General features: G+C 68.7%; 53 protein-coding genes and 2 pseudogenes (1 of these 55 running past the window's edge). 27 read left to right on the top strand and 28 right to left on the bottom strand.

Annotated elements, in window-relative coordinates; all coding sequences use genetic code 11:
- Both GSE44_RS26775 and GSE44_RS13005 read right to left on the bottom strand, forming a co-directional pair.
- Nucleotides 1-362 (bottom strand): annotated as a pseudogene (locus GSE44_RS26775) (anion permease); its annotated part reaches 91 nt to the left of the window's first position; the annotation flags it as partial.
- Nucleotides 271-1,377: a M20/M25/M40 family metallo-hydrolase gene (locus tag GSE44_RS13005; protein WP_159349261.1), complete on the bottom strand. Its 1,107-nt coding sequence runs from the start codon at nt 1,375-1,377 to the stop codon at nt 271-273. The pseudogene GSE44_RS26775 and the gene GSE44_RS13005, both read right to left, overlap by 92 nt.
- A gap of 68 nt (nt 1,378-1,445) precedes the next feature.
- Between GSE44_RS13005 and GSE44_RS13010 the strand changes: the two genes are divergently transcribed.
- Nucleotides 1,446-2,579, top strand: coding sequence for a threonine synthase (locus tag GSE44_RS13010; RefSeq protein ID WP_159349262.1), 1,134 nt, complete (start codon nt 1,446-1,448; stop codon nt 2,577-2,579).
- Between the two features lie 430 nt (nt 2,580-3,009).
- Nucleotides 3,010-3,390 (top strand): cation:dicarboxylate symporter family transporter, encoded by a 381-nt coding sequence (locus tag GSE44_RS13015; RefSeq protein ID WP_235924782.1) that lies wholly within the window; start codon nt 3,010-3,012, stop codon nt 3,388-3,390.
- A gap of 90 nt (nt 3,391-3,480) precedes the next feature.
- Here the strand turns inward: GSE44_RS13015 and GSE44_RS13020 are convergent, their stop codons facing one another.
- The 5 genes from GSE44_RS13020 to GSE44_RS13040 form a co-directional block, all read right to left on the bottom strand.
- The gene (locus tag GSE44_RS13020; RefSeq protein ID WP_235924783.1) at nt 3,481-4,197 is read right to left on the bottom strand and encodes a trimeric intracellular cation channel family protein; all 717 of its coding nucleotides are present in this window, start codon (nt 4,195-4,197) and stop codon (nt 3,481-3,483) included.
- Nucleotides 4,198-4,204: 7 nt separating this feature from the next.
- The gene (locus tag GSE44_RS13025) at nt 4,205-5,449 is read right to left on the bottom strand and encodes an MFS transporter (RefSeq protein ID WP_159349264.1); all 1,245 of its coding nucleotides are present in this window, start codon (nt 5,447-5,449) and stop codon (nt 4,205-4,207) included.
- Between the two features lie 65 nt (nt 5,450-5,514).
- Entirely contained in the window at nt 5,515-6,381 is an 867-nt protein-coding gene (locus tag GSE44_RS13030; protein WP_159349265.1) for a LysR substrate-binding domain-containing protein, read from the bottom strand.
- Between the two features lie 101 nt (nt 6,382-6,482).
- A complete protein-coding gene (locus GSE44_RS13035) occupies nt 6,483-7,259 on the bottom strand; it encodes a DUF2076 domain-containing protein (RefSeq protein ID WP_159349266.1) in 777 nt (258 codons plus the stop codon).
- Nucleotides 7,260-7,348: 89 nt separating this feature from the next.
- Nucleotides 7,349-7,786, bottom strand: coding sequence for a CoA-binding protein (locus tag GSE44_RS13040; RefSeq protein ID WP_159349267.1), 438 nt, complete (start codon nt 7,784-7,786; stop codon nt 7,349-7,351).
- A gap of 188 nt (nt 7,787-7,974) precedes the next feature.
- Between GSE44_RS13040 and GSE44_RS13045 the strand changes: the two genes are divergently transcribed.
- Nucleotides 7,975-9,648 carry a glycoside hydrolase family 17 protein gene (locus tag GSE44_RS13045; protein WP_159349268.1) on the top strand — a complete coding sequence of 558 codons (1,674 nt, stop codon included), beginning with the start codon at nt 7,975-7,977 and terminating at the stop codon, nt 9,646-9,648.
- On the opposite strand, the gene GSE44_RS13050 is transcribed toward GSE44_RS13045, so the two are convergent.
- Nucleotides 9,587-9,817: a hypothetical protein gene (locus GSE44_RS13050; RefSeq protein WP_159349269.1), complete on the bottom strand. Its 231-nt coding sequence runs from the start codon at nt 9,815-9,817 to the stop codon at nt 9,587-9,589. The genes GSE44_RS13045 and GSE44_RS13050 overlap by 62 nt on opposite strands.
- 228 nt (nt 9,818-10,045) lie before the next feature.
- Here GSE44_RS13050 and GSE44_RS13055 point away from each other — a divergent pair, with 228 nt between their 5' ends.
- A complete protein-coding gene (locus tag GSE44_RS13055; protein WP_159349270.1) occupies nt 10,046-10,549 on the top strand; it encodes a YciE/YciF ferroxidase family protein in 504 nt (167 codons plus the stop codon).
- A gap of 131 nt (nt 10,550-10,680) precedes the next feature.
- Here the strand turns inward: GSE44_RS13055 and GSE44_RS13060 are convergent, their stop codons facing one another.
- Entirely contained in the window at nt 10,681-11,004 is a 324-nt protein-coding gene (locus GSE44_RS13060) for a DUF167 domain-containing protein (protein WP_159349271.1), read from the bottom strand.
- Nucleotides 11,004-11,387, bottom strand: coding sequence for a hypothetical protein (locus GSE44_RS13065; protein WP_159349272.1), 384 nt, complete (start codon nt 11,385-11,387; stop codon nt 11,004-11,006). The genes GSE44_RS13060 and GSE44_RS13065 overlap by 1 nt, the downstream gene beginning before the upstream one ends.
- Nucleotides 11,388-11,434: 47 nt before the next feature.
- Here GSE44_RS13065 and panC point away from each other — a divergent pair, with 47 nt between their 5' ends.
- On the top strand, nt 11,435-12,355 hold the full coding sequence (panC, locus tag GSE44_RS13070) for a pantoate--beta-alanine ligase (protein WP_328799077.1): 921 nt from the start codon (nt 11,435-11,437) through the stop codon (nt 12,353-12,355).
- Nucleotides 12,356-12,640: 285 nt separating this feature from the next.
- On the opposite strand, the gene GSE44_RS13075 is transcribed toward panC, so the two are convergent.
- A complete protein-coding gene (locus tag GSE44_RS13075; RefSeq protein ID WP_235924784.1) occupies nt 12,641-13,072 on the bottom strand; it encodes a MerR family transcriptional regulator in 432 nt (143 codons plus the stop codon).
- A gap of 61 nt (nt 13,073-13,133) precedes the next feature.
- Between GSE44_RS13075 and GSE44_RS13080 the strand changes: the two genes are divergently transcribed.
- The 6 genes from GSE44_RS13080 to GSE44_RS13105 all read left to right on the top strand — a co-directional run bounded on the left by GSE44_RS13080 (nt 13,134) and on the right by GSE44_RS13105 (nt 20,671).
- On the top strand, nt 13,134-15,371 hold the full coding sequence (locus GSE44_RS13080; protein WP_159349273.1) for a heavy metal translocating P-type ATPase: 2,238 nt from the start codon (nt 13,134-13,136) through the stop codon (nt 15,369-15,371).
- A gap of 166 nt (nt 15,372-15,537) precedes the next feature.
- Nucleotides 15,538-16,590, top strand: a complete 1,053-nt coding sequence (locus GSE44_RS13085; RefSeq protein ID WP_159349274.1) for a Bug family tripartite tricarboxylate transporter substrate binding protein — start codon at nt 15,538-15,540, stop codon at nt 16,588-16,590.
- 65 nt (nt 16,591-16,655) lie between these two features.
- Nucleotides 16,656-17,477, top strand: coding sequence for a p-hydroxycinnamoyl CoA hydratase/lyase (locus GSE44_RS13090; RefSeq protein WP_159349275.1), 822 nt, complete (start codon nt 16,656-16,658; stop codon nt 17,475-17,477).
- A gap of 25 nt (nt 17,478-17,502) precedes the next feature.
- The gene (locus tag GSE44_RS13095) at nt 17,503-18,657 is read left to right on the top strand and encodes an acyl-CoA dehydrogenase family protein (protein ID WP_201306058.1); all 1,155 of its coding nucleotides are present in this window, start codon (nt 17,503-17,505) and stop codon (nt 18,655-18,657) included.
- Entirely contained in the window at nt 18,654-19,460 is an 807-nt protein-coding gene (locus GSE44_RS13100) for an alpha/beta fold hydrolase (RefSeq protein WP_159349277.1), read from the top strand. Before GSE44_RS13095 ends, GSE44_RS13100 begins: the two co-directional genes overlap by 4 nt.
- Before the next feature lie 26 nt (nt 19,461-19,486).
- A complete protein-coding gene (locus GSE44_RS13105) occupies nt 19,487-20,671 on the top strand; it encodes a CaiB/BaiF CoA transferase family protein (RefSeq protein WP_159349278.1) in 1,185 nt (394 codons plus the stop codon).
- 21 nt (nt 20,672-20,692) lie between these two features.
- Here GSE44_RS13105 and GSE44_RS13110 read toward each other — a convergent pair whose 3' ends face one another.
- Complete coding sequence (locus tag GSE44_RS13110) at nt 20,693-21,103, bottom strand: ketosteroid isomerase-related protein (RefSeq protein ID WP_159349279.1); 411 nt, start codon at nt 21,101-21,103, stop codon at nt 20,693-20,695.
- 52 nt (nt 21,104-21,155) lie between these two features.
- Between GSE44_RS13110 and GSE44_RS13115 the strand changes: the two genes are divergently transcribed.
- Genes GSE44_RS13115 through ppdK form a run of 3 tightly spaced genes read left to right on the top strand, consistent with a single transcriptional unit; the run spans nt 21,156 to nt 26,964 of the window.
- Complete coding sequence (locus tag GSE44_RS13115; protein WP_159349280.1) at nt 21,156-22,019, top strand: glycine--tRNA ligase subunit alpha; 864 nt, start codon at nt 21,156-21,158, stop codon at nt 22,017-22,019.
- A complete protein-coding gene (glyS, locus tag GSE44_RS13120) occupies nt 22,019-24,271 on the top strand; it encodes a glycine--tRNA ligase subunit beta (protein ID WP_159349281.1) in 2,253 nt (750 codons plus the stop codon). The genes GSE44_RS13115 and glyS overlap by 1 nt, the downstream gene beginning before the upstream one ends.
- An 11-nt stretch (nt 24,272-24,282) precedes the next feature.
- Complete coding sequence (ppdK, locus tag GSE44_RS13125; protein ID WP_159349282.1) at nt 24,283-26,964, top strand: pyruvate, phosphate dikinase; 2,682 nt, start codon at nt 24,283-24,285, stop codon at nt 26,962-26,964.
- Between the two features lie 82 nt (nt 26,965-27,046).
- On the opposite strand, the gene nth is transcribed toward ppdK, so the two are convergent.
- The gene (nth, locus tag GSE44_RS13130) at nt 27,047-27,721 is read right to left on the bottom strand and encodes an endonuclease III (protein ID WP_159349311.1); all 675 of its coding nucleotides are present in this window, start codon (nt 27,719-27,721) and stop codon (nt 27,047-27,049) included.
- Nucleotides 27,722-27,858: 137 nt separating this feature from the next.
- On the opposite strand from nth, the gene GSE44_RS13135 reads away from it, so the two are divergent.
- Nucleotides 27,859-28,362 carry a DUF2244 domain-containing protein gene (locus GSE44_RS13135; protein WP_159349283.1) on the top strand — a complete coding sequence of 168 codons (504 nt, stop codon included), beginning with the start codon at nt 27,859-27,861 and terminating at the stop codon, nt 28,360-28,362.
- Between the two features lie 37 nt (nt 28,363-28,399).
- On the opposite strand, the gene GSE44_RS13140 is transcribed toward GSE44_RS13135, so the two are convergent.
- The 10 genes from GSE44_RS13140 to GSE44_RS13185 all read right to left on the bottom strand — a co-directional run bounded on the left by GSE44_RS13140 (nt 28,400) and on the right by GSE44_RS13185 (nt 37,809).
- Nucleotides 28,400-28,855: a helix-turn-helix domain-containing protein gene (locus tag GSE44_RS13140; protein WP_159349284.1), complete on the bottom strand. Its 456-nt coding sequence runs from the start codon at nt 28,853-28,855 to the stop codon at nt 28,400-28,402.
- 153 nt (nt 28,856-29,008) lie between these two features.
- Nucleotides 29,009-30,571: an apolipoprotein N-acyltransferase gene (gene lnt / locus GSE44_RS13145; protein WP_235924785.1), complete on the bottom strand. Its 1,563-nt coding sequence runs from the start codon at nt 30,569-30,571 to the stop codon at nt 29,009-29,011.
- A 10-nt stretch (nt 30,572-30,581) separates the two neighbouring features.
- On the bottom strand, nt 30,582-31,502 hold the full coding sequence (locus GSE44_RS13150; RefSeq protein ID WP_159349286.1) for a hemolysin family protein: 921 nt from the start codon (nt 31,500-31,502) through the stop codon (nt 30,582-30,584).
- Nucleotides 31,499-32,053 carry an rRNA maturation RNase YbeY gene (gene ybeY / locus GSE44_RS13155; RefSeq protein ID WP_235924786.1) on the bottom strand — a complete coding sequence of 185 codons (555 nt, stop codon included), beginning with the start codon at nt 32,051-32,053 and terminating at the stop codon, nt 31,499-31,501. The genes GSE44_RS13150 and ybeY overlap by 4 nt, the downstream gene beginning before the upstream one ends.
- Before the next feature lie 91 nt (nt 32,054-32,144).
- Nucleotides 32,145-33,167 carry a PhoH family protein gene (locus GSE44_RS13160; protein ID WP_159349313.1) on the bottom strand — a complete coding sequence of 341 codons (1,023 nt, stop codon included), beginning with the start codon at nt 33,165-33,167 and terminating at the stop codon, nt 32,145-32,147.
- A 68-nt stretch (nt 33,168-33,235) separates the two neighbouring features.
- Nucleotides 33,236-34,705 carry a tRNA (N6-isopentenyl adenosine(37)-C2)-methylthiotransferase MiaB gene (miaB, locus tag GSE44_RS13165; protein ID WP_159349287.1) on the bottom strand — a complete coding sequence of 490 codons (1,470 nt, stop codon included), beginning with the start codon at nt 34,703-34,705 and terminating at the stop codon, nt 33,236-33,238.
- Nucleotides 34,706-34,849: 144 nt separating this feature from the next.
- The gene (locus GSE44_RS13170; RefSeq protein WP_235924787.1) at nt 34,850-35,779 is read right to left on the bottom strand and encodes a lysophospholipid acyltransferase family protein; all 930 of its coding nucleotides are present in this window, start codon (nt 35,777-35,779) and stop codon (nt 34,850-34,852) included.
- 120 nt (nt 35,780-35,899) lie between these two features.
- Nucleotides 35,900-36,706, bottom strand: a complete 807-nt coding sequence (locus GSE44_RS13175; RefSeq protein ID WP_159349288.1) for a GNAT family N-acetyltransferase — start codon at nt 36,704-36,706, stop codon at nt 35,900-35,902.
- The gene (locus GSE44_RS13180; RefSeq protein WP_159349289.1) at nt 36,706-37,203 is read right to left on the bottom strand and encodes a Fur family transcriptional regulator; all 498 of its coding nucleotides are present in this window, start codon (nt 37,201-37,203) and stop codon (nt 36,706-36,708) included. Before GSE44_RS13180 ends, GSE44_RS13175 begins: the two co-directional genes overlap by 1 nt.
- Nucleotides 37,204-37,353: 150 nt before the next feature.
- The gene (locus GSE44_RS13185; RefSeq protein WP_159349290.1) at nt 37,354-37,809 is read right to left on the bottom strand and encodes a Ros/MucR family transcriptional regulator; all 456 of its coding nucleotides are present in this window, start codon (nt 37,807-37,809) and stop codon (nt 37,354-37,356) included.
- Between the two features lie 152 nt (nt 37,810-37,961).
- Here GSE44_RS13185 and GSE44_RS13190 point away from each other — a divergent pair, with 152 nt between their 5' ends.
- Nucleotides 37,962-38,225 carry a sulfurtransferase TusA family protein gene (locus GSE44_RS13190; RefSeq protein WP_235924789.1) on the top strand — a complete coding sequence of 88 codons (264 nt, stop codon included), beginning with the start codon at nt 37,962-37,964 and terminating at the stop codon, nt 38,223-38,225.
- Here the strand turns inward: GSE44_RS13190 and GSE44_RS13195 are convergent.
- Nucleotides 38,197-38,661 (bottom strand): GNAT family N-acetyltransferase, encoded by a 465-nt coding sequence (locus tag GSE44_RS13195; RefSeq protein ID WP_159349291.1) that lies wholly within the window; start codon nt 38,659-38,661, stop codon nt 38,197-38,199. The genes GSE44_RS13190 and GSE44_RS13195 overlap by 29 nt on opposite strands.
- Nucleotides 38,658-39,293: a tRNA (adenosine(37)-N6)-threonylcarbamoyltransferase complex dimerization subunit type 1 TsaB gene (tsaB, locus tag GSE44_RS13200; RefSeq protein WP_159349292.1), complete on the bottom strand. Its 636-nt coding sequence runs from the start codon at nt 39,291-39,293 to the stop codon at nt 38,658-38,660. The genes GSE44_RS13195 and tsaB overlap by 4 nt, the downstream gene beginning before the upstream one ends.
- A gap of 521 nt (nt 39,294-39,814) precedes the next feature.
- On the opposite strand from tsaB, the gene rfbB reads away from it, so the two are divergent.
- Entirely contained in the window at nt 39,815-40,882 is a 1,068-nt protein-coding gene (gene rfbB / locus GSE44_RS13205; protein ID WP_159349293.1) for a dTDP-glucose 4,6-dehydratase, read from the top strand.
- Between the two features lie 43 nt (nt 40,883-40,925).
- Nucleotides 40,926-41,801 (top strand): glucose-1-phosphate thymidylyltransferase RfbA, encoded by an 876-nt coding sequence (gene rfbA / locus GSE44_RS13210; RefSeq protein ID WP_159349294.1) that lies wholly within the window; start codon nt 40,926-40,928, stop codon nt 41,799-41,801.
- Between the two features lie 126 nt (nt 41,802-41,927).
- Here the strand turns inward: rfbA and GSE44_RS13215 are convergent, their stop codons facing one another.
- Nucleotides 41,928-42,098, bottom strand: coding sequence for a hypothetical protein (locus GSE44_RS13215; RefSeq protein ID WP_159349295.1), 171 nt, complete (start codon nt 42,096-42,098; stop codon nt 41,928-41,930).
- A gap of 210 nt (nt 42,099-42,308) precedes the next feature.
- Here GSE44_RS13215 and GSE44_RS13220 point away from each other — a divergent pair, with 210 nt between their 5' ends.
- A complete protein-coding gene (locus GSE44_RS13220) occupies nt 42,309-43,214 on the top strand; it encodes a hypothetical protein (protein ID WP_159349296.1) in 906 nt (301 codons plus the stop codon).
- A gap of 34 nt (nt 43,215-43,248) precedes the next feature.
- Here the strand turns inward: GSE44_RS13220 and GSE44_RS13225 are convergent, their stop codons facing one another.
- A complete protein-coding gene (locus tag GSE44_RS13225) occupies nt 43,249-43,947 on the bottom strand; it encodes a GntR family transcriptional regulator (RefSeq protein ID WP_159349297.1) in 699 nt (232 codons plus the stop codon).
- 236 nt (nt 43,948-44,183) lie between these two features.
- On the opposite strand from GSE44_RS13225, the gene GSE44_RS13230 reads away from it, so the two are divergent.
- The 7 genes from GSE44_RS13230 to GSE44_RS13260 all read left to right on the top strand — a co-directional run bounded on the left by GSE44_RS13230 (nt 44,184) and on the right by GSE44_RS13260 (nt 50,427).
- A complete protein-coding gene (locus GSE44_RS13230) occupies nt 44,184-45,215 on the top strand; it encodes an NAD-dependent epimerase/dehydratase family protein (protein WP_159349298.1) in 1,032 nt (343 codons plus the stop codon).
- Nucleotides 45,216-45,270: 55 nt separating this feature from the next.
- Nucleotides 45,271-46,251 (top strand): Bug family tripartite tricarboxylate transporter substrate binding protein, encoded by a 981-nt coding sequence (locus tag GSE44_RS13235; RefSeq protein ID WP_159349299.1) that lies wholly within the window; start codon nt 45,271-45,273, stop codon nt 46,249-46,251.
- A gap of 108 nt (nt 46,252-46,359) precedes the next feature.
- On the top strand, nt 46,360-46,911 hold the full coding sequence (locus GSE44_RS13240; RefSeq protein ID WP_235924790.1) for a thiamine pyrophosphate-binding protein: 552 nt from the start codon (nt 46,360-46,362) through the stop codon (nt 46,909-46,911).
- Between the two features lie 3 nt (nt 46,912-46,914).
- Nucleotides 46,915-47,517, top strand: a complete 603-nt coding sequence (locus tag GSE44_RS13245) for a thiamine pyrophosphate-dependent enzyme (RefSeq protein WP_235924791.1) — start codon at nt 46,915-46,917, stop codon at nt 47,515-47,517.
- 67 nt (nt 47,518-47,584) lie between these two features.
- Entirely contained in the window at nt 47,585-48,556 is a 972-nt protein-coding gene (locus tag GSE44_RS13250; protein ID WP_159349300.1) for a Bug family tripartite tricarboxylate transporter substrate binding protein, read from the top strand.
- 156 nt (nt 48,557-48,712) lie between these two features.
- The gene (locus GSE44_RS13255) at nt 48,713-49,636 is read left to right on the top strand and encodes an NAD(P)-dependent oxidoreductase (RefSeq protein WP_201306059.1); all 924 of its coding nucleotides are present in this window, start codon (nt 48,713-48,715) and stop codon (nt 49,634-49,636) included.
- 2 nt (nt 49,637-49,638) lie between these two features.
- Entirely contained in the window at nt 49,639-50,427 is a 789-nt protein-coding gene (locus GSE44_RS13260) for an N-acyl homoserine lactonase family protein (RefSeq protein WP_159349302.1), read from the top strand.
- Nucleotides 50,428-50,558: 131 nt separating this feature from the next.
- On the opposite strand, the pseudogene GSE44_RS25695 reads toward GSE44_RS13260, so the two are convergent.
- Nucleotides 50,559-50,900: pseudogene (locus GSE44_RS25695) on the bottom strand (ABC transporter substrate-binding protein); the annotation flags it as partial.
- Between the two features lie 652 nt (nt 50,901-51,552).
- On the opposite strand from GSE44_RS25695, the gene GSE44_RS13270 reads away from it, so the two are divergent.
- Nucleotides 51,553-52,773, top strand: coding sequence for a glycosyltransferase (locus GSE44_RS13270; protein ID WP_159349303.1), 1,221 nt, complete (start codon nt 51,553-51,555; stop codon nt 52,771-52,773).
- The last annotated feature ends 324 nt before the right edge of the window (nt 52,774-53,097 follow it).

The raw sequence follows: 53,097 nt of genomic DNA on the forward strand, positions 1-53,097 counted from the left end.
ACGATCCGCCAGCCACCGAACAGGGTGCCGAGGCCCATCGCCGCATGGCAGGCGATGACCACCCAGAAGGGCACGTGGAACTCCGGGCCCAGGACGCCCTGGGAGTAGAGGAGGATGGCGATGATCCCCATCGTCTTCTGCGCGTCGATGCCGCCATGGCCGAGGCTGAACAGCGATGAGGACAGGAGCTGGAGGACCCGGAAGCGCCGGGCGCTACTAAAGGAGGGTTTCTGCCTGGTCCAGCAACGCCGATCCCGGCGCCGCCGCCCGTCAACCCCGCAGTAGCGTCCGGAACAGCGGCACGGCGGCAGCCAGCTGTGCCACGGGCACCTCCTCGCGCGGCGTATGCGCCACGCCGATATCCCCCGGGCCGAGGATCACGCAGGGGGCGAGCGCATTCAGCCGCGTGGCATCGGTGCCGAAGGCGACGGTGCCGGCCTTCTGCCCCGTGGCGGCTTCCGCGGCCGCGACCAGCGGATGTTCCGGCGGCAGCTCCGGCGGCGAGCCGTCGATGTTGAAGGTGAGGGCAAGGCCCGCGCGAGCGGCTGCATCCTGCACGGCCTGGACCACCGGCGCGGGATCCAGCTTGCGGGAATAGCGGAACTTCATGCGGGCAGTGGCCCGGGCGACGGTGACGTTGATTGCCGTACCGTGATTGTCGATCACGATGTTGAAGTCGGGGAACGGCGGCTCATAGCCGTCGTCGCGGAACGTTTCCTCCTCCCGCAGCCGGTCGTGCAGGTTACGCATCTCTTCCAGAAAGGGAATCAGCGCGAGATTGGCATTCACACCCTTGCCGGTGGAGGAATGGGCTTGGCTGCCGCTCGCCACCGCCTCAAAATTCACGGTGCCGCGGTGGCCACGGATCGGCGCCAGCCCCGTCGGCTCCGCCACCACGATGCCCCGCAGCGCCGCGCGCCGTGCCAGCGTGGATTGCTCGGCAATGAGGATGGCACCGGCCTTTGTCGTCTCCTCATCGGTGGTGATCAGCAGGGTCACGGGCATATCGGCCGGCAGGCCCTGGGCGGCGATGATGCAGGCGGCCACGGGCCCCTTCATGTCGGCCGTGCCCAGCCCGTGCATCATGCCCTGCGCGTCCACCCGCGCGGAGAAGGGGTCTTCCTGCCAGCCTGTATCCGGCACCGTGTCCATATGGCCGGAAAGAGCGAGGCCGCCCGGCCCGCCGCGATGCGCGACGAGGGCACGCTTGGCCACGCCATTCGCATCCTTGTAGTCCAGCCGCTCGATTTCGAAGCCTGACAGCTCCGCCTCGATCCGCTCGGCGAGGGGCAGGTTGGAGACGAAGGAACGGCTGTCGATGCGGACAAGATCGGCAGCGAGGGCGGTAACGGCCTCGGCATCGGTACGGTCGGTCATGGCAGGGGTATCCCTTGCGGGCAGCGCGGCCGCAAGACAGGTTGCGGCGCTTTGCGTGAGGATGCCCCGTGACCGCCTATCTCGATCCGCGCAGCGGCCAGACCTGGCCGCTGGAGATTCCCCGCTGGCGCGGCGATGACGGCCAGCCGCTGCTGCTGACCGACCTGCCCGGGATCGGGCGCGATGCCATCGACCCCGCCGCGCCTGGCTTGTGGCGCTACGCCGCCGCGCTGCCTTTCCGCCCGCGCGAGCCGATCGCCATGGGCGAGGGATGCACGCCGCTGCTCTCCCGTCGGTTGCATGGCGTGGATGCGCTGCTGAAATGCGAATGGCTGATGCCCACCGGCTCCTTCAAGGACCGGGGCGCCTCAGTGATGCTTTCCCTGCTGCGCGAGCACGGGATCACTGCGGTGCTGGAGGATTCCTCCGGCAATGGTGGCGCGGCCATCGCCACCTATGCGGCGGCGGGCGGGATGCGCGCGCGCATCCTGGTGCCGGACAGCACTTCGCCCGCCAAGACCGTGCAGTCCCGCGCGGCCGGCGCGGAGATCCAGCTCACCCCCGGCAGCCGCCAGGATTGCGCCGACGAGGCGCTGCGCCAGGGCAACGACCCGCAATCCGGCTTCTTCTATGCCAGCCACAACTGGCACCCGTTCTTCCTGCAGGGCACGAAGACGCTTGCCTATGAATTGTGGGAGGATCTCGGCTTCCAGGCGCCGGATGCGGTGGTGATTCCCTGTGGCGCCGGCTCCAACGTGCTGGGCTGCGACATTGGCTTCGGGGAGCTGTTGCGCGCCGGGCAGATCGACCGTCTGCCGCGCCTGTACGCTGCGCAGCCCGCGCATTGCGGCCCGCTGGCGCGCGAGGCGTTGGGCCTGCCGGCCGAGCCACCCCGCCCCACTATCGCCGAGGGCACCGCCATCGCCCAGCCGATCCGCCCGCAGGAGGTGCTCGGCGCCCTGCGCCGCAGCGGCGGAGGGGGCGTGCTGCTGGAGGAGGGGGAGATCGCGGAGGCCGCCCTCTCCCTGGCGCGCCAGGGACTTTATGTGGAACCGACCTGCGCCCAGGCGGTGGCGGCGCTCGGCAAGCTCGTCGCGGAGGGTCAGGTCCGGCCGGGCGAGAAGGTGGTGGTGATCCTCACCGGCACGGGATTGAAGGCGACGCCGCGCTATGCCGAATTGCTGGGGGTTGGTCCGGTCTGAAGCACCTGTCGGCGTCGCGGAACGTCAGGCCGGGGCGCCGCAGAATGGATTCCGATACGCCGCGGCAAGTGACGTCGATTGATCCAAGTTAATTTTGCATGGTCCTCCAGTTCGAGCCGCCCCTGCCCATGGAGACCAGCCGTGACCCGGGGCTGCGCATTTCCGGTCGATTTCGGGCCGGAATCCCACCTGATGTGAGTGGTGTTCGTGGATGCGGACGGCGCCTGCTGGACCGTTCCGAATCCTGAGGTTCGCATGCAGGCGAACTGGTCGATGCAGCGCTGGCCTGCGAGGGCGCCGTTGCAGAAGCCCTTCCCCATCATGGTGCCGCCCGTGGACGCACCGGCCCTGCCGTGCCAGCCGTCGCTGAACGGCCACGCCGTGAACGGTCGCGGCCATCCAGGGCTACATGCAGCGCGCAGCGCATCTGATGGCCATCATCCCCGACACTTTCGTCAGCGCCTTTGCCAATGGGGAGCTGTTGCAGGTCCTGCTGCTGGCGGCCCTGACGGGCTTCGCCATCAACGCCCTGCCCGACCGTCTGCGCGAGCCGATCTCCCATGTGATCGACGCGGCAGCCGCCGTGTTCTTCGGCATTGTCGCCATCGTCGTGAAGGCCGCTCCAGTCGGCGCCTTCGGTGCCACGGCTTTCACCACTGGCGCCTATGGCTTCGGCTCCCTGGTGCTCCTGGGCGAGCTGGACCCGGTGAAGCTGCACCAAGCCAGGGGTGGCAAGCCCATCGCCGGGGTAGGGCCGCAGCCCGGTTCCGTCGTCCCGCTGCCGGAGCCGGTGGCGAACCGCTCGGGCTGAGGACGCCTCCGGCGTGCCTCGGCCAGTCACTGTTCAGCCTGGCTGGCGTGGTCCTGGCAGGTGAGTGCTGCTCCTGCCCTGCGGCCTGCGTTACGGGCCGGAGGAGATGGAGCGGGTGACCGGGTTGTTCTCTGCGTCCAGTTCCGGGGCGGGATCGGCCGCGCCGCTCGCGGCACGGCCACCATAGGCAGGCAGGGACCAGCCCCCACCCATCGCCGCGGCCCGGATGGCGAAGGCAGCCAGCACCCCAGCCCCAACCGCCACGGCCCGGTCCGCCCCCAACCCTTGCAGTGCGAGGAAGACGCCGGCTCCCGCTCCCGCGGCGGTGGCGTAGATCTCGCGCCGCAGGATCAGCGGGATCTCGCCGCAGATCACGTCGCGGATCAGCCCGCCAAAGCTTGCGGTCATCACCCCCATCAGCACCGAGACCCAGGGCGCCGCGCCGGTCCGCGCGGCCGCCTCCGCCCCCAGCACGGCGAAAACCGCCATTCCCGCCGCATCGGCCCAGAGCAGCAGCGCCACGCGGCGTGCCGTTCCGCGCTCCGTCGCCCGGGGCGTGATGAAGAAGATGAGCAGGGCGAAGGTAGCGGCCAGCACCGCAAGGTCCGGCCGAGAGAGCCAGGAGACCGGAAGACCCAGCAGCAGGTCGCGCAGCGTGCCGCCGCCGAAGGCGGTGGCGCCGGCCACCAGCAGGAAGCCCACCGGGTCCATCCGCTTGCGCGCCGCGGTCAGCGCGCCGGCGGCGGCGAAGGCAGCCGTGCCGATCCAGCCCAGCGCCTCCAGCACAAGGTCGAAGGACTCGGCCACACCCAGGCTATTCGGCGGGAACAGCGGCGGGGGAGGTGGGACCGACGGCGCGCAGCGCTTCGCCACGGGCGGTGCCGGCGCAGAACAGGGAGGCCAGCAGCAGCAGCGCGACGGTCGGCAGCACGAGCCAGGACATGCCGTTGTCCAGCATCAGTCCGAAGGGAACAGGGGTGATCGCGCCGCCCAGCGGCAGGCCGGCGGAGATGAAGCCGAAGACCTTTCCCATCTGCCCCGGCGGGGCGGCATTCTTTACCATGACGTCCCGCGGGGTGCGGGAGGCGCCCAGCGCCGCTCCCGCGGCCAACGCCACGATCGGGAGCACCACCTCAGGCATCGGCACCAGTCCCATGGCGAGGAGCAGGATGATCGAAAGCGCGGTCAGCGCTGTGACGAAGGTGAAGTGCCGGCTGTAGCGATCCGCGTACCAGCCGCCGATCAGCACGCCGCCTGTGCTGCCGGCCACGTACCCGGTGAGCGCCAGGGAGGCGACCGCCAGCGGCGTGGCCCAGAGCTGGTCCAGGGTGGCGATCAAGAAGGACTGGATGCCCGTGGTCGCCATGGAGGACAGCAGGAAGAAGGCGAAGAACATGAGCATGGTGCGCGACAGCAGCACCTCCCGGCCCACCGGCGCGCGGCGGTCCTTCGGCTTCGCCTGGTCCTGCAGGATGCGGGACTGCAGCAGGATGGTCGCCACCACCGGGATGCCGAGCAGCCCCACGGTCAGAAGAGTCGGCCGCCAGCCGATGCCCAGGGTCTGCGTCATCAGCCCGATCGCGAGCGGCGCGGCCATGAAGCCGAGATTGCCCGTGAAGGTATGCGCGGCGAAGGCCCGGCCCATGCGGCGCCCGTCGATGCTGCTGCCGAGGATCGCGTAATCGGCCGGGTGGATGACGGAATTGCCGAAGCCCGAGATCACGGCGAGCGCCATGATCACCCAATAGTTGGGCGCGAAGGACATGGCCGAGATGGACAGCGCCATGAGCAGTGACCCGCCAATCAGGAAGGGCCGTGCGCCGTAGCGGTCCACCATGAAGCCCACCGGGGTCTGCAGCAGCGCCGTCACGCCGGACATCAGCGCCAGCGAAAGTCCCAGCACGGCGTAGGAGACGCCGAATTCCTCCCTCCAGATCGGGAAGAGCGGCGCCAGGCACAGCAGGTAGAAATGGGACAGGAAGTGGTTCGTGCCGATCAGCCCAATGATCCGCCAGTCGCGGTTGGGCTGGGCTGTGCCGGGTGCATCTTCTTGGACCATGGGGCGAAACCTGCGCTTGGTCCCGCGTGCCGGTCAAATGCGTGTTCTGCGGGGCGGGGGTGCCGTCAGGCGGCGATTGGCGCCACCTGACCCACCGTGTGCCGGATCGCCTCCACCAGCGGGCCGGCGAGGGGTGCCAGTCCGGCCAAGTCGCCAAAGACCGCCATTTCCGCGGGTTCCAATGGCGGCAGGCCGGGCAGGGGAACCAGTCCCTCGGGCAGGCCCGAGGCGCCGATCACCGTGATGCCGAGGCCCGCCTGCACCGCCGCCGCCACGCCGAGCAGGCTGGCCGAAGTGTAGGTGATCTCGAAGCCCAGCCCGGCCCTTGCCAGGGCCGCCAGGGCACGGTCCCGGAACATGCAGCCGGCGGGCAGCATGGCGAGTGGCAGGGGGCGCCCCTCGGGCGCGATCCAGCCGGGGGCGGCCGCCCAGATCACCGGCTCGGTCCAGAGGATGGCGCCCTCGCTTTCCCCGTCGCGGCGCTTGCCGAGGACGAGGTCGAGCGAACCTGCTTCCATCGCCCGGCGCAGTTCATGGGAACGGCCCACCTCCACCTCCAGCCGGATGCCGGGATGGGAGCGGGAGAAGCGGGCAAGCAGCGGGGCGAGGTTGCGCGGAACGAAATGGTCCGCCACCCCCAGGCGCAGCCGGCCGGTGACCGGGGGAGCGACGAGGCGCCGCACCGCCTCCTCGTTCAGCGCCAGCATCCGGCGGGCATAGGCGAGCAGGGTCTCGCCCTGCGGAGTAAGGGCGACGCTGCGGCTGGTGCGCTCGAGCACGCGCTTGCCGAGGAGTTCCTCCAGCCGCCGGATCTTGAGGGAGATGGCCGATTGCGTCAGCCCAAGTGCAGGGGCCGCCGCGGTGAAGCCGCCACGCTCCGCCACCTGCACGAAGCAGCGGAGCAGGTCGAGATTGAGATCAGGAATGCGCATCGGGGGCCCAGGCCTAAAGGAATACGCTGGCCCGCGCCCCTGATCGGGTCAATGAAGATCCGCCCGGGTCACCTACCGGATCGATGAGCGGTGCTGATCGCTCAGATTTCCTCGTCGAAGCCGCCGCCGCCGTCGAAGCCGCCACCGCCGGCATCGTTGTTGCCGGCCGCGTCATTGCCGCCCCAGCCACCGCTCTGGTCCGAGACCGGCGAGGCGTCGTTCTGTGCCGCGCCCGGATCCGTCCAAGGGGAGGAGGAAGGCGTGCTCACCGCCTGCTCGCCGAAGGAGCCCGCGGCGCCCGTGGCATCCGCGGCCGCGGTTGCCGCTTGAGCCCCACCGCCCGAGAACATGCCCATCATCATGTTGCCCAGCACCATGCCACCCGCGACGCCGGCCGCAGTGGTCAGCGCCGTGCCGAGGAAGCCGCTGCCGCGGCCCTGCTGCTGCATCATGGCCGGGTTCATCGCACCCGGGGGCGGCTGGATCGGCTGCGGGCGAGGCGTCATCGGCATCTGGCGGTTGTTGCCGCCACCGAACATGCCGCCGAACAGCCCGCCACGGGACTGCTGTTGGCTCGCCTGTGCCTGGGTGTTCTCCAGTTGCCACTCCAGCTCCTGGATGCGGTTCTGAGCCTGCACCAGGGCCGCTTCCTGCACGAAGGCGGTCTGGGTGATGCGATACCGCGCCTCGGGGTAGCGGGAGAAGAGATCGGCGATCAGCCGGTCAGCCTCCGGGTCCACGGGGGGCAGGTTTGGCGCGGCCTGGGTATTGGGGACGCTGCGCGCTCCCCAAGGGCCGGCGGACGTCGCAGCCGGCTGTGCAGCGCCTGAGACGCGCTCCACATAGCCGGTGATGATGCGGCGTTCTTCCTCGGTCATGACCCTCTTAACTCCTTGTGGTGGGCGAGTGCCCACGACGGCCGCGAAATGGCCCGCCTCGGGAAACCTTTCAAGATGTTAATCTTGGATCACGCTGGCACGCGCGAAGGAAGGCCCAGCCGTCCCCATTCGATGGCGGGGCAGCGATCCATCACGATCGGGATGCCGGCCGCCTGCGCCCGCTCCGCCGCCGCATCGTCCCAGATGCCGAGCTGGAGCCAGATGGACCGGGCGCCGAGCCGGATCGCCTCGTCCACGACCGGGACGGCATCCTCGCTGCGGCGAAACACGTCGACCATGTCGAGCGGCCCCGCCTCCTCCAGCGCGGCGACTCCGGGCACGCCATGCACGGCACGGCCGTTCAGCACCGGGTTCACCGGGGTGGCGTCGTAACCGCGCTGGAGCAGGAAGCCGAAGACGCCGTTCGAGGCGCGGCCTGGCTTGTCCGAGGCCCCCACCACCGCGATTCGGCGTGTCCGCAGCAGCAGGTCGCGCACCTGGTCATCCGTCAGACCGTCCCTTGCCATGTCGTTTCTCCCGGCTGGTTAAGGCAGTTGGGGCGACCCGGCCCCCGGTGCCAGAGGCGGTGGCGTCCCCGCACGGCCGAACAACGGTGGCCGCCGCTGGCAGCTAGGTCCAGCGGGTGTCCAATGGGGCATCATTGCGGCGCGCGCCGCCTTTCGTGAGCCGCGCCGCGCCGCTACAGGGGTTAGCCATGGCCGTATCCCGCTCCCTGACCGCCCCCGTGCTCCTTCTTGGCGCGCTTGTGACGATCCTGGTGTGGTGGTTCCCCAACCGCCAGCAGGCCGGCGACGTGCCGATGGTGACGGAGCGCTTCAACAGCGTCTCCTTCGCCCCCTTCCGCGAAGGCCAGAGCCCGCTCCGCGACATTTTCCCCTCCGCCGCGCAGGTGGAGGAGGACATCGCCCTCATCGCCCCCCGCGTGCGGGCCATCCGCAGCTATGCGAGCATCGAAGGCAATTACGAGACGGCCGAGATCGCCGGCCGGCATGGCGTGAAGATGTGGAAGGGCGCCTGGCTCGGCCGCGACCTGCGCCAGAACGACCGTGAGATCGCCGCCCTCATCGCCACCGCCAACCGCCATCCCGAGGTGGTGGAGCGCGTGGTGGTCGGCAATGAAGTGCTGCTGCGCCGGGACCTGCCGGTGGAGGAACTGGCCCGCCAGATCGACCGGGTAAAGGCTGCGGTGCGCCAGCCTGTCACCTATGCCGATGTCTGGGAGTTCTGGGCGCAGTTCCCGGAACTCGCCAGGCATGTGGACATCGTGACCATCCATATCCTGCCCTATTGGGAGGACGAGCCGCTCGGCGTCGACGTGGCGATGGCGCATGTGCGGGACGTGTATCGCCGCATCAAGGCAATGTTCCCCGACAAGCCCATCGCCATCGGCGAGATCGGGTGGCCGAGCGCCGGCCGCTGGCGCGAGGCCGCCATCCCCTCCCGCGTGGAGCAGGCGGTGTTCCTGCGCCGCTTCATCCAGCTCAGCCAGGAGGAGGGCTTCGACTACAACCTGATCGAAGCCTTCGACCAGGTGTGGAAGTACCGCAACGAGGGCACTGTTGGCGCCGCCTGGGGCCTCTGGACGGCGGATCGCGCGCCAAAATTCGACCTCTCCGGTCCGGTGCGGGAGAATCCGTGGTGGGCCTGGTATGCGGGCGCGGCGCTGCTCCTGGGCGGCGCGATGTTCGCAGGTGCTGCACGAGCCTGGCCCGGCGCCGCGCGCTGGAAGCTGGCCCTGCTCTCCGCTGCGCTGGGCAACGCACTGGCCTATGCCTTCTGCGGCGGCTGGCCCTATGCCTTCGACGAGCATCTGAAGCTCGCCTTCGGCGTGAACTTGCTGGGGCAGGCGCTTCTGGCCGCGCTGCTGCTGCGGCGCGCCGGCGCGCGGCTTTCCGGCAGTCCGATCGAACCCGCCCGCAACGGCGCCCAGGCCAGCGCGAATATCCGCTCGATCTTCCGCGGGCGCTTCCGCTTCCGCGACTGGCGCGCCTTCGCCTTCGATGACTTGCTCTTCCTCTTCCTGTTCACCGCGGCAGTGCTGCAGATGATGCTGCTCTTCGACCCGCGCTACCGCGACTTTCCCTTCCCGACCTTCGCCGTGCCCCTGGTGGCGGTGATCGCCCGGGCGCTGATGCGCGACCTGCCGCGCCGCGGCGGCGGCTGGGCGGAATGGCTGGTGGGCGGGGTGCTGGTCGTCTGCGCTGCCGCCAGCGCGATCCTGGAGGGGCCGCACAACCTCCAGGCGCTGGGCTGGAGCGTCTGCGCCATCGGGCTGGCGCTGCCGCCGCTGCTGCGGGTGGGGCCGCTCAGGCGGGAGGTGGCACCCAACGCCCGTTCGCCGCAAGGAAGCGCAGCCCGAGCGAGGTGACCTGCACGGGTTCCGCGCGGAGGAGGAAGCCGCTGTCGATCGCTTCCTCCCACACGGTGAGGCGTGGACACGAGGTCCGCCACGCCTCCATCGCCTCCGCATGGGAGCGCGGCTGCCGCGCCACCCATTCCAGCAGGTCCAGCACCAGCGGGTTCGTGACCTCGGACATGCGCGTCCTCCCTAGTTTCATGCGGTGAAGAGCAGCCATTGCCCAGTGCGTCGCCGGGCAGGGTGCGTCGCCGGGCAGGGTGCGTCGCCGGGCAGGGCCATGGCGGTAATCGGGCGGGCGGTTCGCGGAGGGCCGCAACGGAAGCGCGGCACGGGGCGTTCCATGGGCGGCGCCGACCGGGCTGCCTCCATCGAAATCGCTGAAACCCCTCGCGCGAAGGCAATCCCCATGGGCCTCTTCTCGAAGCCGATCAAAAGCCTGGATGACCTCTTCGTCCACACGCTGCAGGACATGTACTACGCCGAGAATCGGATCACGAAGGCCTTGCCGAAGATGATCGACAAGGCGACGGACCCGCAGCTCAAGCAGAGCTTCGAACTGCACCTGCAGGAAACGCGCAATCAGATCGTCCGTCTGGAAAAGGTGTTCCAGATGCATGGCCAGCCGGTGAAGGGCGTCACCTGCGCCGCCATGGACGGCATCCTTGAAGAAGCCGAGGAGATCATGGGCGAGGTGGAGGATAAGGAGGTGCTCGACGCTGCCATGCTCGCCTCCGCCCAGGCGGTCGAGCATTACGAGATCACCCGCTACGGCACCCTCGTCGCCTTTGCCCGCCAGCTCGGGCGCAACGACTGCGCCTCGGTGCTGGAGGAGACGCTGGCGGAGGAGAAGGCCACCGACAAGAAGTTGACCATGCTGGCCGAGGGCAAGCTCAACCGCATGGCTACCTGAGGCGTTACCGCCCTCGCCTCGGGCGATCCACCAGGGGCAACTGGGGCGCCGGTTCGACATCCACTACGGATGGAGGGCCGGCGCTTCGCTGTTCCGGCCCCGTCTTCAGGTGCCATCTTCAGCTGCCGTTTTCAGGCGAGGATCGCGGCGACCTTCGCGACCAGCACCGCGGCATTCCCGCCGATCACCACCGTCTTGTCGCGCGAGGTGGCGCCCTGCGTCACTTCGGCGCGAGAGGGGGGCACCTCCAACGCTTCGGCCAGCAGCGCGCAGATGGCGCGGTTGGCCCGCCCGTCCTCCGGCGCCTCGTTCACCGCCACCTTGATCCGCGGGCCATCGGCACCCGGCACCAGCCCCTGCAATCCGGGCCGCCGGGCGCGGGGCTGCGCCTTCACGCGCAACTCCAGCCCGCCCTCCACCATCCGCCAGGCGGATTGGCGCGGGGGAGGCGCCATCAGGCGCGGGCGGCCGCCTTCGCCTGGCGGGCATTCGCCTCCACCCAGGCCCAGGCGCCGAGTGCCGCGCCGATCATCCCCCAGGTGGCGTTGAAGTTCAGCACCGCGATCACGCCAAGCGCCACCGCCGCCGCGCGCACCGCGAAGGGCGCGCCGATGAAAGCCCAGATGCCCATCGCCATCGCCCCGGCGCCCCAAAGCTGCCAGTGCTGCAGCCAGAGCAGCGCCGCGCGGGGCTGGCAGGCGAAGGGCGCCTTGGACAGGTCGAGGCAGAGCGCTCCCATCTCGCGCGGCTCCACCTGCAGGTGGCGATAGGCCACCATTAGCCCGATGGCAGCGCCGACGGCCAGGATCGCCCACAGGTCGCGTTTTGTGACGGTCATGGATTGGAGATCGCGCGAACTCGCCTCTCACGCAAGCGGCATCGGCGGTGGCGTGCCGTCTTGCCTCCGGGCCGCCGCCCGGCCATGGCTGCGCCATCGGGCTGGGGGAGGTTGCCATGCGGGTGATCCGCGATCTGGAAGCACTGAGGGACACCACGGCTGGGTTGCGCGCCAGCGGGCTAAGCCTCGGCCTCGTGCCCACCATGGGGGCGCTGCACCGCGGCCATCTGGCGCTCGTGGAGGAGGCGCGGCGCTATGCGGGCGCGGTTGCCGTCTCCATCTTCGTCAACCCGCTGCAATTCGGCCCGAACGAGGATCTCTCGCGCTATCCCCGCGACGAGGTGGGCGATCTGGAGAAGCTGCGTGGTGCCGGATGCGACTTGGTCTGGATGCCGCCGGTGGAGGCGATGTACCCGCCCGGCGCCGCCACGGTAATTGAGGTGGGTGGCCCTTCCGAGGGCTTCGAGGGCACCGCCCGTCCCGGCCATTTCCGCGGCGTCGCGACCGTCTGCTCGAAGCTGTTCAACCAGACCGGCGCGGATGTGGCGGTGTTCGGGGAGAAGGACTGGCAGCAGCTGCAGGTGGTCCGCCGCATGGTGGCGGATCTGGACATGCGCCTCCGCATCATCGGCCACCCCACGGTGCGGGAGGCGGATGGGCTGGCCTTCTCCTCCCGCAACCAGCGGCTTTCCCCCGAGCAGCGGGCGCTGGCGCCCATGCTGCCACGGTGCATGGGGGAGGCCATCGCCGCCATGGCCGCTGGCGCGGCGCCCGATGCCGTGCTGGCCGAAGCCACCGCCCGGCTGCGCGCCGCAGGATTCATTCCGGACTACCTCGCCCTGGTCGAGCCCGCGACGCTCCGTCCCTGGTCGTCGGGCGCGACTGGCGAGGCGCGGCTCCTGGCCGCTGCGGGGCTCGGCGACGTGCGGCTGCTGGATAACATGGCGGCGCTGCTGCCAGGACGCTGATGCCGGCCACCATGCCGGTGTGCGGGGCGCCGAAGGCTCGGCCTCCGGACCTCGGCCTGGGTGGCGGCCACTCGGACCCCGCGTTCGGTTTTTCGCGGATGCGGCCGGTTAGGATGGCGCCGCAGGCAGGTTATTCAGGCCACGCGTGCAGCCATGTCAGTCGCCTGACGTCCATGACGTCAGGCGCGCTCCAAACAGATCGCGGGGTCCGGCGAGCCCGCTGGACCCCCGGCGGAGGTCCGGAGGCGGCGCCTCCCGGGGCCACCAGTGCAACCGATCGGGCAATCAATGATGCGGGTGCCCGCAAAGCCCGTGATCCGCCAGCACCTGGATCACGCGGCAATCGCCCACCTGCCCATGCGCGCCGCATTCCGTCATGCGCCTGACCTCGGTGCGCAGGGCGGTGAGGCGCGCGATGCGGTCGTCGATCTCGGCCAGATGCGCGCGGGCAATGCCGTCTACCTCCGCGCAGGGGCGGTCCGGCTGGTCGGCCAAAGCGAGGAGCTGGCGGATGGCCTCGACCTCGAAGCCCAACTCCCGCGCATGGCGGATGAAGCGCAGGCGGCGCACGGCTTCCTCGTCATAGAGGCGCCGGTTGCTTTCCGTGCGCGGCGCGGCGGGGAGAAGGCCGATCTCCTCGTAGTAGCGGATGGTGGGCACCTTCACCCCGGTTTGCCGGGACAGGCCGCCGATGGGCAGATTCATGGCAAAGTCCATGCTTGATCCTCAAGTGACTAGAGGATGTAGAGCCAGGAGCGACGCTTCAAGGACAACCCCGATGGTCGAGGCCGCCACCAGCACCCGCTACCGTGTCGAGGGCATGGACTGTCCCTCCTGCGCCACCCGCATCACCAATGCCGTGCGGCGCGTGCCGGGGGTGGAGGATGTTTCGGTCTCGGTGACCGCCGGAACGATGACGGTGCGCCACGGCCCCGATGCGGGCATCGGCGAGGCGGTGATGCGGCAGGTGGGCACGCTGGGCGGATATAGCGCGACCGCCCTGCCGCCGCGCGCGCCAGCCCCGGCAGCGCAGGAGCATCACGCCTGTTGCGGCCACAGCCACGGCCACGATCACGGTGAGGATGAGCACGCGACGGAAGGGCCGGGCGCGGAGGCTGGGCTACACAACCATCTGCATGACCAAGGTCCCGCCTCCGGCTCCTGGTGGCGCAGCCCGCGCGGAGTGTTGACCATCGCCTGCGGCCTGACACTGGGCGTGGCCTATCTGCTCGGGCAGGCGGTGCCGGAACTGGCGCACTGGGCATTCACCGCCGCCATGCTCGTCGGGCTGGTGCCGATCGCCCGCCGCGCCCTGGTGGCCGCCACCCTGGGCACGCCCTTCTCCATCGAGATGCTGATGGTCATCGCCGCCATCGGTGCCACCATCATCGGCGCGACGGAGGAGGCGGCGGCCGTGGTACTGCTCTTCCTCATCGGGGAATTGCTGGAAGGGGTGGCTGCCAGCCGTGCCCGCGCCAGCATCCAGGCCCTGACCCATCTCGTCCCAGCCACTGCCCTTTTGGAACGCGGCGGGAGGACGCAGGAGGTGCCCGCCGCCAGCCTGGGCCTGGGCGCCACCATCCTCGTTCGCCCGGGTGACCGCATCGCCGCCGATGGCGAGATCCTGGAGGGCGAGAGCGTCATCGACGAGGCGCCGGTCACCGGCGAGAGCACGCCGAAGCGCAAGGGCGTGGGCGAGCCCGTCTTCGCCGGCACGGTGAATGGCGACGGCGTGCTGCGCCTGCGCGTGACGGCCGCCGCCGAGGACAACACCATCGCCCGCATCGTGCGATTGGTGGAGGAGGCGCAAGAGAATAAGGCGCCGACCGAGCGCTTCATCGATCGCTTCTCCCGCTTCTACACCCCCCTGGTGCTGGTATTGGCCGCGCTGGTGGCGGTGCTGCCGCCGTTGCTGGCGGGTGGGGCCTGGGGGGAATGGGTCTACAAGGGCCTGGCCATCCTGCTGATCGGCTGCCCCTGCGCATTGGTGATCTCCACTCCGGCGGCGATCGCGTCCGGGCTCTCGGCTGGGGCGCGGCGCGGGCTGCTGATGAAGGGCGGCGCGGTGCTGGAAGGCCTCGGTTCCATCACGGCCATCGCGCTGGACAAGACGGGCACGCTGACAGAAGGGCGCCCGCGCGTAACCGACCTGCTGCCGGCCGAAGGCGACGCGCGCGCGCTGCTCTCCCGCGCCGCCGCGCTCGAGACGGGTTCGAGCCATCCGCTGGCGCTCGCCATCCTCGCCCGTGCCGAAGCGGATGGGGTGAGCGTGCCGCCGGCCAGTGGTTCCGCCGCCCTGGGCGGCAAAGGCGTGACTGGCCGCGTGGGTGGCGAGAGCCTGTTCCTCGGCTCTCCCGCCGCGGCCAAGGCGCGGATGGCGCTCCCGGCCGCATGGCAAGCGCGGATCGACGGATTGAACGGCGAGGGCAAGTCGGTTTCCGTCCTGCTGGCCGACGACCGGCTGGCCGGGATCATCGCCATGCGGGACGAGCCGCGCGGCGATGCAAGGGCGGGGCTGGAGGCGCTGAAGGCCGCCGGGGTCGAGCCGGTGATGCTGACCGGCGACAACCGCCGCACCGGCGAGGCCATCGGCGCTGCCCTGGGCCTGCCCGTGCGCGCGGAGCTTCTGCCGGAGGACAAGCAGCGCATCGTGCGGGAGATGCAGGTGAAGGGACGCCGCGTCGCCAAGGTGGGCGACGGCATCAACGACGCACCGGCCCTGGCCGCGGCCGATATCGGCATCGCCATGGGCGGCGGCACCGATGTGGCGCTGGAGACGGCGGATGCCGCGGTGCTGCATGGGCGGGTGATGGACCTGTCGCGCATGGTCGCGCTGTCACGCGCCACCATGGCGAATATCCGCCAGAACATTGCGATCGCCCTCGGCCTAAAGGCGGTGTTCCTCGTCACCACCATCCTGGGCGTCACCGGACTCTGGCCTGCGATCCTGGCGGATACCGGGGCGACCGTGCTGGTGACGGCGAATGCGATGCGGCTGCTGACGGCGCGCATCTAGCGACCGGAGCGCTGGGCCGCCAGCGCTGCTGCGCTGCGGTAGGCCGCAGTGCAGAATGCATGAACTTGAATAGCTAGTTGACAAAGTTAGTTGGACAGTAAGAGGATCGCCGAAACGCCGGTTGCGCAGCCAGATTCCTCCCGAACCCATTGGAGACGAGACCCTGATGTGCAGCATGCTACCGGCCGCGCCAGACGCCGCCCCTGAGTCTCCCGCATGCGCCGACTCCGGCCTCACACGCCGCCTGGCGCTGAAGGGCGCGCTGGCTGCGGCGGGTATCGCGGCTGCCGGTGGTGCCGCCCTCCGTCCCGCGCGCGCCGCCGCCTGGCCGCCCCAGACAATCCGCATCATCGTGCCCTTCCCGGCGGGCCGCGTGACGGATGTCGTCGCGCGCGTCATCGCGGACAGCATGCGCGCGGCGCACGGCACCACCGTGATCGTCGACAACCGGCCCGGCGCGAATGCCACGATCGGCATGGAGGCGCTGAAGCGTGCCGCGCCGGATGGCGCCACGCTGCTGGTCGGCGGCCTGGGCAGCCATGGCCTGCCGCCTGCCGTCGTCGAGAACTATCCTTTCGACGTGAACAAGGACTTCACCGCGCTCGCCCTCATGGCTGAGTTCGTGAACGTCATGGTCGTCGGGCCGCAGGTGCCCGCACGGTCGGTGCGGGACTTCATCGCGCATGCGAAGGCGAAGCCGGGCGATCTGAACTACGTCTATACGAGCAACGGCGCCTCCAACCAGATGACGGCTGAGCTGTTCAAGCTGCAGGCGGGGCTCGACATCGTCGGCGTGCCGCTTGGCCAGGCGGGCAACTCGCTGGTCATGCTCCAGCGCGGCGACGTGCAGGTGGCCTTCGAGAACCTGCCGACCGTGAAAGGCGCCATCACCGGCGGTCTGCTGCGCCCGCTGGCCGTGACCAGCCCTTATCGCACTCCGCAGCTGCCGGATGTCCCCACCATGATGGAAGCGGGCGTGCCGGACTTCGCCGTGACGAGCTGGATCGGCATCTACGGCCCGCCGGGTATGGATTCTGCCCTCGCCGGCCTGGTGGAGGCGGAGCTGCGCCGCATCGCCGGCACCGCCGAGGCCAGGCAGATGCTGCAGACCGCGGGCTTCGAGCCAAGCTTCAAGCCGCGGGCCGAATTCGCCGCCTTCCAGCGCGGCGAGGTGGAGCGTTGGACCCGCGTGGCGCGCGACGCGAAGATCAAGGCCTGAGTGCCGCCGAACCGGCCGCGCGCGCGGTCGGGACTGTGAAGCGCGTGGCTGGGGAGGGTGGTCCAATGGACGGCATGAAGACGGTTCGGGTGGAGAAGGGCGAGGGGATCGCCTGGGTGTTCCTGAACCGGCCCGAGAAGCGTAACGCGATGAGCCCGACGCTGCATTTCGAAATGGATGCGGCACTGGCGCAGCTCGAAACCGACCCGGAGGTGCGCTGCGTCGTCGTCACCGGCGCCGGCGAGTCCTTCTCCGCCGGGCAGGACCTGAAGGAGTTCTTCCGCGAATTGGACGGCAAGCCCGCCGAGGCGAAGCGCGCGGCCGAGGCCGCCAATCGCTGGCGCTGGGACCGGCTCTACAACTACGACAAGCCGACCATCGCCATGGTGAACGGCTTCTGCGTCGGCGGCGCCTTCATGCAGCTGATCGCCTGCGACTTCGCCGTGGCGGCGGAGGACGCGAAGTTCAGCCTGTCCGAGATCAATTGGGGCATCATCCCTGGTGGCCTGGTTGCCCGTGTGATGACCGAGGCGCTGGGCTATCGCGATGCGCTGGATCTCTGCCTGACCGGCCGCGCCTTCGACGGGCGCGAGGCGGTGCGGCTGCGCCTGGTGAACGAAGCGGTGCCGAAGGAGGCGCTGCGCGAGCGGACCACAGCCTTGGCGCAGTTGCTGATGTCGAAGGATCCCGAGGCCTATCGCGCCACCAAGATCGCCGTGCGCCGCGTGCGCGCGATGAGCTTCGAGCAGGCTTACGACTATCTCGGGGCCAAGATGGAGGAGCTGCGCCAGCGCACCGGCGGCCGTGCGCAGCGCGAGGGCATCGCCCAGTTCGTTGACCAGAAGACCTACAAGCCCATCGATGGCAGCTTCGCGCACGGCCAGTAGCGCGCCCCAGGATCGGACCTCACTGATGGATTTCGAGCTTCCCGAGGACCTCCGGATGATGCGCGAGCAGATCCGGCGCTTCGTTGACAAGGAGATCATCCCGACGGAGCGGGAGGCCTATGACGGCCCAGACATGCGGCCCGAGATACGCGCGCGGCTGGAGGCGCGGATGAAGGAGATGGGCTACTGGCTCATCACCACGCCGGTCGATTATGGCGGCCTCGGCCTTGGCCTGCTTGCCCGCGTGCTGCTCTGGGAGGAGATGGGCCGCACCATCGCCCTGCCGGCGCGCAAGACGCAGATCTTCGGCCCCGAGCCCAGCCCGATCCTGTTCCAGCTCAATGAGGAACAGAAGAAGCACTACCTGCTGCCTGTCATCGCCGGCGAGAAGGATTGCTGCTTCGCGCTCACCGAGCCCGATGCGGGCAGTGATCCGGCCGGCATCCGCTCCACCGCCGTGCGGGACGGCGATCACTACGTCATCAACGGCTACAAGCGCTTCATCACCAATGCGCAGCACTCCGATTTCGTGCAGCTCCTCGTCTCCACGGACCGCAGCAAGGGCGCACGCGGCATCTCCGCCTTCCTGGTGGACATGGATACGCCCGGCGTGAGCATCGTGCGTACCCAGCCGACCATGATGGATGACGAGCCCTGCGAGCTGGCCTTCGACAATGTCCGCGTGCATGCCAGCAAGCTGATCGGACGCGAGGGCGACGGGTTCAAGCTGGCGCAGGACTGGATCAACACCGGCCGCATCCGCCATGGCGCCCGCGCGCTCGGCGTGATCCGCCGCTGCCTGGAATTGGCGACGGACTATTCGAAACAACGCGTCACCTTCGGCCGCCCCATCGCCGACCGGCAGGCCGTGCAGTGGATGATGGTCGATTCCCATCTCGACCTCGAGCAGCTCAGCCTGCTCGTCTATCGCGCCGCCTGGAAATATGACCGCGGTGAGGATGTGCGCCACGATGCCTTCGCGGTGAAGATGCTGGGCGACCGCCTTTCCTTCCAGGCGGCCGATCGCTGCCTGCAGATCCATGGCGGAATCGGCTTCACCAAGGAATTGCCGATCGAGAAGTTCTGGCGTGACCAGCGCAGCATGATGGTGACCGAAGGACCGGAGGAGGTGCTGCGCATGAGCCTGGCGCGCCACGTCCTCGAATCCTACGCGCCGTGACGGCGCTGGCGCCGCGGGCGCTGGACCTGGCCGGCAGCCGCGTCACCTGGCGCGAGGCGGGGCAGGGGCCGGCCCTGTTGCTGCTGCACGGCATCGGCGGCCATTCCGGCGCCTGGGCGCATCAGCTTGGCAGCCTGTCGGCCCATCATCGCGTGATCGCCTGGGATGCGCCGGGCTATGGCGGCTCCTCGCCGCTCGATGAACCGGCGCCAACCGTGGACGGGTTCGCGGACCGGCTCGCCGCCTTGCTCGATGCGATCGGCGTCACCGAATGGTCGGGCATCGGCCATTCCCTCGGCGCGATCTTCCTTGCCGCGCTGGCTGCCCGGCGCGGCGCGCCGGACCGCGCCGTGCTGCTCCACCCCATGGCTGGCTTCGGTCCGATGGACCCGGCGCAGCGGGAACCGATGCGTGCCGGCCGCATCGCGGAGCTCACCCGCCTCGGAGCCCGAGGCTTCGCCGAGCACCGTGGCGCCGCCATCCTCGGTCGCGTCACGCCATCGGAGAAGGCCGCCCGCGCCGTCGCCGTGATGGCCGAAGTGCCGGAGTCTGGCTACTTCGCCGCCTGGGAGGCGCTCTGCACGGCGGATATCTTCCCGCTGCTCGAGGCGCTTACCGGGCCGAGCCTGGTAATCAGCGGCGAGGAGGATGCCGGCTCCCCGCCCGCTCTCGGCCAGCGCCTGGCGGAGGCCCTGCCGCGCGGCGAGAGCATCGTGATGCCGGGCATCGGCCATTACGCCCCAATTGAGGCGCCCGAGGCGCTGGACGCCGTCCTGCTTCCCTGGCTGGCGCGGGCCGGCTGAACCCCCTGTTGAAGACGGAACGACCGATGAGCGCTCTCCTCCCGGGCATCCGTGTCGTCGAGCTGACGACGATGATCACGGGCTCGCTCGCGGGCATGATGCTCGCCGATCTCGGCGCGGAAGTGGTGAAGGTGGAGAACCCCGAGGGCGGGGACCCTTTCCGCAGCTTCCGCGGCGGCCTCTACAGCGCGCATTTCTGCGCCTATAACCGCAACAAGCGCAGCGTGGCGCTCGACCTTCGCGCGGCGGAGGGCAAGACGGCGCTGGAGGCGCTCATCGCCGCGAGCGACGTGCTGATCGTCAATTTCCGCCCCGGCGTGCTCGAACGGCTCGGCTTCGGGGATGGCCGGCTGGCCGAGCTGAACCCCCGCCTCGTGGCCTGCCATATCAGCGGCTTCGGCGCCGATGGGCCCTACGCGCACCGCCCCGCCTATGACGCCGTCGCCCAGGCGCTGAGCGGCATGTCCTCCCTGTTCCTGGACCCAGAGGATCCGCGCATCGCGGGCCCGACCATCTCGGACAACGTGACCGGCCAATATGCCTGCTACGGCATTCTCGGTGCACTGCTGGCGCGAGAGCGGACGGGGCAGGGGCGTCGGGTGGATGTGAACATGCTGGATTCCACCCTGGCCTTCATGCCGGACCCTTTTGGCTACTTCACCCAGATGGGTCTTGTCTCGGACCCGCAGCTGCGCACCCGGACCTCACAATCCTATGCCTTCCGCTGCGCCGATGGCCGGCTGGTCACGATCCATCTCTCCTCGCAGGAGAAGTTCTGGCGCCAGTTCGTGGAGCTCATTGGCCTGCCGGAGATGCTGACCGATCCGCTCACCGCCACGCGCAACCTGCGCCTGGAGAATTACGAGCATATCCGGCACCGCGCGGCCGCGGTCTTCATCGAGCGCCCCCTGGCCGCCTGGCTCGACGCGTTGGCCGAGACGGACCTGCCCTTCGCACCGGTCTACAATGTCAGCGAGGTGCTGGACGACCCGCAGGTGCGGCATCTCGGAAGCTTCGCCGATCTCGAGCATCCCGAGATGGGGACGGTAAAGGCCATCCGCCGGCCCGTGCTGTTCGACGGCGACCGCACCGACCAGCCCCAGAAAGCTCCGCCCATGCTTGGGGAGCACACGCAGGAGGTGCTCGCCGAGTTGGGCCTCGGTGGGGATGCGGCGGACGGGCCCGGTGCGATGAGCAAGAGCCCGGGCTAATCGCGAAAGGGGGCGGAGCCGTCAGGCTCCGACCTGCCGCAGCCAGTTCTGCAGGTTGTAATAGGTGGTGACGCGGGCGATCCGGCCTTCGTTCACCTCCAGGAAGGCGCCGGCGGGCAGGACATAGGTCTGGCCCTTCGCCTCGGGCAGCCCTTCGTCCGTGGAGAGGTAGCGGCCATGCACCACGAACTCAGCCGCCGCCCGCGACCCGTCCGCCGAGGCCATCACCACCACATCCCGCAGCTCCTCGCGATAGCAACGTTCCATATGCGCGAGGAAGCGTGAGAAAGCGGGCTTGCCGGTGCTGCGGCCGCCCTGATTGGCGTCATGCGCCACGTCCTCGGCCAAGCAAGCCAGCATTCCCGGCCAGTCGGCCCGGTTGAAGGCGCCGTAATAGCGGCGGACCAGGGCCAGCGTCTCATCCTGGGGCAAAAGGGGGGCTTCCTTGCGGGGTTGCGGGGGGCGCCACTATACCCGGCGGGCCATGCAGACCCAGCCGCTCCCCTTCCAGGACATGATCCTGGCGCTCCATGCCTTCTGGTCGAAGCAGGGCTGCGCCATCCTACAGCCCTATGACATGGAGATGGGGGCGGGAACCTTCCATCCGGCCACCACGCTCCGAGCGCTGGGCCCGAAACCCTGGCGTGCCGCCTATGTGCAGCCCAGCCGCCGCCCTTCGGATGGCCGCTACGGGAACAACCCGAACCGGCTGGGGCATTATTACCAATATCAAGTCATCATGAAGCCGAGCCCGCCCGATCCGCAGTCCCTGCTGATCGAGAGCTACAGGGCCATCGGCATCGACCCGATGCTGCACGACATCCGCTTCGTGGAGGATGACTGGGAGAGCCCCACCCTCGGCGCCTGGGGCCTGGGCTGGGAAGTGTGGTGCGACGGGATGGAGGTGACGCAGTTCACCTATTTCCAGCAGGTCGGCGGCATTCCCTGCGCCGTGCCGTCCTGCGAGTTGACCTACGGGCTCGAGCGCCTTGCCATGTACATCCAAGGCGTCGAGAACGTGTACGACCTAGCCTTCAACTCCACCGGCCTGACCTATGGCGACGTGTTCCTGCGGAACGAGCGAGAGTTCAGCGCCTATTCCTTCGAGCATGCGGATGTCGCCGTGCTGTTCCGTCATTTCGCGGAGGCCGAGGCGGAGTGCAACGCGCTCTGCGACAACGCCCTTCCGCTGCCGGCCTATGACCAGTGCATCAAGGCCAGCCACAGCTTCAACCTGCTGGATGCCCGCGGCGCCATCAGCGTGACGGAGCGCGCCGCCTATATCGGCCGCGTGCGCGCGCTGGCGAAACGCTGCTGCGAAGGCTGGCTGGCGGGGGAGACGGTGTGATGGCCGAGCTCCTTCTCGAACTCCTCTCCGAGGAAATCCCGGCCCGCATGCAGGCCCGGGCCGCCGAGGACCTGGCGCGGCTGCTGGGAGAGGCGCTGAAGCCCGCCGGCCTGTCCCTGGACAGCGTGCGCACGCTGCACGGCCCGCGCCGCATCGCCGTGATCGCCAACCTCCCCGTTGCCACCCCGGCGAGCGAGCGCGAGGAGAAGGGTCCCCGCCTGGGCGCCCCCGAGGCCGCTCTGGGCGGCTTCGCCCGCAAACACGCGCTGTCCGATGCCGCGGTCACCGCCATGCGCGCCGCCACCGGCGCCTCCGACACCCCGGTTTACGAGGGTGATGGGCTGACCATCATCGCCCGCCCGGAAAAGTCCGGTGCCTCTTTCCTGCTGCGCCTGAAGAACCCGGCGCGCCCGAGCGCCGAAGTGCTGGCCGAGGCCATCCCCGCGCTGATCCGCCGCTTCCCCTGGCCGAAATCCATGCGCTGGGGCACCTCGGACCTGATCTGGGTGCGGCCGATGCAGCGCATCCTCTGCCTGCTGGATAGCGCGGTGGTGCCCTTCAGCCTGAGCGGGGAAGCCGACGACGCCCATGGGCTGCGCTCCGCCGACCAGACGGAGGGCCATCGCATCCAATCGCCCGGCGCTTTCGCCGTGAGCTCCGCGGCCGGGTACGAGGCCGGGCTGCGCGAGCGTTCCGTGATCCCCGATGCCGCCGAGCGCGAGCGGATGATCGAGGAGGGCATCGCCGCCCTGGCCTCCGCCGAGGGGCTGGAGGTGGTACCCGATCGCGGGTTGCTGACCGAGGTGGCCGGGCTGGTCGAATGGCCCGTGCCGCTGCTGGGGCGCATCGACGACGCCTTCATGGACCTGCCGCCCGAGCTGATGCGGACCACCATGCGGGTGAACCAGCGCTACTTTGCGCTCCGTCACAAGGAGGGAGGCCACCCCGATGGCCGCGCCGCCGCGCGCTTCGCCCTGGTGGCCAATATCGCGGCCAAGGATGGCGGCGCCGCGATCGTTGGCGGCAATGAGCGCGTGCTGCGCGCCCGCCTGTCAGACGCGCGCTTCTTCTGGGACCTGGACCGCAAGCAGCCGCTCGAAGCCTTCCTGCCGAAGCTCGATGCCGTGGTGTTCCACGCGAAACTCGGCACGCAGGGCGACCGCGTGCGGCGCCTGGAGCGGCTGGCGCGGCACATCGCTCCACTCGTGGGCGCCGATCCGGACCTCGCCGCCCGCGCGGCGAAGCTGGCCAAGGCCGACCTCGCCTCCGGCATGGTGGGCGAGTTCCCCGAGCTGCAGGGCGTGATGGGCCGCTACTACGCGCTGCATGCGGGCGAGGACCCACGCGTGGCCGAGGCGATCGGCGCGCATTACCGGCCGCTCGGCCCGGGTGATGCGGTGCCGTCCGAGCCGGTGGCCGTGGCCGTGGCGCTGGCGGACAAGCTGGACCAGCTCGCCGGATTTTTCGCGGCGGATGAGCGCCCGACCGGCTCGGGCGATCCCTTCGCACTGCGCCGTGCCGCCCTCGGCATTATCCGCCTCATCCGCGAGAACCGGCTGCGCCTCCCCCTCGCCGATGCGGTGGCCGAAGCCTTCTTCGGCTATCCCATGGCCCAGGGCACGACGGCCATGCCGGAATTCGGCATGGCGGTCGCCACCGAGCGGATGAATGCCGGCTGGAAGCAGCCAGCCGAATCCGCACATCCGCCCATGGTCGCTGCCTTCGCCCAGGGGGTGGTGGAATTCCTTGCGGAGCGCCTTCGCGTGCAGATGCGGGCCGAGGGCCTTCGTCACGATCTCGTGGCTGCCGCCTTCGGCATCTCGGGCGATGACGACCTGAACCGGCTGCTCGCGCGTGCCGATGCGTTGCGCGACTTCCTCTCGACGGCTGAGGGGACGGACCTGCTGGCGGCCCACCGGCGTGCCGCAAACATCCTGAGAATCGAGGAAAAGAAGGACGGTCGCAGCTACCTGCCCGCCATCCGCCCCGAACTGCTCCGCGCGCCGGAGGAGAAGGCGCTGGCCGCGGCCTTGGAGGCCGCACGCCCGCAGGTGCAGGCCGCGCTCGGACGCGAGGACTTCGCCGGCGCCATGACCGCCCTTGCGCCTCTCCGCGCCCCGGTCGATGCCTTCTTCGACCGGGTCACGGTGAACGACCCGGATAGGGAACTGCGTGAGAACCGGCTAGGTTTGCTGGCGTTGCTGCGGGGCGCCATGGACGAGCTTGCTGACATCGCGCGCATCGAATCTTGAGGGATCAGGTCATGACAAGCTGGGTCTATGGCTTCGGGGCCGGCCGCAATGATGGCCGTGCCGATATGCGGAACCTGCTGGGCGGCAAGGGTGCCAATCTGGCGGAGATGGCCTCCATCGGCCTCCCCGTGCCCCCCGGCTTCACCATCACCACCGAGGTCTGCACCTATTTTACCGAGAACAAGGGGCAGTACCCCGCGGATCTCGAGAGCCAGGTGAAGGCGGCGCTGGCGCGGGTGGAGGAGGCGGTCAGCGCGAAGTTCGGCGATGCCACCAACCCGCTTCTGGTGTCCGTCCGTTCCGGCGCCCGCGTCTCCATGCCGGGCATGATGGACACGGTGCTGAATCTCGGCCTGAACGACACCACGGTGCAGGGGCTGGAGACGGCCTCGGGCGATGCACGCTTCGCCTGGGACAGCTATCGCCGCTTCATCCAGATGTACGGCTCCGTCGTGCTCGGCGTGGACCACCACCGCTTCGAGGAGATCATCGAGGAGGCGAAGCTCGCCAAGGGCGTCTTCGAGGACACGCAGCTCACCGTCGAGGACTGGCGGCAGGTTGCCGCCGGCTACAAGGACATGGTGCGCGAGGTGACAGGCGCGGACTTCCCGATGGACCCTTGGGCGCAGCTTTGGGGCGCCATCGGCGCCGTGTTTGGCAGCTGGATGAACCAGCGCGCCATCACCTACCGCCGCCTGCATGACATCCCGGCTGACTGGGGCACGGCGGTGAACGTCCAGGCCATGGTCTTCGGCAATATGGGCGACGACTGCGCCACCGGCGTCTGCTTCACGCGCGACCCCTCGACCGGCGAGGATGTCTTCTACGGCGAGTACCTGATCAACGCGCAGGGCGAGGACGTGGTGGCCGGCATCCGCACGCCGCAGCCCATGTCCGAGGCCCGCGCCAAGCCCGGCGAGCGCAGCATGGAAGCAGCCATGCCGGCCGCCTATGCCGAGCTGGTTGCGGTGCGCGCCAAGCTCGAGAAGCACTATGCGGACATGCAGGACATCGAGTTCACGGTCCAGCGCAACAAGCTCTACATGCTGCAGACCCGCAGCGGAAAGCGTACCGCGGCGGCTTCCCTCAAGATCGCCGTGGACATGGCGAATGAGGAGTTGATCGACCACGCGGAAGCCGTGCGCCGCGTGAACCCCGGCTCACTCGACCAGTTGTTGCATCCGACGCTCGATCCGAACGCGCCGCGCAAGCTGCTCACGCGCGGGTTGCCGGCCTCACCGGGCGCCGCCTGCGGCGTGGTGGTGTTCAATGCCGATGAGGCCGAGGCGCGCGCGCAGAAGGGCGAAAGCGTCATCCTTGTCCGCGTCGAGACCTCGCCGGAGGACATCCACGGAATGCACGCCGCGCGCGGCATTCTCACCACCCGCGGCGGCATGACCAGTCATGCGGCGGTGGTGGCGCGCGGCATGGGCCGGCCCTGCGTGGCCGGTGCCGGCGGCGTGGTGGTGGACTATGCCTCCCAGGCCCTGTCGGCCGGCGGCGTAACGGTGCAGGCGGGCGAGACCATCACCCTGGACGGTGCGACGGGCGAGGTCTTCGCCGGCACGGTCGCCATGGTGGAGCCGAAGCTCTCGGGCGACTTCGAGACGCTGATGTCCTGGGCCGATGAGGTGCGCCGCCTGCGTGTGCGCGCCAATGCCGAAACGCCGCTGGACGCGGACACCGCCCGCAAGTTCGGCGCCGAAGGCATCGGCCTCTGCCGCACCGAGCACATGTTCTTCGACCCGACGCGTATCAGCGCCGTGCGCCAGATGATCATGAGCGAGACCGAGGGCGGCCGCCGCGACGCGCTGGCCAAGCTGCTGCCCTTCCAGCGCGACGACTTCGTGGAGTTGTTCCGCATCATGGCCGGGCTGCCGGTCACGATCCGCCTGCTTGACCCGCCGCTGCATGAATTCCTGCCCCACAAGGAGGAGGAGCTGGCGGAGGTGGCGGAAAGCCTCGGTGCCGATCTGGCCACGATGAAGCGCCGCGCGGCCGACCTGTCGGAAGCCAATCCCATGCTCGGCCATCGCGGCTGCCGCCTGGCGATGACATTCCCCGAGATCGCCGAGATGCAGGCCCGCGCGATCTTTGAGGCGGCGGTGATCGTCGCGAAGGAGACCGGCAAGGCGCCCGTGCCGGAGATCATGGTGCCGCTGGTTGCCATGAAGAAGGAACTGGAGATCAGCCACGCGCAGATCGACAAGGTGGCCAAGGAGGTCTTCGCCGAGGCCGGCATGACCATCGAATACCTGGTCGGCACCATGATCGAGCTGCCGCGCGCCGCATTGACGGCCGACCGGATCGCCGAGACCGCCGACTTCTTCTCCTTCGGCACGAACGACCTGACCCAGACCACCTTCGGCCTGTCGCGCGATGACGCCGGCAAGTTCCTGCCTTTCTACGTCGAGAAGGGAATCCTCCCAAAGGATCCCTTCGTTTCCATCGACGTGGACGGGGTGGGCGCTCTGGTGAAGATCGCTGCCGAAAAGGGCCGCGCCACCAAGCCCGGCCTCAAGCTCGGCATCTGCGGCGAGCATGGCGGCGACCCGGCCTCTATCCAGTTCTGCGAGACGGTGGGGCTGGATTACGTGTCCTGCTCGCCCTACCGCGTGCCGGTGGCGCGGCTGGCGGCGGCCCAGGCGGCGCTGGCCAACTCCTCGCCGGCCATGGCTGACCGGACGGCGTGACGGAGAAGCCGGAGGCTCTGCCTCCGGACCTCCGCTGGGGGCCGAACCGGTCTCCGGTGGGGCTAGGAGCAAAGCTCCTGGCCTACTCCTGAATCACTTCAGCCTTCGTCCGGCCCGCCGTTGGCCCCGCCACCTTGTCCGGATAGTTGCAATGTGCCCGGGCCACGCAGTGCCAGCATTCCGGCAGGCGCGCCTTGCACACGTATCGCCCGTGCAGGATCAGCCAGTGATGGGCGTCCCGCAGTAGCTCGGGCGGGCAGCGCTTCACCAGCCCGTCCTCCACCGCCCGCGGCGTATCGCCCGGGGCCAGGCCGGTGCGGTTGCCGATGCGGAAGATATGAGTGTCCACCGCCATGGCATTTTCGCCGAAGGCGACGTTGAGCACGACATTGGCGGTCTTGCGCCCGACGCCGGGCAGGGCCTCCAGCGCCTCGCGTTCCCGCGGAACCTCGCCGTTATGGCGTTCGATCAGCAGCTGGGCCAGGGCCGCAACATTCTTCGCCTTCGCCTGCCACAACCCAATGCGCCGGATGTGGCGCCCGATGCCCTCCGGCCCGAGCGCCACCATGGCGGCGGGGTCCGGCGCCTCGGCGAAGAGGGTGGCGGTTACCTTGTTCACCGCCACATCCGTGGTCTGGGCGGAGAGGACCACGGCCACCAGCAAGGTGAAGGGGTTGCTGTAGTCCAGCTCCGGCTTGGGCTCGGGGGTGGCTTCGGCGAGGGCCCGGATGAAGGCGGCAGCCTGGGCGGCCGGCATGCGGCGGGCGCGGCGGGGTTGGGTGGCGGTGCCGTGGAGCGGCGCGCTGCGGGGGGCGGATCGGGTCACGCCGCCGTCAATAGCGCGACTGGGCTTTGATGAGGAAATCGCATCCCGATGGCGCTATGATCACCGGGATGAACCCTGTTCAGGACGCCCCCCTTTTCGAGGCCCTGACGACGCCGCACCAGTCTGGCACGCCAACCGGGCTCCGCGTGATCGCGGGACTGGTGCTGACCGGCTCTGCGGTGCTGACGGTGCTGTTCTGGACCCTCGGTGCCTGGCCGGTTGCCGGCTTCATGGGCGGCGAGGTTGTGCTTGTGCTCGGCATGCTGCGCGCACACCGGCGCTGGTCAGCCCGGATCGCGGAGCGGATCACCCTGTCGGGTGGCCGGCTCTGCGTGGACCGGACGGACCGGCGTTCCCGGCGGCAGGTGGTGGAGTTCGATGCCTATTGGGCGCGGGTCCTGCTGCTGCCCCGCCCCGGCCGGGTAAGTGAGCTGCGGCTCGCGGCACGGGGTCGCTCCACCGAGATCGGCAGTTTCCTGTCGGATGACGAGAAGGCTGAACTGGCGGATGCGCTCAGGCGGGCGCTGCGGGATTTCCGTAATCCTGTCTTCGACAACCCGCAGCTGAGGTGAGGGGCTGAGGGGACGGCCCCGCAGCCTCGGCCTTCCCTCAGTCGGTGGGGGCGAGGCTCTTGATGAGGTCGAAGACGCGCTTGCGGACAGCGGGTTCGGTAATACGATAATAGGCGCGCACCAACTCTAGTGTCTCCCGCTTGTGCAGCGTGTCGTCCTCGAATCCCTCCTGCGTCTCGGCAAAGCCGGTGATGCGGGTGCGGAAGCTGGATCCCAGCCCGCCCATGCTGTCCGGCATATCGTCGAAGAAGAACCCGATCGGCACGTCCAGCGCGCGGGCGAGGTCGAACAGGCGGCTGGCGCCGATCCGGTTCACACCGCGCTCGTATTTCTGGACCTGCTGGAAGGTCAGGCCGAGCGCCTCGCCGAGCTTCTCCTGGCTCATGCCCAGGAGCGTCCGGCGAAGGCGAACGCGGCTTCCCACGTGCACATCGATCGGGCTAGGGCGGTGCTCACCCTTCTCGGTGCGCTCAAGCGCCTCGTCGGCCGACATCAGCGCCACTCCTTTGTTCAAAAGGGCAGGGGGGCGCACGTCCTGCACACCATGTCGGCCAGGCGGCTATGCCACAGCCGTCATAGGACCCTGCAACTACGATGACATAGTGATGACTTGCTAAGGAATTGTCAACTCTTTCGAGAATTCCAATTAGTTAGACGTCTCGAGCCCTTTCGAGCTCCCGGATAGGTTGGGGTTTCTTGCCGATGCCGCCAAGCCGCCGATGAGCACAATTGCAGCCAGGATGGCAGGAATGGACAGTCCGAACCGCCCGAAAGGCGTGGGGGCGCCGGCGGCAGGAAGAGGTGCGAGCACAATTCCTGTTTCAGCAAGTGGAAGACGTGCCACCTCGCGACCCCGTGAATCGAAAACGGCGGAGATCCCGGTCTGCGCAGCTCGTGCCAGCGGAAGCCCCTCCTCGACGGCCCGGAGGCGGGCTGTAGCCAAGTGCTGGTGGGGGCCGGCCGATATCCCGAACCAAGCGTCATTGGTGATATTGAGCAGCCAGCCCGGCCGCTCGGCACCGACCACGGCGCCCGAGAAGATGACCTCATAGCAGATCAGCGGCGATGCGGGCGGCAATCCGGGCAGTGAAAGCGCAACTGGGCCGGGCCCCGAGCCGAAGTCCACCCCGCCCCGGATCACCCGGATTGGCAGCAGGCCAGAGAGCGGCATGTACTCACCAAAAGGAACCAGATGGGATTTGTCGTAGGTGGCCGAAATCACCCCGTCGGGCCCCATGGCAACCAGGCTGTTGAACAGCTTCGTCGCCTGCCGGTCCGGTCCCCACTCGGCCCGCACCGTCCCGGCCAGCAGCAGCCCGTCAGGCGGCAGGGCGGCGGCGGCGATTCGGCGTGCCTCGGGGTCATCGGCGAGGAGGAAGGGGCTAGCGGTTTCGGGCCAGATGATCACCGGGCGGGTTCCGGGTGCCTCGCGTGCTGCGGTGTCCGCGCCCTGCTTACTCAACTCGAGGTAGCGGCGGAAGATTGGCCAGCGAGTCTCCTCCTGCCACTTTGCTTCCTGCGCCACATTGCCCTGCACCAGCACCAGGGTGACGGGCAGCGGAGCCGGCTCGGCGGGCCAGAGTCGGGCCAGGCCGAAGCCCCCGAAGGCGACCAGCACCGCCAGCCCGCCCGCCATCGCCCGGCGCCCGAGCAGTGGTGTGCAGGCCAGCGCCACCGTCACCAGGGAGAGCCCATGCACCCCGATCCAGGCCGCGCCCTGCACCGGCAGTGCCGCGAAAGCCCAGACCGTGCCCATCAGGTTCCAGGGGAAGCCCGTGAAGGCCCAGCCGCGCACGAATTCGGCCGCCACCCAGCCGCCGGCCAGCACCGCCACGCGCGGCCAGCCCGGGCGTGCCTTCCAGGCCAGCACCGCCGGGATCACGCTGTAGATCCCCATCCAGAGCGCCAGCAGAGGCACCGCGAGCGGCACCAGCCACCAGAGGCGCTCGGCTTCGGTGAGGATGGAATAGGTGATCCAGTAGAGGCCGACGACGTGATGGCCCCAGCCGAAGGCCCAGCCCAGCATCGCCGCCCGTTTCCAGCTCCCCGCCTTGCCCAGCAGGATCAGCAGCCCGGGCAGGGCGAGTAACAGAACGGGAATGGCGTAGACCGGGGGCATGGCCAGGGAGGCGAGTGCCCCCAGGCCGAAGGCGGTGGCGAGGGCGCGCCAGCCGGCGCGCGACTCCAGGTGCCGAATCAGGCGCTGCACGGGGAAAGGTCTACTCCGCCGCCTGGGAAGCACCGGCCTCCGGGGCATCCGATGATTGCGCTGTGGCAGGGCGGCGCACCCGCAGCCGCCGGATGCGGCGCGGATCACTCTCCAGCACGCGGAACTCTAGCCCCGAGGGATGCGAGACCAGCTCGCCCCGCGCGGGGACGCGCCCGGCCAGGGTGAAGACAAGGCCGCCCACCGTGTCGATATCCTGGTGCTGCTCCTCGGTGGTCAGGATATCACCCATGCGGGCTTCGAAATCCTCGATCTTCAGCCTTGCGTCAAGGTCCAGGCTGCCGTCCGGGCGCTCCGTGACCTGTGGCGGGGCTTCCTCGTCATGCTCGTCCGAGATGTCACCGACGATGGTCTCGACCAGGTCCTCGATCGTCACCAGCCCGTCGATGCCGCCATATTCGTCCACGACGAGTGCCATATGGGTCCGGGCCTCGCGCATCTGCAGCAACAGATCCAGCACCGGCACCTGGGGAACGACGAAGAGCAGGGGGCGCAGCACCGCCTCAATGGAGAAGGGCTCCTCGTCCCGTCCCACCGCCGCAAAGACGTCCTTGATGTGGACCATGCCCCGGATGTCGTCGAGATTCTCGCGATAGACCGGGAAGCGGCTGTGGCCTTCCCGCTGGATCAGGCGGATGGCCTCGTCCAGCGTCAGGTCGCAGGGCATGCCGATGATGTCGGCGCGCGGCAGCATGACGTCGACCGCCGTCTTGTTCCGCAGCTTCAGCACATTGCCGAGGATGACGCGCTCATTGGCGTCCAGGGCGTCCGCCTCGGGGGCGCGGCCCTTCTCGCCCTCCCCCTCGACAAGGGCTTCCACCTGGTCGCGCACGCTCTCGGCCTCGCGCTTGCGCAGGAATCCCTGGAACTTCCAGAGGATGCTGTTGCGGTCCTGGCTATGACGATCGCTCATGCCACGCCCCTCCAGGGGTTCGGCAAGGCGAGGCGGCGCATGATCCGGGCCTCGGCACGCTCCATTCGCCGGGCCTCGCCGGCCCGCAGATGATCATGGCCGGCCAGGTGCAACACCCCATGGGCCACGAGATGCGACAGATGCGCCATCACGCTGCGTCCGGCCGCCCGGGCCTCGCGCCGCACGGTGCCCAGCGCCAGGGCCACGTCCCCCGGCATGCCGGGGTGCAGCGGGGGGAAGGACAGGACGTTCGTCGGCTTCACCTTGCCGCGGTGATCGCCGTTGAGGCGCTTCACCGCACGGTCCCCGGTCAGCAGCACCGTGACGGCGCCCTCGGTTCCCACTTCGGCGAAGGCGGCGAGGGCGGCGCGCCGCGCCACCTCCTCGACCCGCGGCACGGCCGAGCGCCAGGCCGGGTCCTCGACCACCACTTCGATGTCGATGTCGTCGTTCAGCCCGCGAGCGTCACCGCCGGGTGCTGAAAGCATGGCATGGGCGGCAAGGCCGCCCCGTGCCGCAGGGTCCGGCCCGGCGGCGGAGCCGCCCGGCACAGGTTTGTCATCCCTGGCGATCCTGTCGCCCGGTGCCGCTGTATTGTGCCCGGCGGCTGAACCGCCGGGCGGGCGACTGCCCACTTCCGCCTTACTCCTTGATCTTTCCGCGAGACGCGGTCCGCCCTTCGGCTGCCGCGTCGGCTCGCCCATAAGCCGAGACGATCCGCCCGACCAGGGGGTGGCGTACCACATCCTTCTCGGCGAAGCGCGTGATGCCGATGCCGTCCACCCCATCCAGGATGGAAAGCGCCTCCACCAGCCCCGACTTTTGGCCGGGCGGCAGGTCCACCTGGCTCGGGTCGCCGGTGATCACCATGCGCGTGCCCTCGCCCATGCGGGTGAGGAACATCTTCATCTGCGCCGGGGTGGTATTCTGCGCCTCGTCCAGGATGGCGAAGGCATGGGCCAGCGTCCGGCCGCGCATGAAGGCAAGCGGGGCGATCTCGATCTCGCCGGAGACGAGGCGGCGGGCCACCTGATCGGCCGGCATCATGTCGTGCAGCGCGTCGTAAAGCGGGCGGAGATAGGGATCGACCTTCTCCTTCATGTCGCCGGGTAGGAAGCCCAACCGCTCCCCTGCCTCCACCGCCGGGCGGGAGAGGATGATGCGGTCCACCCGCCCCGCCATCAGCAGGGCCACGCCCTGGGCGACGGCGAGATACGTCTTGCCGGTGCCGGCTGGGCCGACGCCGAAGACCATCTCCTGCCTTTGGAGCATGTCCATGTAGGAGACCTGCGTCCGCGAGCGCGGGGCGATGGCGCCCTTGCGCGTGCGGATGGCCGGCATGTCGGCGAGGGGGAGGCGCGGATCCTCCGCGGGGCCGTCCGCCATCCGCAGCGCGGCTTCCACCTCGGCCATGCCAGTTGCGTCTCCCTTTTCCAGCCGCTGCCACAAGGACCGCAGCACTGATTCCGCCAAGCCCGCACCCTCGGCACCGCCGCTGATCGTCACCCGATTGCCGCGCGATGCGATCCGCACGCCCAATCGCTGCTCGATGCGCGACAGGTGCCGGTCGTGTTCCCCGTAGAGCATCGGCAACAGGGCGTTGTCGTCGAAGCTGAGGGTGACGATCCGCTGGCTATCCGGCGCAAAGGCCGGATTGGGCGCCATGCCACCGAGATGGGGGGCGCGGGGATCGGGCCGGAGGGCAATCCCCCCGGCGGGGGCGGCGAGCTGGGTCAAGCGGCGGCGGACTCCTCATGCGCCAAGGTTTCGGAGGCGGAAATTCCAGGCTGCGGCAATTCGGAAAGAAGCGTTGCGGAGAGAGAATTGGGGAGGGCGGCCCGCAATGTCATCGGAACCATCGCGCCCACCGGGGCTGCGCCCTGTGCATGCACCGGCTGCAGCCACGGGCTACGGCCCGCCACCTGCCCCGGATGCCGCCCGGTGCCGGTGACGAGGACATCGACCACGCGCCCGACGCAGGCGCGGTTGAAATCATCCTGCTGCTGCCGGAGCAGCGCCTGGAGGGCCTGGAGGCGCGTATCCTTCTCCGCCTCGGGCACCACGAAGGGCTGGGAGGCGGCGGGGGTGCCTGGCCGGGCCGAATACTTGAAGGAATAGGCACCGGCGAAGCCGACCCGCTCCACCAGCTTCATCGTGGCGTCGAAATCGGCGGGCGTCTCGCCGGGATGTCCCACGATGAAGTCCGAGGTCAGCGCGAGGTCCGGCCGCGCCTCGCGCAGCCGGTCGGCCAGGCGGAGATAGAGATCGGCCTTGTGGCCGCGGTTCATTGCGGCCAGCACCTTGTCCGAGCCGGACTGCACGGGAAGGTGCAGATAGGGCATCAGGGCCGGAATCTCCCCATGGGCGGCGATGAGGTCGTCATCCATGTCGCGCGGGTGGCTCGTCGTGTAGCGCAGACGGGCAACGCCCGGAATTTCCGCCAGTTCCCGCAACAGACGCGCGAGGCCCCATCTGTTGCCATCGGGCGACTCTCCAGCCCAGGCATTCACGTTCTGGCCGAGCAGCGCGATTTCCCGCGCGCCATGAGCGGCAAGCTGCCGCGCCTCCGCGACGATGGCGGCGACCGGGCGCGAGAATTCGGCGCCGCGCGTGTAGGGAACCACGCAGAACGAACAAAACTTGTCGCAGCCCTCCTGGATGGTGAGGAAGGCGATCGGCCCCTGCGCGCGGGCCTCGGGCAGGTGGTCGAACTTGGCCTCTGCGGGGAAGTCCGTCTCGATCACGGCGCCGGCGGCCCGGCTGGCGCGGGCCACCATCTCCGGTAGGCGATGATAGGTCTGCGGGCCGAGCACGATGTCGACCCAGGGGGCGCGGGCGGTGATTTCCGCACCCTCGGCCTGGGCGACGCAGCCCGCCACCGCGATGATGGTCTGCTGGCCCTCCGCCGCGCGTTCCTTCTTCGTCTCGCGCAAGCGGCCGAGATCGGAGAAGACCTTCTCGCTCGCCTTCTCGCGGATATGGCAGGTGTTGAGGATGACCATGTCGGCTTCCTCCGGTCGTTCCGTCGGCGCATAGCCGAGCGGCGCGAGGATGTCGGCCATCCGCCCGCTGTCATAGACGTTCATCTGGCAGCCCCAGGTGCGGATCAGGAGCTTGCGCGGGATCTTGCACTGGTCGGGCGCGGACCCTTCGGCGGGGGCTTGGCCGGAACCAGCCAGGACGGGGCCGGTGGAACTACTCATGCGGAGAAAGACCCTCTCGTTCCGAAGCTCGCGGCTTCGGGCCGGGGGGATGTGCGGCGCGGGGCCTTCCAGGTCAAGAAAAGCCCGGGCGCGGCATGAGGGGCGCGTCCATTGCGGCAACGTCGCGGAAGCGGGCGATTCTCGTCAAGCGGGAAGGGCCGTCTGCATGGTCAGGGGCGTCGGCTCGCGGTTCTGGCGGAGCGTGGCGGCACCCTCCGCAACCGTCGCCTCGGCGGCGGCGCAAAGCGCCTTGCGGTTCGGGATGGCGGCCGGGTCCAGCGGTTCGTGCAGCAGGATGGTCGCGCGCAGCCCGGGATGGCGGCAAAGGCGCCAGATATGCGGGGCGATCGACATGTCGCCATACCAGGCGAAGAGGGGGCGGTCCCGCCGGCAGGCCGGCAGGCCACCAAGCCGGTCATAGACCACCGAGACCGGGCGGATCGTCGCGGCCGCCTCGGCCACCGCCAGGAAGGAGGAACGGAAGGGCAGGATCCGCGTGCCGTCGGAGCTGGTGCCCTCGGGGAAGAGGATGAGAGAATCGCCTTGGGCGAGCCGGTCCCGCATCTCCTTCGCCTCGTCGCCGGTGCGGCGCCGGGCGCGGGAGACGAAAACGGTGCGGCCGAGCCGCGCCACGGTGCCGATCAGCGGCCATTCACCGACCTCCGCCTTGGAGACGAAGGCTGCCTCCAGCGTGGCGCCGAGCACCGCGATGTCGAGCCAGGACGAGTGGTTCGAGAGGAACAGCGTGCGCGGCGCCGCATGGCGGTTCCCGACCACGCGGATGCGCATGCCGATCACGAAGCAGATGCCGCGCCAATAGAGACGGGCGAAGACGATCTTGCCCCGGCCGGGCAGGAACAGCAGCACGGCCTGCAGGGGGATGGCCAGCAGCGTCCAGAGGGCGGCGAAGAACAGCCGCCGCACGGCGCGCAACCTGCCGCCGAAAGGGCGGTCGCCCATGACATCGAAGAAGCGCCCGCCGGGCACGGCGCGGCGGAAGCGGAGGGGCATCCGGCGGCGCAGCTGGCTCGGTGGGGCCAGGGCCTCGGCCGGATCGCGGATGGCGGCGTCCATGCAGGCGGGGTTAGCCTGACCGCTGGAGCACGTCCATGGCGTGGCCATGAAACCGGCGTGACGAGTTGGGCCCGAGCTGGATCGGCGGGGGCGCGTGACCTCCGCGCCGGGCAGCCCGCCCTATTCGGGCTGGGTGCCGAGCCTGCGCTCGTAATGCTTGTAATACTTGGTCGTGACCTGATCGGTCTTCACCAGCACGCAGACATCCGTGGTGTTGAACTGCCGGTCCACCACCGCGCCATCGCCGACAAAGCCGCCCAGGCGAAGATAGCCCTTCACCAGCGGCGGCAGGTCGGCAAGCACGCGGCGGGCGTCGATGGCGGCAGGGTCCATCCGGTCCATCGGCACATGCAGTTCCGGCAGGGCGCGCGGGCGCAGCGCCGGCGGAGCCAGATGGTTAGCGTGGAGATAGGTCAGCGGCTCGGCCAGCAGGTCCGGATTGGTGCCGGGCAGGGAGGCGCAGCCGAACATCAGTTCGATGCGGTGCTGGAAGACATAGGCCGCGATGCCCTGCCAAAGCAGCTGCAGCGTGCCGCGCGTGCGATAGCCTTCGTCCACGCAGGAGCGCCCGAGCTCCAGCAGCCCGCCCTTCAGTGCCAGGATCGGCGCCAGGTCGTATTCGGACGCGGAGTAGAACCGCCCGATCTGCTCAGCCGCGGGGCGGCGGATCAGGCGGTAGGTGCCGACGACCGCCCGTGCGCCTTCGCCCCGGTCATGGTCCAGCACCAGCAGGTGGTCGGCCACCGGATCATAGGCATCGGCATCCAGGCGAGTGCTGGCCGTGGTGGCGTCCGGATGGGCGCCCATTTCCTCGTAGAAGACCCGCCAACGCAGCGCCTGCGCGGCCTGGACCTCCACGGCGCTCTCCGCGATCCGGACGCCGAGGCTGCCGGAACGGAGCTCCCCGAAGCCGGTGTCCAGCTCCATCACGCCTGGTCCTTCTTGGCGCCGACCCGGCCGCGGGCAACAGCATCCGGGGTTGCGATCTTCTTGCCGAACAGTTCCAGTCGCTGCTGCACCAGGGTGAAGCCGTAGCGCGCGGCGATCGACTGCACGAGGCGCTCATGCTCCTCGTCCTCGAATTCGATCACCGTGCCAGTGTCGACATCGATCAGGTGGTGGTGCTGCCCGCGATCCGCCGGGTCGTAGCGGGAGCGGCCACCGCCGAAGTCTCGGCGCTCGAGGATGCCCTTCTCCTCCAGCAGCCGAACCGTCCGGTAGACAGTGGCGATGGAGACCTTGCTGTCGAGCGCGATGGCGCGGCGGTAGAGCTCCTCCACGTCCGGATGGTCCTCGGCTTCCGAGAGCACGCGCGCGATCAGCCGGCGCTGGCCGGTCATCTTGAGGCCGCGCTCGATGCAGAGGCGCTCGATCCGTGTGGGATCAGCCCTTTGGGGCGTCTTGGTGTGGGTGGCGTGGTCCATGGTCATCCCGTTCCGGCCCAGACTACCCCCGCCAGGGCGGCGACGCCAAACCGTCCCACTTGCGGCAGTCCATCAGGCCGTTCCGTTGGGCGCCCCGGCCGCCGTCCCGGAGGAGGCGGGGACGGCGCGCATGAGGAGCCAATGTCAGGCTCAGTCCTTGGCGCCACGTCCCGGGCGGCGTGAGCGCGGGCGGGTGCCGAGGCCGATCTTCTTGGCGAGGGAGGAGCGATGCTCGGCGTAGTTCGGGGCGACCATGGGGTAGTCGGGCGGAAGGCCCCAGCGCTCCCGATACTGCTCCGGCGTCATGTTGTAGGCGGTCTTGAGGTGGCGCTTCAGCATCTTCAGCTTCTTGCCGTCCTCAAGGCAGATCAGATACTCGGGCGTCACGCTCTTCTTCACGGGAACGGCGGGCTCGGGCCGGGCCGGCGGGGCGATCTCCACGGGGCGGCCGAGGCCGGCCAGCGTGCGGTGAACGCTCTCGATCAGGCTGGACAACTCGTTCAGCGGAACTGGATTGTTCGAGACATGGGCTGCCACGATCTGCGCTGTCAGCCCCAGCACGCTCCCTTCGGAATTTTCCCGAAGGGTGGTCCCGCTATCCGGCATCCCGGTCTCCTCAGTGGCGCGCTACGAATATTTGGGGTCTTGTGGAGTCCCCGATTCGCGCATCATTTACATGTTTTGGCGGGTAGATGACAGTGAAGAATGAGGTGGATGATGGAATGCGCAAAGAACAGACGCCCCTCCAGGATTCCGACATGACAGGCGGGACTTGCCATTCTGGAATGGCGAATGAGACGTCGCGTCTCGACATCACCCGCGAAACCTGCCCGATGACTTTCGTGCGCACCCGCCTGGCCCTGGACCGGATGGCGCCGGGCGAGGTGCTGCGCGTGCTCCTGAAGGGCGACGAGCCGCGCCGGAACGTGCCGCGCACCGCCACCGAGCAGGGCCATGCGGTGCTGGGCACCGAGGAAGGAGCGGACGGAACCGTCAGCCTGTGGATCCGGAAGGCGGGGTGATCCGCAGCACCAGCGCGTCGGAGCCGTCCGCGTAGTAGCGGCGGCGGCGGCCGACCTCCTCCGCGCCGGCACGGGCATAGAGCGCGCGGGCCGGGGCATTCACCTCCGACACCTCGAGGAAGAGGCAGGCGGCGCCACGATCCGCCACTGCATCCAGGGTAGCCGAGAGAAGCCGCGCGCCGAGGCCGAGCCGCCGAGCCGCGGGATCCACGGCGAGGGTCAGGATTTCCGCCTCCCCGGCCACGGCACGAGCGAGCACGAAGCCATCGGGCGCACCGGCCAGGAGGCCGAAGCCGCCTTCCAACCCCAACATCGCGCGGATCGCCGTCTCTCCCCAGCATTCGTCGGGCGGGAAGGCGCGGGCATGCAGCGCGGCCAGGGCCGGGACGTCAGCGGGAGCGGCGGGGCGGATCGGTTTGGCCGGGGCGCCGCTCATGCGCCGGCGGCGCGGAGCGCAAGCGGCTCGGCATATAGAGGCGCCGCCTCGCGCGCCGTGCCGGCAGCCAGGGCGCGGGATGCGGCGGCGGCGAGCGCGCCGGCTTCGGGCAGGCGGCAATCCGAGAGCAGCGCATCCGCCCCGCGCGCCCGGAGCCGCGCGGCGGCCAGCGGTGCGGCATCGCCCACCAGCACGACTGGGCTGGGCGGCAGGGGGAGGGAGGTTTCGTCGAGCAGGACCGGCGCCTCGCCAACGCGTTCCAGGACAAGTCCGCCGCGTCCAGCGGTGGTGACGGACCAGGCGGCCCGACCCTCCGATTGCCAGCGGGGCAGGGCGGCAGCCAGGGCCTCACCGGTGGTCACGCCCAGGCAGGGCACGCCCCATCCGTCGGCGAGGCCGCGCGCCAGGGCGATCGCGGCCCGCAGGCCGGTGAAACCGCCCGGCCCCACCCCCACGGCGACCGCATCCGGCACGGCGGGGCCGGCCCCGGACAGGACCTCTGCGACGAGCGCGGGCAGGGCGGCAGGCTGGCCGCGCGCGGCGTCGCGCCGGGCTTCGGCGCGCACGGCATCATCCACCCAGAGTGCCGCCGAGGCGCGCGCGAGGGCGCCATCCAGAGCCAGCAGCCGCATGTGTCCCTTTCTATCCGGCCCCATTCGGCCGGGCGCGATGCCAGGGCCGTTCCGGACCGTGTGCTGATGGATGACCCTGCGCCGGGTCCATCCCGTGCGGCCGGTGCGTGCGGCCGGGCGGGCCCGTGCGGTATGGCCCAATCATGCCTTGCTCGACAATCGGGTGGCCGGACCTGAGGGGACGGTGCCGCGCGAGGCGACCGCCTGGAGATGATCTCATTGCGATATCGTGATGTATTTGCACCCTGTCCGGCCAAGCTTCGGCCGGATTCTCGCGCTACATATCAATCCGGCGGCAGTCGGATCGAAGTGCCAGCCGGATGAGTCCGAAACGTCCTCGGTCTCGACGCGGAGATTGCCTGCAAGTTGCGCCACTTCGACCACCCGGATGCCGGCCGTCCCTCCGCCCCGCCCTGGCCCGGCCCGCCTGCCTGCCCTAACCTCCCGTCCTTTCCTCCCGGTGGTGGAGCGGAGGCATTCCTGCCTTCGTGGCCGTCCTGGCGCCTTCTGAGACCCTGCCCATGCGTATGATCGTCACCGGCGGCGCCGGCTTCATCGGTTCGGCGCTCGTCCGCCACCTCGTCCTTGATCTCGGGCATGAGGTGCTGGTGATCGACAAGCTCACTTATGCCGGGGACCGGCGCACCATCTCGGACTGTGAGGGGCGTCCGGGCTTCTCCTTCCTGCAGGCCGATATCTGCGACGCCGAGGCCATGCGTTCGGCCTTCGCGGATTATGCGCCAGATGTGGTGATGCATCTGGCGGCCGAAAGCCATGTGGATCGCTCCATCGCCTCGGCTGCCCCCTTCATCCAGACCAATGTGATGGGCACCTTCGCGCTGCTGGAGGCCGCCCGTGCCCTGATGGCGGATTACGGCGCGCCGCGTCGTGCGGCTTTCCGCTTCCTCCATGTCTCGACGGACGAGGTCTTCGGCTCGCTCGGCCCCACCGGCGCCTTCACCGAGACGACCCCCTATGACCCGCGCTCGCCCTATTCGGCCAGCAAGGCGGGCTCCGACCACCTGGCGCGCGCCTGGCACGAGACCTACGGGCTGCCGACCATCATCACCAATTGCTCCAACAACTATGGGCCCTACCACTTCCCCGAGAAGCTGATCCCGTTGGTTACCCTCAATGCGCTGGAGGGCAAGCCGCTCCCCGTCTATGGCGATGGCGGCAATGTCCGGGACTGGCTCTTTGTCGAGGACCATGTGCGCGCGCTGGTCGCGGCCGTCACGCGCGGGCGGGTGGGCGAGACCTACAATATCGGTGGCCGTGCCGAGCGCACCAACCTTCAGGTGGTGGGTGCCATCTGCGATACGTTGGACCGCCTGCGCCCCGCCTCCCGCCCGCGCCGCGAGCTGATCACCTTCGTGAGGGATCGGCCGGGCCATGACCGGCGCTATGCCATTGACCCGGCCAAGGCCGAGCGGGAGCTGGGCTGGCGCGCGAGCGTGACCTTCGAGGAGGGCATCGCACGCACCGTGGCCTGGTACCTGGAGAACGAGGCCTGGTGGCGCCCGCTGCGCGACAAGGTTTATGGCGGGCAGCGCCTGGGGCTGCTGCCGGCCGATACGGGCGCCGCCTGATGCGCCTTTCCGCCGCCCCGACCGACAGATGGAACATCGCACCATGAAGGGCATCATCCTGGCAGGGGGCAGCGGCACGCGGCTCTATCCCGCTACGATCGCCGTCTCGAAGCAACTGCTGCCGGTCTTCGACAAGCCGATGATCTACTACCCGCTCTCGGTGCTGATGCTGGCTGGCATCCGGGAGATCCTGGTGATCTCCACCCCGCATGACCTGCCGCTGTTCCGGCGCCTGCTCGGCACCGGGGAGCAATGGGGCATCCGCCTCTCCTATGTGGAGCAGGAGCGGCCGGATGGGCTGGCCCAGGCCTTCATCCTGGGTGAGGAGTTCCTCGGCGGCTCGCCCTCCGCCCTCGTGCTGGGGGACAACATCTTCCATGGCTACGAGTTGGACGAACGGCTGGGAGAGGCGATGGTGGAGGGGCCCGGCGCCTCGGTCTTCGCCTACCGCGTCGCCGATCCGCACCGCTATGGCGTGGTGGAGTTCGATGAGACCTACCGCGTGCTCTCCCTTGAGGAGAAGCCGAAGGCGCCGCGCTCCGACTGGGCCGTGACTGGCCTGTACTTCTACGACGAACGTGCCCCCGCCATGGCACGCTCCGTGAAGCCGTCGCCGCGTGGGGAACTGGAGATCACTGACCTCAACCGCCTCTACATGGAGGAGGGATCACTGCGGGTGATCCGCCTGGGCCGCGGCTATGCCTGGCTGGATACGGGCACGCACGATAGTCTGCTGGAGGCGGGCGAGTATGTGCGCGCCATCGAGAAGCGCACCGGCATGAAGGTGGCGGCGCCGGAGGAGGTGGCCTGGCGCCGCGGCTTCATCGATGACGACGCCTTGCGGGCGCTGGCCGCGAAACAACGCAACAGTGGCTACGGCGTGTATCTCGAAGGCCTGCTCGGGTCGGGGCGATTCTAGGATCGGCGGCGCACGCGGTTCGGCCGCGGGACGCCGCCGCGCCGGCACCGCGCCGAAGCGGGCCCGCGTCCGGGCGCGGGAAGACCAGCATTCCGCTACGCGGGCGGACCGGCAGGGGTTGCCGCGTCAGCGCGCCAGCGGATCGGGGCCTGCGCTTGGCTCCGCCTCGGGCCAGAGCGGCCAGTCGATGGCGTGTTCGAACAGGACGAAGAGAAGTACCAGGCCAAGCGCCAGCAGCGACAGGGTCAGGTCGAGGCTCGGGTGGGGTGCGCGCCACCAGTGGGAAAGGGAGTCCATCAAGGCCTCCGGAGTTGATCGGCAGAGGAACCGGCCGGATCCGCGCGCCAAAGCCCTGATCGGCGGCGGGGCCGTCCGGAGGCGCAGCGTAGCACCTGGCTTGGCGGGGCCGCCACGATGCCCGGTGCCGCGCGCCCGGCTGGATGCAAGCTGTCCCGACTTCGTGAACGTCCGCCCGGGCCATTCTCCCTACTCAGGCACGCTCGCGTCATGCGAGCCCTCTTCCCCGGCGCTGCCGCAGCAAGGATACTGAGAGGACGCAGTTTCGAGGCAGGTGTGAGCGAAAACCTTTACGAATTCACCGGCCAGGAACTGGACGCGTTTGGTAAGAAGCTCGCCGCCGAGCGCGAGGCGCTGCTGCGCGCCGCGCAGGCCCTGCTGAAAGACCTTTGCAGCGCACGTTTCCAGGCAGAGCCTGGCGCCTATATCGCCTCGCAGACCCGCTTCGACGCGAAGGCGGCCTATCTCCTGATCGGTTGTCCGATGCATGGCCAGACTGTGGTCCTGGAACTGGTCATCGAGCGCGCCGAGGGGGATCCGCCCGCCCACCTGCCCGCCGTCCTACGGACCTCGTTGCATGGTGAGGTCGGGACGAGGATCCTGGATGTCCCGGTCACGCCCGAGCTGCGGGCGGCCGCCGACGCGCTGATGGGCCGTGCCACGCTGGAGGGACAGGTGCGGCAGGAGCGGGACGGGAAAGCGCTCGCCCTTTGGGCCACGCTGGTCTCGTTGGCCCAGTCCTCCTGGAGCCGGGATCACGCGGATAAGCTCTCGCTGCAGCTCAGCGGCACGGAGCACGGCATCGACGAGATCACATATCGCTTCCGCTTCGACAGCCAGTCGGAGGATCCGCTGGGTGGGTCGGGGGTGATCACCTGCGCAATGGGCTCGGCCGAGCATCCCAATCGCGTCGAAATCCGTATCGACCTGTCGACGGATGCAGGAGAGGAAGTGTTCTCCGAGGTTTCGACCAAGGGTCTTACCGACAGGATCGGCCTGCTGTTCGGCGACACCAGGGTGCTGGAGCGACGCCGGGAGGCCATCAGGCTCGGCGCCGATCCGGTCTATGCCAGCACCGCCCTGCGCGAAGCGGCATGGCAGGCGCCTCCGGGCTGACTGGCAGCGCATGCTGGCTCGGGCTTGAGACGAATCAAGCCGGGGCTGATGCGATCCCGGTCAGGAACTTTTCCGAATAGATCTCGCGGGCGCGGTCCATATGGGTGACTGCGACGGCTTCCAGCGTCTTGCGGTCGCAGCATCGGAGCGCCGTGACCATGGCGGCGTGCTCCTCGCAGGCCTGGGCCAGGGCAGCCTGGTCCGCGGTGCCATAGGCGCGGGCAGGAAAGCTGAGCCAGTCATGCAAGCGGATCGATTCCGCCAGGTAGGGATTGTCGCACAGTCCGAAGAGCGTGCGGTGGAAGGCCATATTGGTGCGATGGATCCGGATGAGGTCGCCGCTTCGCGCCGCGACCGCATGCGTGTCCAGCGCGGCCTCCACGGCGGCCAGCCGGGGCTGCGGTACCGGGAGCGGCATGGCCTGCACGGCGGCGCGGTGCAGCACGCGGCGCATGGCGTAGAGATCCGTGAGATCCTCGGCGCCGAAGCGGCGCAGCTCGGCGCCTCGGTGGCGCGGCTTCACCACCACCCCCAGCCGCTGCAGCTCCAGCAGCGCCGCGCGCACCACATGCCGCTTGGCGCCGTAATCCTCCATCAGATGGTCTTCGATCAGCCGGGTGCGCGGAAGAATCCGGCTGCGGATGATGTCGGTCTCGATCGCCGCGATCACCGCCGCAACCTGTTCCGGCAACTCGGCTTCCTGACCTGCGCGGGACGGGGCGGGATGGGGCACCGGCGGGGCTCCTATCTGGCGGCACGTTATTGATAACATTATCGGCCCTATTGGCGCCAACGACCTTCTTTGCAGTTCGCCGGCAAGCGCGCAGACCAGTCCCAGGAAAGAATGGGGAAACGTCGCATGGATGCGTTGCGGCTTGGCGCGCCGGGAGAAGAGCAGGCACCGGCCGACCGTGCCGTAACCCGCCGGGAAGTAGCCCCCGGCCCTGCAGCGCTGGTGCGGTAAAGGCCATGGCACGCAAGCCAGCCGCGGCCGTCCGCATCGAAGGTGGGCGCTTCATGGTTGTTGGCGGCGCGAGCCTCGTCGGCTCCGCGACGGCCGGGGAGCTGCTCTCCCGCGGGGCGGCCGAGGTGCGTCTCCTGGATAACTTTTCCTTCGGATCGGACGAGGCCATCGCGCATCTCCGTGACGATCCGCGCGTGAAGGTCGTCCAGGGCGATGTGCTGAAGCTGCACCAGCTCCTGCCCGCGACGGAGGGGCTGGACGGGGTGATCCACCTCGCCGCCTTCATGACGCTTTCGATGGACCGCGACCCCTGGTCCGGACTCGACGTCAATATACGTGGTGTCCAGAACATTCTGGAGGCCTGCCGCGCCAACGGTCTGCGCAAGCTGGTCTTCGCCTCCTCCAATGCTGTTTATGGCTATGGGCCCGGGGTGAAGGGGGCGTTGGTTGAGGACACGCCCTTCCATGCGGCCGGCGCGCCTCCGGCAGCCATCCTCTACGGCGCCAGCAAGATCATCGGCGAGCAGCTCTGCCGCGACGCCCATCGCAGGCATGGGCAGGACTATGTCGTCCTGCGCTACTCCACCGTCTATGGCGAGCGCCAGCACTACCGCGCCGCCAACGCGCTCTACATCGTGGAGACGCATGATGCCATCCGGCGCGGCGAGCGGCCGAAGGTGATTGGCGACGGATCCGAGACGAAGCATTTCGTCTATGTCGGCGACCTGGCGCGCGCGAATTGCATGGCGCTGGAGGCTGCCGCCACGGATGTGGCGGTGAACACTTCCGGGCCCGAGCCGGTCACGACCCTGGAGCTGGTGAAGCTGGTGGCGGAGCTTTCCGGCCGGCCTGACCTGCAGCCGGAGCTGGTGCCGCCTGATCCGGGCAAGGTGCGGCTGACTTCAGGCGGTGCCTTCCACATCGACCATGCGGCCGCGAAGGATGCCATCGGCTGGTCGCCCGAGGTGGGCATGCGCGAAGGGCTGCGGCGCCTGCTGGCCTGGCGGGAGGGGGCGCCGCACCAGGCCGCGGAATAGGAGGGAAGCATTCGCTCGCGGCATCGCGTGCGGCAACAAGAACAAGGGAAGCGTCATGGAGAGAATTCAGCGTCGCTCACTCGGTCTTCTGGCCGGCGCGTCCATCCTCGCAGCCCCGGGCCTGGCCTGGGCGCAGCGCGACTATCCGCGCCGCGCGGTGCGCATGATCGTGCCCTATCCGGCTGGCGGGGCCACGGATGTCATCGCGCGACTGATCACCGAGAAGCTCACGGCGAAATGGGGCCAGCCTGTTGTGGTGGAGAATCGGGCCGGCGCCGGAACCACGGTGGCCAGCGAAGTTGTCGCGCGCTCGGAGCCAGATGGCTACACGCTCTATGAGACGACCTCGGCCCATACGATCAGCGCGAGCCTTTACAGCAAACTCTCCTACGACCCGATCAGGGACTTCAGCGCCATCACCCTGACGGCCACGGTGCCACTGGTGCTGGTGGTGCCGAAGGCGGTTCCCGTTGCTGACCTGCAAGGTTTCACCGCCTGGGCGAAGGCGCAGCCACGCGGCATTGCCGTGGGCTCCACAGGCAACGGCACCGCACAGCACCTTACCTCCGAGTTGTTCAAGGGCCGGACGGGCATCACCTGGGAGCATGTTCCCTATCGCGGCGATGCACCGCTGATCACTGACTTGCTGGGTGGGCGGGTGCAGGCCTCCTTTGCGACCCTTTCGGCCGTGTTGCCGCATATCAGGGCAGGGGATCTGAAGGCGGTTGCGATCGCCCATGGCAAGCAGGTTGGGGCATTGCCGGGGGTGCCGACCTTCGCCGAGGCTGGCCTTCCGGATTTCGAGGCCGCGACCTGGTTCGGCACCTTCGCCCCGGCCCGCCTGCCGGAGGCGCTGCGGGAGCGGATCTACCGCGACATCTCCGTTATCGTCGCCGAACCCGCCATGACGCAGAAGCTGAACGAGATGGGCGCCGAGGTGAACAACCTCGCCCCGGCGGAGTTCGATGCCTTCATCAAGCGGGAAGCGGCGCGCTGGGCCGAGGCCGTCCGCATGTCCGGCGCAAGCGTCGACTGAGAAGTGGGAGCATGTGGGGTGCTGCCACGGAGGCCTGCTAAAGAGATGAGGTCCGGACGCGCAGGTCATGGAGCGCGTCCGGGGCCTGATCGGTAACTGGAGGAAACGGTGGACACACACGGAATGGACATGGCGCCAGCGGATACGGATGGCTGGCCAGGCGCACTCTTCGACCTTCTGAAGGCGCATGACATCCGCCAGGTCGCCTTCGTGCCGGATGCGGGGCACTCCCACCTGATCCGGCGCTGCATCGCCGATCCGGCGATCAAGGCGATCTCGCTGACCACCGAGGAGGAAGGCATCGGTCTGATGCTGGGGGCATGGCTCGGCGGCGAGCGGAGCGTGCTGCTGATGCAAAGCTCGGGCGTCGGCAACTGCATTAACATGCTGTCACTGGGCATCCTGCACCGCACGCCGATGCCGATGATCGTCACGATGCGGGGCGATTTCGGCGAGTTCAATCCGGCCCAGGTGCCAATGGGCAATGCAACGCAGACAGTGCTTGAGGCGATGGGCACGCTGGTGCGGCGCGCGGACCACGCATCCGATGTCGTGCCCACGGTGGATGCCACGCTGCGCATGGCCTTCAATACCTTTCGGCCGACCGCGACGCTGATCGGCCAGCGCGTCCTCGGCGCCAAGACCTTCGGAAAGGACTGAGCCATGGCGATGAAATCCTCCGGCACGCTCCGCCGGCGCGAGGTGGTGTCCACCCTTCTGTCGGACCGTGGCGAGCTTCTGGTGATCGCGGGGCTGGGCGCACCCGCCTGGGATATCACCGCCATCGGCGATCATCCGCGCAACCTGCCACTCTGGGGAGGCATGGGTTCGGCGGCCTCCATCGGCCTTGGCCTCGCGCTGGCACAGCCGAGCAAGCCGGTGCTGGTCATCACCGGCGATGGCGAGATGTTGATGGGCATTGGCTCCCTTGCGACCATCGCCGTCGCCAAGCCCGCGAACCTCTCCATTGTCGTGCTCGACAACGAGCATTACGGCGAGACGGGGATGCAGCAGACCCATACCGGATTCGGCGTGGACCTGGCCGCGATGGCGCGCGGCGCCGGCATCCCCCGCGTCTCCACGGTCCGTACCGAGAATGAGGTCGCTCCGCTCCGGGCCGCGATCCATGAGGGCTCTGGCCCGCTCTTCGCCCAGGTCAAGATTGACGCAGAATCGCTGAAGCTGGTCTTGCCGCCACGCGAGGGGGCGTTGCTGCAGGCGCGAATGCGCGAATCTCTGCTCGGAGCGGAGGCGCATCTCGTCTGAGGCGACGGAGTGACGGGCGGCGGCCGGAAAAGAGCCGCCGCCCAACAGGAAACGGGAGGACCAGATCATGCAGCGTCGTCTTCTGCTCTCGGTTGCCGCCGGCCTGCCCTTGGCGGGAAGGGCCCTGGCAGCGCCTTCCGCCTGGGCGCCCACGCGACCCATCCGCCTCATCGTTCCCTTCGGCGCTGGCGGCAGCACGGATGTTACCGCCCGGCTGATCGCGGATGCGCTGGGCCCGCGCCTCGGCCAGCCCGTGGTGGTGGAGAACCGGGCCGGGGCTGGCGGCAATATCGGCAGCGAGGCCGTGGCGAGGGCCGAGCCCGATGGCTACACCCTGCTCCTCACCACCAGCACCACCCATGCCACTAATCCGGCGCTGTACGGCCGCCTGCCCTTCGACGTGCAGCGGGACTTCGCGCCGATCACCCTCACGGCCTTCATCCCGAACGTGCTCGTGGTGCCGGCTTCCAAGGGCATCGGCAATGTGCGCGAGCTGATCGCCGCCGCGCGCCGCAGGCCGGGCGAGATGAACTATGGCAGTGCGGGCGCCGGGTCCTCGCAGCACCTTGCCGCCGCGCTCTTCGCCGCACGTGCCGAGCTGCTGATGACGCATGTACCCTATCGCGGCGGCGCGCAGGCCGTGACCGACCTTCTCGGCGGAAAGCTGGATCTGCTGTTCAGCCCGCTGGTGGAGGTGCTGGAACATGTGCGAGCAGACCGGCTGACCGCCCTTGCCATCACCACCAAGGAGCGCTCCCCGCTGCTGCCGGACGTGCCGCCCCTCGGCGAGATGCTGCCTGCCTATGAGGTGCGGCTCTGGAACGGCCTGCTGGCGCCGGCAGGAACGCCGCCGGCCGCGATCGAGCGCATTGCGCATGAGACCAACGAGGCATTGCGGACACCGCAGCTGCGCGAGAAGCTGGCATTGCAGGGCAGCACGCCGGCCGGTGGCACACCAGGGGAGTTCGCCGGGTTCATCAGGGACGAGCTGCCGAAATGGGCGGAGCTGGTGCGGATATCCGGCGCCCGGATCGAGTGATCCGGACCCCTGCCGCGGCCCGGTGTGTGGAATGATCGCCGCTGCCAGTCTGCACGGGCGTGGCATCGATGGAGGAGCGTGAGTGATGGCCGAAGCTGCGATGTTCCGGATGAGCCTTGAGGCTTCTGGTGCGCTTGCCCTGCCGGGGGCCGTGGCATGAGCATGTCGGCCATCCGACGCGTCGGCTTCGTCGGCGTGGGGAACATGGGCTGGCCGATGGCGGCGAGCCTGCTGAAGGCGGGCTTCGAACTTGCCGTCACTGATGCGGTGCCTGGCCGCGCAGCCCAGTTCGCGCGGGAGGTCGGTGGGCGTGCCGCGGAGGGTGCGGCGGATGTGGCGCAGGGCGCCGATGCCCTCGTCACCATCCTCCCGACCAGCCGGCATGTGGAAGAGGTGATCGCGGAGCTTGGGGAGGCCTTGCCGGCCGGCGCCGTGGTCATCGAAATGTCCTCGGGCAACCCGGGCGTCACGCGCAAGCTCGCAGCCGACTTGGCCGAGCGTGGCGTCGCCATGGTGGATTGCCCTGTCTCCGGTGGCGTGCCCCGGGCACGCACGGGCGAGCTAGCCATTATGGCGGGCGGTGACGCGGCGCAGTTGGACCGCGTTGATCCGGTCCTGAAGGCGATGGGCACGACGGTGCATCGCTGCGGCGAGATCGGTGCCGGCCAGGCGATGAAGGCGCTGAACAATCTCGTCTCGGCGGGCGGCTTCCTGATTGGGATCGAGGCGCTGTTGATCGGCCAGAAATTCGGGCTGGATCCGGCGCTTATGGTTGATGTGCTGAATGCATCGACGGGCATGAACAACAGCACGCAAAAGAAGTTCCGGCAGTTCGTGCTGTCGCGGCGCTTCGATTCCGGCTTCGGGCTGGACCTGATGGTGAAGGATTTGTCCATCGCGTTGGAGGTGGGCCGGGACGCCGGGACGCCCACGCCCTTCGCCGCCCTGTGCCGCGAACTGTGGAGCAGCGCCAGCACCGTGCTGGGCCCGGGCCAGGACCACACGGCGGTGGCGCAGCTCAGCGAGCGGCTGGCAGGTGCGGCGCTTGGTGGCGGCAATAGCGGAGGCGCGGGAGGCTAGCCATGTGGGAGGCCTATGCCCTTCGATATGCCAGCCATGAGCGGACGGTGCAGGCCAATTTCCTGCATCCGCCGGATCCCCATGATGCGCCGATGCCGATGGATTTCTTCATCTGGCTTCTGCGTGATGGGGCTGGCCGCGAGATCGTGGTGGACACCGGTTTCTCGGCCGACACCGCGGACCGACGCAGCCGCCGGCTGATCCGCCCGGTGGATGAGGTGCTGCGCGGCGTGGGTACGGAGCCGGATGGCGTGAGCGATGTCATCCTGACGCATTTGCATTACGACCATGCCGGCAATCTTGGCCTGTTTCCCCGTTCGCGGCTTCACCTGCAGGATCGCGAAATGGCCTTCGCCACCGGGCGCAACATGTGCTTCGGCTGCATCCGGCAGGCCTTCGAGGTGGAGGATGTGGTCGCGATGGTGCGCGCCGTTCATGCGGATCGGGCGGTCTTCCATGACGGGGAAGGGGAGGTGGCGCCGGGAGTCACGCTCCATCGCGTGGGCGGCCATACGGATGGGCTGCAGATGGTCCGCGTGGACACCGCCCGCGGGCCCTTGGTGTTGGCCGGCGATGCCAGCCATTACTACGCGAATATGGAACGGGAGAATCCCTTCCCGATCGTTTTCGATCTGGGGGCGATGGCGCAGGGTTGGCGCACCGCGCGGCGCCTGGCCCGGGGTGACGAAAGCCTGATCATCCCGGGGCACGATCCGGAAGTGCTGCGCCGCTTCCAGCCCCTGGAGGGAAGCAATGGGGAGGTTGTCTGCCTCCACCTTCCGCTGGTCTGACGGCGTGGGGTCTGGCGGAAGCGGTGCGGTTGCATCGGACGGGCCGACAGCTTCAATCGACGCATCCTGACTCTGGAGCGCACGCGGCCAGTCCGGCCCTGAGGTGCCTCGAATCGCACCGCAAGGGAAGCCCGCTCGGCGTCGCCCCGCATCACCCGATCCACGATCGTCTGGCGGCTGATGGCTGTCGACAATGCCTGACGGACACGGAGATCCCGTAGCGGGTTTCTGCCTAGCTTCTGCCCATCGGGACCAGTGATGTGGAGCGAGACGTCATGCGCCGTGTCCAGCTTCAGATAGATCGAGAGGAGGTATGCAATCTCGGAGAAGCCGATGCCCGGAGTCGTCCGCAGTCGCGGCATGTCGTTCGGAGAAACCACATCGATCATCTGCACGTCGCCGGAGAGCAGTGCCGCCACCCGCACGCCGTCATTGGCGATGAAGCGGTAGGTCACTTGCGCCCATTCTGGCATCTCGGCCCCCGAGCTGGTCGAAGAAGTGCTCCGCTATCATGTTGTTCGGCGAAAGCGTATGGTAGTGTGGATCCAGGCTCGTCGGTGGTGCGGCAACGGCGAGGTTCTGCGATTGTCCTTGGGCCTGAGCGCGGTTACCGCTGAATGCGGCAGCGAGGGAAGGGCGAACAGCGCGCGGCGTGGCCCCCTTGTCACTGGCGACGCTCGGACTGGTTGCGGCACGGCCCTCAGGAAGCGCCAACGCTGTTCTGCTGGCTTTCTCCTGCCCGCGACCGGCTCAGGGACTTGGCTGGTGCCGTTCCTGCCTGCCTCCGGCATCGCAAGGTAGGCAACGCGGCCGATCGGCCGCCCAAATGGCGGACTGTTGGCAGCAAAGCACTCGTCCCCCGCGAGCGGAGCTGAGAATTTCGCCTGATTCAGTGAGTAACTGACCCGACAGATGCGAAGACCGCATCTTCTCACTGCGAAGCCCGCAGGTTCCTCATACAAAAGTTATAGAACGGGTTCGGAACGACAGGCAATTTTCGTTCAGGCCGGTGGCATCTTAAGCCCGAAGCAAAGGGAGTGAATAGCTGAGATGAGAATCCTTCTCACCGGCCACGGTTGTGCTCCCAACATGGGTTCCGAGCCGGGCGTGACATGGAATTGGGCCGTGAATCTGGCCAAGAACAATGATGTTTGGGTTATTACACACGAATACTTCCGGCCTGCGATCGAGAGTTACCTGGATGCTCACCCGACGCCCCGCCTCCATTTTACTTATGTTGGACGCCTCGGCCGTTGGGACATGCTTCGACTGCCCTCCCTTCGCGGCATTCGCCTGCATTATCTCTTTTGGCGACACCGTGTCCTAAAGATTGCGCGGGAGCTTGACGAGCAGCATGACTTTGACGTCATGCACCACGTCAGCTGGAATACAGTCAGCAGTCCGCCGTTACTGTGGCGCCTTAACAAGCCGTTCGTGTGGGGGCCTGTCGGCGGAGGGCAGGTGACACCAGTTGCTCTGCTGGGCGGCTATGGCCTCAAGCTGCCGTCCGAGCTTCTGCGGACCTTGCGGGTACGGCTACTGCATCTTTCACCGAGCGTTCGTAAAGCAACCTCGAAAGCTGCCGCGCTGTTCTCGGTAAATCAGGAAACGGCCAACATCCTGCGTCGCGCCGGTGCGAGCAACGCTCCGTTACTTCTTGACGTGGGCATTCCGCGCCACATCCTCGATATGCCACTCCTGGCCAGGCCCCTTGAGGGACCCTTCGTCGTGCTCTGGGCCGCCATCATCGAGCCGCGCAAAGGTCTGAGCCTGTGCCTGGAGGCCGCTCGCCTCGTGAAGGTTCCTGATGTGAAGTTCGTGATTGTCGGTGACGGGCCGCAGGCCGCGGCGGCACGTCGGCAAGCGCAGCGTTTGGGTATCGAGGACAAGATCGAGTTCAGGGGAAGGATCCCGTGGCCCGACCTTCAGATGCTGTACCGGACCGCGCATGTCTTTCTCTTCACCAGCGTCCGCGACAGCTATGGGACGGCGCCGCTGGAAGCCCTGGCCGCGGGCGCCCCGCTCATCTGCCTCGACCATCAAGGTGCTGACGTGCATCTGCCCGATGACGTGGCGGTTCGGATTCCGCTCGGAGGGCCGAGGGCAATCGCCGCAGCGACAGCGCGCGCAATCGACAATTTGGCACAGGACCGGGGCAGGCTTGCAGAGATGTCGTGCGCCAGTCGCCGCTATGCCGAGACAGAAGCTTGGGACTCCCGGGCTGCCTCCATGCAACGGCATTATGCATCCCTTGTGCGCAATGGCGGAAAGCCACTGCAGAGTAGGCCATCCGCTGCACGGTCGAGCGCTGTCCTCAGGGCTGCCATCATCGCGCCGAAAGTCTGATAGTCGGCTTTCTAGACCGTGGTTGCTGCGTTCCGCAGGAACGCCATTGGGGGGATATCCTGCCCACATGTCCGGGCGGGTGAACCGACCAGGGGCATGTGAGGCTACTTAGCCCTTGAGAAGACCGCATTCCCGGGGGAAGGATATCATTCGAGCAGATTGATGTTCTATCTCAGCTATCGCCCTGCGCTCTTCCATGGCTTTGCTATCGAATGTTGGCCCAGGCGTGCTGACGAATTTTGGCCCACCTGCCGTCCCCCAACCTACGGTCTTCCGTTTTTACCGGGGGGCTTGGCATGGACAGGAAAGCCAAGGTGGATTTGT

The sequence above is a fragment of the Muricoccus harenae genome (assembly GCF_009848505.1).
Lineage (GTDB): Bacteria > Pseudomonadota > Alphaproteobacteria > Acetobacterales > Acetobacteraceae > Roseomonas > Roseomonas harenae.

What these genes read in the sequence shown, in the direction of transcription:
- GSE44_RS13005 (WP_159349261.1), bottom strand. Translation starts at nt 1,377, where the DNA reads ATGACCGACCGTACCGATGCCGAGGCCGTTACCGCCCTCGCTGCCGAT.
- GSE44_RS13015 (WP_235924782.1), top strand. Translation starts at nt 3,010, where the DNA reads ATGGCCATCATCCCCGACACTTTCGTCAGCGCCTTTGCCAATGGGGAG.
- GSE44_RS13025 (WP_159349264.1), bottom strand. Translation starts at nt 5,449, where the DNA reads ATGGTCCAAGAAGATGCACCCGGCACAGCCCAGCCCAACCGCGACTGG.
- GSE44_RS13030 (WP_159349265.1), bottom strand. Translation starts at nt 6,381, where the DNA reads ATGCGCATTCCTGATCTCAATCTCGACCTGCTCCGCTGCTTCGTGCAG.
- GSE44_RS13035 (WP_159349266.1), bottom strand. Translation starts at nt 7,259, where the DNA reads ATGACCGAGGAAGAACGCCGCATCATCACCGGCTATGTGGAGCGCGTC.
- GSE44_RS13040 (WP_159349267.1), bottom strand. Translation starts at nt 7,786, where the DNA reads ATGGCAAGGGACGGTCTGACGGATGACCAGGTGCGCGACCTGCTGCTG.
- GSE44_RS13045 (WP_159349268.1), top strand. Translation starts at nt 7,975, where the DNA reads ATGGCCGTATCCCGCTCCCTGACCGCCCCCGTGCTCCTTCTTGGCGCG.
- GSE44_RS13050 (WP_159349269.1), bottom strand. Translation starts at nt 9,817, where the DNA reads ATGTCCGAGGTCACGAACCCGCTGGTGCTGGACCTGCTGGAATGGGTG.
- GSE44_RS13055 (WP_159349270.1), top strand. Translation starts at nt 10,046, where the DNA reads ATGGGCCTCTTCTCGAAGCCGATCAAAAGCCTGGATGACCTCTTCGTC.
- GSE44_RS13060 (WP_159349271.1), bottom strand. Translation starts at nt 11,004, where the DNA reads ATGGCGCCTCCCCCGCGCCAATCCGCCTGGCGGATGGTGGAGGGCGGG.
- GSE44_RS13065 (WP_159349272.1), bottom strand. Translation starts at nt 11,387, where the DNA reads ATGACCGTCACAAAACGCGACCTGTGGGCGATCCTGGCCGTCGGCGCT.
- GSE44_RS13075 (WP_235924784.1), bottom strand. Translation starts at nt 13,072, where the DNA reads ATGGACTTTGCCATGAATCTGCCCATCGGCGGCCTGTCCCGGCAAACC.
- GSE44_RS13080 (WP_159349273.1), top strand. Translation starts at nt 13,134, where the DNA reads ATGGTCGAGGCCGCCACCAGCACCCGCTACCGTGTCGAGGGCATGGAC.
- GSE44_RS13085 (WP_159349274.1), top strand. Translation starts at nt 15,538, where the DNA reads ATGTGCAGCATGCTACCGGCCGCGCCAGACGCCGCCCCTGAGTCTCCC.
- GSE44_RS13090 (WP_159349275.1), top strand. Translation starts at nt 16,656, where the DNA reads ATGGACGGCATGAAGACGGTTCGGGTGGAGAAGGGCGAGGGGATCGCC.
- GSE44_RS13095 (WP_201306058.1), top strand. Translation starts at nt 17,503, where the DNA reads ATGGATTTCGAGCTTCCCGAGGACCTCCGGATGATGCGCGAGCAGATC.
- GSE44_RS13105 (WP_159349278.1), top strand. Translation starts at nt 19,487, where the DNA reads ATGAGCGCTCTCCTCCCGGGCATCCGTGTCGTCGAGCTGACGACGATG.
- GSE44_RS13115 (WP_159349280.1), top strand. Translation starts at nt 21,156, where the DNA reads ATGCAGACCCAGCCGCTCCCCTTCCAGGACATGATCCTGGCGCTCCAT.
- glyS (WP_159349281.1), top strand. Translation starts at nt 22,019, where the DNA reads ATGGCCGAGCTCCTTCTCGAACTCCTCTCCGAGGAAATCCCGGCCCGC.
- ppdK (WP_159349282.1), top strand. Translation starts at nt 24,283, where the DNA reads ATGACAAGCTGGGTCTATGGCTTCGGGGCCGGCCGCAATGATGGCCGT.
- nth (WP_159349311.1), bottom strand. Translation starts at nt 27,721, where the DNA reads ATGCCGGCCGCCCAGGCTGCCGCCTTCATCCGGGCCCTCGCCGAAGCC.
- GSE44_RS13135 (WP_159349283.1), top strand. Translation starts at nt 27,859, where the DNA reads ATGAACCCTGTTCAGGACGCCCCCCTTTTCGAGGCCCTGACGACGCCG.
- GSE44_RS13140 (WP_159349284.1), bottom strand. Translation starts at nt 28,855, where the DNA reads ATGTCGGCCGACGAGGCGCTTGAGCGCACCGAGAAGGGTGAGCACCGC.
- GSE44_RS13150 (WP_159349286.1), bottom strand. Translation starts at nt 31,502, where the DNA reads ATGAGCGATCGTCATAGCCAGGACCGCAACAGCATCCTCTGGAAGTTC.
- GSE44_RS13160 (WP_159349313.1), bottom strand. Translation starts at nt 33,167, where the DNA reads ATGGCGCCCAATCCGGCCTTTGCGCCGGATAGCCAGCGGATCGTCACC.
- miaB (WP_159349287.1), bottom strand. Translation starts at nt 34,705, where the DNA reads ATGAGTAGTTCCACCGGCCCCGTCCTGGCTGGTTCCGGCCAAGCCCCC.
- GSE44_RS13170 (WP_235924787.1), bottom strand. Translation starts at nt 35,779, where the DNA reads ATGGACGCCGCCATCCGCGATCCGGCCGAGGCCCTGGCCCCACCGAGC.
- GSE44_RS13175 (WP_159349288.1), bottom strand. Translation starts at nt 36,706, where the DNA reads ATGGAGCTGGACACCGGCTTCGGGGAGCTCCGTTCCGGCAGCCTCGGC.
- GSE44_RS13180 (WP_159349289.1), bottom strand. Translation starts at nt 37,203, where the DNA reads ATGGACCACGCCACCCACACCAAGACGCCCCAAAGGGCTGATCCCACA.
- GSE44_RS13185 (WP_159349290.1), bottom strand. Translation starts at nt 37,809, where the DNA reads ATGCCGGATAGCGGGACCACCCTTCGGGAAAATTCCGAAGGGAGCGTG.
- GSE44_RS13190 (WP_235924789.1), top strand. Translation starts at nt 37,962, where the DNA reads ATGACAGGCGGGACTTGCCATTCTGGAATGGCGAATGAGACGTCGCGT.
- GSE44_RS13195 (WP_159349291.1), bottom strand. Translation starts at nt 38,661, where the DNA reads ATGAGCGGCGCCCCGGCCAAACCGATCCGCCCCGCCGCTCCCGCTGAC.
- tsaB (WP_159349292.1), bottom strand. Translation starts at nt 39,293, where the DNA reads ATGCGGCTGCTGGCTCTGGATGGCGCCCTCGCGCGCGCCTCGGCGGCA.
- rfbB (WP_159349293.1), top strand. Translation starts at nt 39,815, where the DNA reads ATGCGTATGATCGTCACCGGCGGCGCCGGCTTCATCGGTTCGGCGCTC.
- rfbA (WP_159349294.1), top strand. Translation starts at nt 40,926, where the DNA reads ATGAAGGGCATCATCCTGGCAGGGGGCAGCGGCACGCGGCTCTATCCC.
- GSE44_RS13215 (WP_159349295.1), bottom strand. Translation starts at nt 42,098, where the DNA reads ATGGACTCCCTTTCCCACTGGTGGCGCGCACCCCACCCGAGCCTCGAC.
- GSE44_RS13220 (WP_159349296.1), top strand. Translation starts at nt 42,309, where the DNA reads ATGCGAGCCCTCTTCCCCGGCGCTGCCGCAGCAAGGATACTGAGAGGA.
- GSE44_RS13230 (WP_159349298.1), top strand. Translation starts at nt 44,184, where the DNA reads ATGGCACGCAAGCCAGCCGCGGCCGTCCGCATCGAAGGTGGGCGCTTC.
- GSE44_RS13235 (WP_159349299.1), top strand. Translation starts at nt 45,271, where the DNA reads ATGGAGAGAATTCAGCGTCGCTCACTCGGTCTTCTGGCCGGCGCGTCC.
- GSE44_RS13245 (WP_235924791.1), top strand. Translation starts at nt 46,915, where the DNA reads ATGGCGATGAAATCCTCCGGCACGCTCCGCCGGCGCGAGGTGGTGTCC.
- GSE44_RS13250 (WP_159349300.1), top strand. Translation starts at nt 47,585, where the DNA reads ATGCAGCGTCGTCTTCTGCTCTCGGTTGCCGCCGGCCTGCCCTTGGCG.
- GSE44_RS13255 (WP_201306059.1), top strand. Translation starts at nt 48,713, where the DNA reads ATGAGCATGTCGGCCATCCGACGCGTCGGCTTCGTCGGCGTGGGGAAC.
- GSE44_RS13260 (WP_159349302.1), top strand. Translation starts at nt 49,639, where the DNA reads ATGTGGGAGGCCTATGCCCTTCGATATGCCAGCCATGAGCGGACGGTG.